The sequence below is a fragment of the Streptomyces sp. CNB091 genome (assembly GCF_000377965.1).
This window is the reverse complement of the sequence record NZ_KB898997.1, coordinates 113795-170295: the sequence shown is the minus strand read 5'-3', so window position 1 is coordinate 170295 and position 56501 is coordinate 113795. Positions and strand designations below refer to the sequence as shown.

The following is a 56501-nucleotide window of genomic DNA, read 5'->3' as shown; positions in this document are numbered from 1 at the left end:
CGGCGCACCGGGTGCTGCCCCTGGACTCCGCGCTCGTCCACGACCTGGCCGCCGTGCTCCTCGCCGCCGACGCCTGCGGGAGTGCCGCCCGGAGCCTGGACACCGCCGTCGGACACGCCACCGTACGCGAGCAGTTCGGACGGCCCATCGGGGCGTTCCAGGCCGTCAAGCACCTCTGCGCCGACATGCTCGTCCGCCTCGAACAGGCCCGGGCCCTCACCTGGGACGCGGCCCGCGCCGCCGACGAGGCCGCCCGCGCCGCCGACGAATGTGAAGGTGCCGCCGACGCATCCGCCCGGTCAGCCCCCGGCCGGTCCGGGGCGGCGGGTTCCGGCGACGAACCCGCCCGGTCCGACGGCACGGGGCCCGGGGCGCGCGGGCTCACCGCCGCGCTCGCCGCCGCCACCGCGCCCGAGGCCGCGTACACCTGCGCCAAGGACGCCATCCAGATTCTCGGCGGCATCGGCTTCACCTGGGAGCACGACGCCCACCTCCAGCTGCGCCGGGCCGTCCTCGCCCGCCAACTCCTCGGCACCGCCGACACGCACCGGCTGCGCGCCGCCCGCCTCGCCGAGGCCGGAGCCCGCCGCGAACTCGCCCTGGAACTCCCCGCCGAGGCCGCCGGCCACCGCGCCGCCGCCCGCCCCCACCTCGCCGCCGCCCGGGGGCTGACACCGGCCGCGGCCCGCCGCGCACTCGCCCCCACCGGCTACGCGGCTCCGCACCTCCCCGCCCCGTACGGACTGGACGCCGGACCCGTACAGCAGCTGGCGATCCAGCAGGAGGCGAGGGAACAGGGCATCCGCCTCAGCGACCTGTCCATCGCCACCTGGGTGGTGCCGTCCCTCATCGCGTACGGAACCGAGGAGCAGCGGGAGCGCTATCTGCCGGCCACCCTGCGCGGCGACCTCCAGTGGTGCCAGCTCTTCTCGGAACCCGACGCCGGATCCGACCTCGCCGCGCTGCGCACCCGCGCGGTACGGACCGACGAGGGGTGGCGGATCACCGGGCAGAAGGTCTGGACGAGCGCCGCCCGCACCGCCGACCACGGCATCCTGCTGGCCCGCACCGACCCGGACGCCCCCAAGCACCGCGGACTCACCTACTTCCTCATCGACATGAAGAACGCCGAAGGCATCGACATCCGCCCGCTCAAGGAGATCACCGGCGAGGCCCTCTTCAACGAGGTGTACTTCGACGACGTCCTGCTGCCCGCCGACGCCGTCGTCGGCGAGGTCGGCGGCGGCTGGCGGGTCGCCCGCGACACCCTGGGCAACGAACGCGTCCACATGGCCGACCAGATGACCTTCGACAGCGGGCTCGAAGCCCTGATCGCCCGCTCGGCCGGGCTGGACGGGGCCACCCGCACCCGGATCGGCGCGCTCGCCGCCGAGGCCCACGCGCTCGCCTGCGTCCGACTGCGCACCACGCTCCAGCAGGTCTCCGGCCGCGAACCGGGCGCCGGGGCCTCGGTCCGCAAACTCGTCCAGACCCTCCACCAGCAGAAGGTCGCCGAACTCACCCTCGAACTCCTCGGCCCGGACGGGGCTGTGGACGAACCGGCGGCGGGGGAGCGGGCCCTCCGCGGCTTCCTGATGTCGCGCTGCCTGACCATCGCGGGCGGCACCACCCAGATCCAGCTCAACGTCGTCGCCGAACGGATCCTCGGCCTCCCCCGGGACTGACCGCACACGACGTCCCCGGACCGCCCGCACACGACGTCCCCCGGGACCGCACCGGACCAGAAGGAGTCGCACCATGAAGGCCTACATCGTCGGCGTCGGCATGACGAGGTTCGAGAAGCCCGAGACCCGCGACTGGCAGTACTGGGACATGGTCCGCGAGGCGGGCGCCGCAGCCCTGGAGGACGCGGGCGTCCGCTACGACCAGGTCGAACAGGTCCCCGTCGGCTACTGCTTCCAGGCCTCCACCGCCGGACAGCGGGCCGTCTACGAACTGGGCCTGACCGGCGTCCCCGTCTACAACGTCAACAACAACTGCGCCACCGGCTCCACCGCCCTGATGCTGGCCCGGCAGTTCGTCGAGGGCGGCGGCAGCGACTGCGTCCTCGCGGTCGGCTTCGAGAAGATGGCCCGCGGCTCGCTGGGCGGCGGCGCGGACGCCGGCGGCGACTTCGCGGCCTCGCCGGTCGCCCGGCACTACGGGATCATGGCCGCCGCCCACGGCTTCGAGACGTCCCCGCCCACCGCCCAGATCTTCGGCAACGCGGCCCGCGAGCACATGGAGCGGTACGGGACGACGCCCGCGCAGCTCGCCGCGGTCGGGGCCAAGAACCACCGGCACTCGGTGAACAACCCGTACGCCCAGTTCCAGGACCCGTACACGGTCGAGGAGGTCCTCGCCGCCCGCACCGTCCACCGCCCCCTCACCCGACTCCAGTGCTCGCCCACCTCCGACGGGGCGGCGGCGGCCGTCGTCGTCTCCGAGCGGTTCGTCGAACGGCACGGTCTGGCCGAGCGGGCGGTGGAGATCGCCGCCCAGGCCATGACCACCGACACCGGGGCCTCCTTCGCCTCCGGCAGCTGCATCGACGCGGTCGGAGCCCCGATGTCCCGGGCCGCCGCCCAGCAGGTCTACGCGGCCTCCGGCCTCGGCCCGGACGACCTCGACGTCATCGAGCTGCACGACTGCTTCTCCGTCAACGAACTCCTCTCCTACGAGGCGCTGGGCCTGTGCGGCGAGGGGGAGTCCGGCCCGCTCGTCGAATCCGGGGCGACGACCTACGGCGGGCGGTGGGTGGTCAACCCGTCCGGCGGGCTGATCTCCAAGGGCCACCCGCTGGGCGCCACCGGCATCGCCCAGGCCGCCGAGCTGACCTGGCACCTGCGCGGCGAGGCCGGCGCCCGCCAGGTGCCCGGCGCACGGACCGCCCTCGCCCACAACATCGGCCTCGGCGGAGCGGCGGTGGTCACGCTGCTGCGGCGCGGCTGAGGCTCCCGGGTCCGGGGGCGGTACTGCGGCCCCCGGACCGCTCGTCAGCTCTCCCGCCCGGAGGGCCCGCCCGTATCGCGACTCTCCCCGCGACTCTCCCCGCGCCCCTCCCCGTCCCGGTCGTCCTCGGCGTTCGTCGTGCGGGCGGAGGCCGCGCGCCGCAGATGGCGGTGGCGGGACCCCGGTTGGTTGCTCAGCTCCTCGCCGACCATGACCCGCACCGCGTCGCGCATACCGTGCAGACCCTCGCTGCGCTTGGGGCCACCGGCCGGGTCGGTGCGCAGCTCCCGCAGGAGGGACCAGCACAGGAAGAGCATCACCACGACGAAGGGCAGGGCCACCAGGATCGTCGCGCTCTGGAGGGACTCCAGCCCGCCGGCCACCAACAGCGCCGCCGCGACCGACGCCATGAGGAGGCCCCAGGTGACGACGAGCCAGCGCCGCGGGTGCAGGGCTCCCCTGCTGGTCAGCGAACCCATGACCAGGGAGGCGGAGTCCGCGCTGGTGACGAAGTACATCATGATCAGGATCATCGCGGCCCACGCCGTCACCGTGCTGACCGGCAGGGCGTCGAGCATCGCGAACAGGGTCGCCTCCGTCCCCTCCTTCGCCTTCTCGGCCATGTCGACGACGCCTGTCTCGGCGAGGCGGATACCGGTCCCGCCGAGCACCACGAACCACAGGGCGGTCGCCCCGCTCGGCACGAGCAGCACGGCGAGGAGGAACTCGCGGATCGTGCGGCCCTTGGAGATGCGCGCGATGAAGGTACCGACGAAGGGCGCCCAGGACAGCCACCAGGCCCAGTAGAAGATCGTCCAGGTGCCCAGCCAGCTCTGGCCGCCGAAGGCGCCGGTGCGCGAGGCCATGGGGAGGAGGTCGTTCAGGTAGCCGCCGACCGAGGACGGCAGCACGTCCAAGAGGTAGACGGTCGGACCCGCGGCGAACACGAAGACCATGAGGGCCGCGGCGATGACGAGGTTGATCGAGCTGAGCCATTTCACCCCGCCGTGCAGCCCGGTGAAGGCGGAGACCACGAAGGCCGCGCCGAGTACGGCGATGATCGTCAGTTCGACGCCCTTGCTCTGTTCGAGGCCCGCCGTGAGATCGAGTCCGATGGCGATCTGAAGGGCGCCCAGTCCCAGGCTCGTCGCGGTGCCGAAGACCGTGGCGAAGACGGCGAGCAGGTCCAGCACCTTGCCGAGGACGCCGTTCGCCCTGCGTTCGCCGATGAGGGGCACGAACACGGCGCTCAACCGGTTGCCCCGGCCCATGCGGAAACTCGCGTAGCCCAGCGCCAGGCCCACGATGCCGTAGATCGCCCACGGAGTCAGCGTCCAGTGGAAGAAGGAGTACTCCATCGCGGTGCTCGCGGCGCCCGCCGTCTGCGGCTCGGCCCCGCTGAAGGGCGGCGGGCTCAGATAGTGCGAGACGGGCTCCCCGACGCCGTAGAAGATCAGCCCGATGCCCATGCCCGCGCTGAACATCATCGCAATCCACGAGAAGTTCGAGAACTCCGGCGGGGAGTCGTCCCTGCTGAGCCGGATCCGGCCGAAGCGGCTGAAGGCGATGATGAGGCACAGCACCAGGAAGACGTCGGCGGCGATGACGAAGAGCCACGCGAAGTTGTCGAGCACCCAGGGGAGGGCCGCGTCCGACGCGCTCTGGAAGGTGTCCTTGCCGAGGGCCGCCCACAGGACGATCCCGACGACGCCCAGCACCCCGATCGTCACCACCACCCGGTCCGGTGAGGAGCCCGTCCCGGGCTCCTCACCGGAATCCGCGGGGCCGGAGGGAGGCCGGCCGGGGGACACGTCAGCGTTCTCCGTACTCATAACCCACCACTATGAGGGCCGTATGCGGCGATATGGGGGATGTGGGGGGTGGGGGATGTGCCCAGGTCGACGATCGGCGTCCGGCGGTCGTCGGCCCGGGGCGCGGGCTCCCGATACCTGATGTACGGGCCATCTGCCGCCTGCGACCATGACGTTCATGTCTGACGTCTCCGCGCCCGCCTCCGCCCCGTCGATCACCTCCCGAATACGTCCCAGCACCTGGGCGGTCGTGCTCGCCGCCTGCACCGGCCAGTTCCTCGTCGTCCTCGACGTCTCCGTCGTCAACGTGGCCCTGCCCTCCATGCGGGCCGACCTGGGGCTGAGCCCGGGGGGCCTCCAGTGGGTCGTCAACGCCTACTCGATCGCGTTCGCCGGGTTCATGCTCCTGGGCGGGCGGGCCGCCGACATCTACGGGCGCAAGCTGATGTTCCTCGTCGGGCTCGGCGTCTTCACCGCCGCCTCGCTCGCGGGCGGCCTCGCCCAGGAGGGCTGGCAGCTCCTCGCCGCCCGTGCCGCCCAGGGCCTCGGGGCCGCCGTCCTGGCTCCCGCCACCCTCACCATCCTCACCGCGGCGGTGCCCGAAGGGCCGGCCCGGACGAAGGCGATCGGCACGTGGATGGCGGTCGGCGCCGGCGGCGGCGCGGCGGGCGGGCTCATCGGCGGGGTCCTCACCGACGCCCTCTCCTGGCGCTGGGTCCTCCTGATCAACGTGCCCATCGGCGCCATCGTCCTGGTCGCCGCCGCCCTGCGGATCACCGAGGGCCGCGCGGGTGACCGCCGCCGCATCGACTTCCTGGGCGCGGTCCTCGTCACCGCGGGCCTCGCCGCCGTCGCGTACGGCATCGTCCAGACCGAGGTCGAGGGCTGGGCGGCCGCCGCCACCCTGGTGCCGCTGCTCTCCGGGACCGTGCTGCTGGCCGCCTTCGTGCTGGTCGAGGCGCGGACCGCCGTCCCGCTGATCCCGCTGCGCGTGTTCTCCGTACGGGCGGTGTCCTCGGCCAACGTGTCGATGCTGCTCATGGGATCGGCCACGTTCTCCATGTGGTACTTCATGACCGTGTACGCCCAGAACGTCCTGGGCTACACGCCGTTGCAGGCCGGTCTCGCGCTGATGCCGACCTCGGCCGCCGTCATCATCGGCTCCAAACTGGCCCCCCGCCTCATGGTGCGCGCCGGGGCGAAGAGCCTCGCCGTCGCCGGGGTCCTGATCACCGCCGCGGGCTTCGGCTGGCAGTCCACGATGGGCGTGGACGGCTCCTACCTCACCGCGATCTGTCTGCCCGGCGTCCTGATGATGACCGGCGCGGGTCTCGCCTCCACCCCGCTCGCCACCCTCGCCACCTCCGGCGCGGAGCCGGGGGACGCCGGACTCGTCTCCGGCCTGGTCAACACCTCGCGCACCATGGGCGGTGCGCTGGGCCTCTCGGTGCTCTCCACGGTCGCCGCCGCGCGCACCGCCGGTTCCGGCGACGCGGCCGAGGTCGCCGCCGGATACGCGCTGGCCTTCCGCACCGCGACCGGGGTCCTGCTGGCCGGGGTGGTCGTGATGCTGATCTGGCTGCCGAACCACCGCAGGCCCCGCCCGCCGGCGGACCTTCCGGTCGGGGCCCCGACGGCGGGGTGATCCGGACGTCCCATTGTCCTGACGGGGTGTCAGCAGTATTCCCAACTTCCGTGGCCTGCGTTATACATGGGCCATCGGCTAGAACGCGTTCTAGAAGGGCGTGCCCTGCCGGTCACCGCACGACCTCGGTGCGGCCGGCGGTGCGGACGGCCGCACCGAGGTCTTCCCACCGACCAGGACCATCAAGGAGCTGCTCCGTCATGCCCATTGATGCCCGGGCGGCAGTCGCCGCCGAACCCCGCCGAGCCGAGATCGGCTGGGACCACAAGGACGTCCAGCTCTACCACCTGGGTCTCGGCGCGGGCAGCCCCGCCACCGACCCCGACGAACTGCGCTACACCCTGGAGTCCCGGCTCCAGGTGCTGCCGAGCTTCGCCACCGTCGCGGGCGCCGGCACGGCCGCCTTCGGCGGCATGGGGGCGCAGGGGATCGACGTGGACCTCGCCGCGGTCCTGCACGGCGGACAGTCGTTGCGCGTCCACCGCCCGATCCCGGCCACCGGCAGCGCCGTGCAGACCTCGAAGGTCGCGGCGGTGTACGACAAGGGCAAGGCCGCCGTCATCGTGCTGCGTACCGAGGCGAGTGACGGCGACGGGCCGCTGTGGACGAACGACGCCCAGATCTTCGTACGGGGGGAGGGCGGCTTCGGCGGCGAACGCGGCCCCTCCGACCGCCTCGCCCCGCCGGAGCGGGCCCCCGACCGCACGGTGGAGCGGGCCGTCCGCGAGGACCAGGCGCTGCTCTACCGTCTCTCGGGGGACTGGAACCCGCTGCACGCCGATCCCGCCTTCGCGAAGCTGGCCGGTTTCGACCGGCCGATCCTGCACGGACTGTGCACGTACGGCATGACGCTGAAGGCGATCACCGACACCCTGCTGGACGGCGACGTCTCCCGGATCACCGCCTACCGCACCCGCTTCGCCGGCGTGGTCTTCCCCGGCGAGACCCTCCGGATCCGGATGTGGGCCGGGGACGGCCGCGTCCAGGTGACGGTCGCCGCCGCCGAGCGGGACGACGCGCCGGTCCTCGCCGATACGGTCGTCGAACACTCCTGACGTTGCACAAGCCCGCCGTCGAACACGCCTGAGCACAGCAGAACCCTGATGTAGATGACGATGTGAGGGGAGCCGTACCCATGCGCGCAGCCGTACTGCACGAGACAGGCCAGGAGAAGCTCGAAGTCCTCGACGACGTCGAGGCGGTGGGCTTCGGCCCGGGAAAGGTCAAGCTCCGCATCCGCGCCACCGGCCTCTGCCACTCGGACGTCTCCGCGATGAGCGGCGTCCTCCCGCAGCCCGCCCCCTTCGTCCCCGGCCACGAGGGGGCCGGGGAGGTCGTCGACGTCGGCGACGGGGTGACCGGGCTGAGCGCCGGCGACCGGGTCCTCGTCTGCTGGCTGCCCGCCTGCGGGGAGTGCCCGTCCTGCAAACGGGGCCAGACCCAGCTGTGCCTCGCCGGTTTCATGAACGCGGGCACCCCGAACTTCAAGCGCCCCGGCGGCGACGTCTTCGGCTTCGCGGGCACCGGCACCTTCACCGAGGAGGTCGTCGTCGGCGCGGGCTCCGCCGTGCCGATCCCCGACGACGTGCCGTTCGAGATCGCCGCCCTGATCGGCTGCGGGGTCACCACCGGACTCGGCGCGGCCATCAACACGGCGAAGGTGGAGGCCGGTTCATCGGTCGCGGTGATCGGCTGCGGCGGCGTCGGCATCTCCACGATCCAGGGCGCGCGGGTCCAGGGCGCGGCGCAGATCATCGCCGTCGACCCGGTCGCCTCCCGCCGCGAGGCCGCCCTCCGCTTCGGCGCTACGGAGGCCGTCGCCCCCGACGGGCTGGCCGACGCCAAGCAGCGGATCACCGGCGGCGAGGGCTTCGACTACGTCTTCGAGGTCGTCGGCAAGTCCGCCACCGCCCGCACCGCCTACGAGAACACCCGCCGCGGCGGCACCCTGTGCGTCGTCGGGGCCGGGTCCATGGACGACAACTTCCAGGTCAACATGTTCGAGCTGTTCTTCGACGAGAAGCGCATCCTGCCCTCCATGTACGGCGGCGGGGACGTCCTGCGCTCCTTCGACCGGGCCATCGCGCTCTGGCGGGCGGGCCGCATCGACCTGGAGTCGATGATCACCCACCGGGTCCGGCTGGACGGGGTCAACGACGCCCTGGACCAGATGCGCACGGGCGAGTCGCTGCGTACCTGCATCGAGCTCTGAACCCGGCGCCCGGCCAACGACGTTGAGGATTCCCATGTCACTTCCCCTTCCGCTGGACGGACTGTCCGCGATCGTCACCGGCGCGGGCCGCGGCCTCGGCCGGGCCGAAGCCCTGGAACTGGCCCGCCTCGGCGCGGCCGTCGTCGTCAACGACTACGGGCAGCCCGGCCGCGACGGCTCCGGCGAGGCGTCCGCCGCCCCCGCCGAGGAGGTCGCCGCCGAGATCCGCGCCGCCGGCGGGCAGGCCACAGCCCACCTCGGCGACGTCTCCGACCACGAACAGGCCCGCGCGCTCGTCGCGTTGGCGACCGACACCTACGGCCGGCTCGACATCCTGGTCAACAACGCGGGCATCCTGCGCGACCGGATGGTCTTCTCGATGACCGAGGAGGAATGGGACGCGGTGGTCCGCGTCCACCTCAAGGGCCACTTCAACACGACGCACTTCGCCGCTGCCCACTGGCGCGCCCGGTCCAAGGAGACCGGCGGACCGGTCTACGGGCGGATCGTCAACACCTCCTCGGAGGCGTTCCTCGCGGGCTCGGCGGGCCAGCCCAACTACGCCGCCGCCAAGGGCGGCATCGTCGGCCTCACCACCTCCACCGCGCTCGCCCTCGCCAAGTACGGCGTCACCGCCAACGCCATCTGCCCGCGCGCCCGCACCCGGATGACCGAGGACGTGTTCGCGGGCTTCCAGGAACCGGCGGACGGCGCCCTCGACCCCCTGGCGCCCGAGCACGTGTCCCCGCTCGTCGGCTATCTCGCCTCACCGGCGGCGGCCGGGGTCAACGGGCAACTGCTCGTCGTGCACGGGGGGATGGTCGCCGTCGTCGAACGGCCCCGGGTGGCCGCCCGGTTCGACGCGGTGAAGGAGACCTTCACCTTCGCGGAGCTGGACGGGCTGCTCACCCCGTACTACGCGGACCGGCCCCCGAACGAGACCTTCGCCGCCGCCGAAGTCCTCGGCCTGAAGCGGCGGTAGCGGCGGAGAGGGCCTGAAGCGGCGGTAGCGGGGGAGGGCGGCACACGGAAGGGCCCGGCCGGCCGGCCGCCGGATGCTGTTGATGCCAACAGTATCCGCCGTCCGCCGTCCGGGCCCTCCCGTCGTGCTGAGACGCGCCTGCCGAGCGGCTCTCAGGCCGCCCTGGACTCCTCGTCGGCGGGCCGGCGGTGGCGACCGTGCGGCTGCGCCGACGTGTTCTCCGCCGACGCACCCCCTCGGTGCCTTCCGGAACCGCCGGTCCCGGCCCCCTCGTCCGCCCCCGCCGGGCGCTGCTGGTTCGTGTCGATCCGTGCTTCGGACATGTGGGAAGTCACCCCGTTGTGATCGCTTACCTGTGTCGCGCCTACGTGTGTCGCCAGCCCCGCCGCCGCCATCCGACGTGGTCACCGTCGGTACCCGCCCGATACGGCGGCGTAGCCCAGGATCCCGATCTTAATCAGATCTAGCGGCTCGGTGCAGGGGCGCCTGCCCCAACGGAACGGGCTTACACACAGCAGGAGCGGAGACCGCGGCGGACGGTTGCGTTCCGCCCTCCGCGTCACCCGGACGGCCGGTCTCGGAAGAGGGTTCCACGTCTCCGGGCGCGTCCAGCATCGCCACGCCGCAGGATGTCGCGGCGTTCGTGTACGGGAGACGCAGCACCCCGTCCCGGCTCCAGTACCCTGCCCCCGCCGCCCAGCCCGGCGGGGCGGCGAACTGGTGGAGCCGACGTCCCGCGGGCCGCCAGACCCCCAGCCGGCTGCCCGCCGCCCCGTCGATCCGCAGCGCCACCGCGCAGCTCTCCGGCATCAGCATCTGGCCCGGCTGCACCGCGAACGGCGTCACCGCCGCGTCCGCGAGGCGCAGGCACTCCGGGAACCTGACCGGCAGACAGCTCCCCAGCACCCCCCAGCCGAGCCGGTCGTGTCCCGGGGCGTCCGAGCGGATCAACAGCAGCCCGCTGTCGGCGTCCGCGAGCAGCAGCCGGTCATCGCTGTCCGGCGCGATCTGGAGCAGCGGCGTCACCTCGGCCCCCCGCCCCAGGTCGACGGCGACCGCCTTGACCGGTCCGCCGCCCGGCGCCCGCCGGTCCAGCGCCAGCAGCCGGCCCGCCCGGTCCAGCCAGGCCCCGCCCGAACAGCGCCCGGGAATCCGCGCGATCTCCTCGGGCCCGAACGCTCCGCCCGCCACCAGCCAGAGCGACGAGTGGTGGTCGCCGGCCGACAGGGCGTAGACGCACCGCCCGTCCGGCGACGGCGGCAACAGGGTCATCTCCGCGAACTCGACGGCGCCCAGCAGGAGTTCGCCGGTCCCCGGCCCGGTCGGGTAGAGCAGGGAGAACTGCTGTCGGTCCGCCACCCGCCGCCGGATCAGCACCCGCCCGTCGGCGAGCGGCGCCACCTCGGCGTCCGGCTCTTCGGGCTGATCGAGGGGGAGGGGCACCGCGTACGGCTCCGGCCCGTCCAGCGTCCACCGCTCCGGATACCAGGCGCGCTCGCCCGGCGGGCCGGGAGCCGCGGTGAGCCGGGCGGCGTAGGCCCCGTCCGCGGTGAGCGTGAAGCCGCCGGGCAGCGGCGCGTCACCGGCCGGCGACGCCGGGCCGCCCACGGCGGACGACGTCTCCGAAGCGGCCTCGCCCGCACGGAATCCGGGCAGGCCGGGAGCGTCCGCCCCGGCGGACTCCACGGGGTCGCCGGACCCCTCCGGTTCTGGTTCCGCTCCGTACTTCTTCCGGCCCCACTCCACTCCGGATTCCGTTCTGGACTCCTTCGGTTCGGGTTCCGTTCCGGATTCCGCTTCGGATTCCGCTTCGGGTTCCGCCGTCGCGGCGGCCCCGGCGGATCCGCCCTCGATGGCACAGGCAGTCATGGACTCGTCACCTCCGGCTACGAAAGCTAGTTTTCGCACTTCCAGCCGAACAACACGAGCCACCTGACTTCACACATAAGGGTGGTGATGTCTGGATTCTCCTGAGGTGACGGGGGTGGGTGTGCTGGTGAAGTTGGCCGCGTCTATGGTTAGGCGGCCCTAACCAAGAACCCGTGCCCACGCACGTACGCGGACCATCTGGAGCAAGCGATGTCCCTTCGACCCCGCGGTACCGCCGCAGTCGCCCTGGCCGTGGCGGCCGCCCTCTCCCTGTCGGCCTGCGGGGGCGGTGACGGCGGGGACGCGGCGAAGACCGACGCGGACGGCGGCAAGAAGGCCGCCGTCGCCACCGGCGGCAAGGACTTCGCGGACGCGGCGAAGAAGACCGCGGCGTACGGCACCGACGCCGAGGCCGGCGAGTTCCCCCGTACGGTCACCCACGCCATGGGCAAGACCGAGATCAAGGCCGCGCCCCGGCGTGTGGTCGTGCTGGACGTCGGCGAGTTCGACAACGTCGTGTCCCTGGGCCTGAAGCCGGTCGGCTACGCGCCCAGCGAGGGCGACGCGGCCATCCCCTCCTACCTGGAGAAGGGCGCGGGCGAGCCGAAGAGCGTCGGCACGATCAACAGCCTCAACCTCGAAGCCATCGCGGGCCTCAAGCCCGACCTGATCCTCGGCAGCCAGCTCCGCGCCGCGGACAAGTACGACGAGCTGTCCAAGATCGCCCCCACCGTGTTCTCCATCCGCCCGGGCTTCACCTGGAAGGAGAACTACCTCCTCAACGCCCAGGCCCTGGACCGCACGGAGCAGGCCGAGTCGGCGCTCGCCGCGTACGAGGACGAGGCGAAGAAGCTCGGCGAGGACATCGGCCCCGACAAGCCGACCGTCTCGATGGTCCGCTATCTGCCCGACCGTCTCCGCCTCTACGCCAAGGCCTCGTTCATCGGCACGATCCTCGAAGACGTCGGCCTGCCGCGTCCGAAGAACCAGCAGATCAACGACCTCGCCGCCGAGATCAGCCCGGAGAGGATCGACGAGGCGGACGCCGACTGGATCTTCACCGGCGTCTACGGCGACCCGAAGGCCACCCAGCGCGACACCGCCCGGTCCAACCCGCTGTGGAAGAACCTGAAGGCCGTCAAGGAGGGCCGGGCCAAGGACGTCTCCGACGAGACCTGGTACCTGGGCCTCGGCGTCACCTCGGCCGGCCTGGTCCTCGACGACCTCCGCGCGGACCTGGTGAAGTAGCCGGCCGCTAACCGACGTGGTACGTGCCCCGGGCCGACGCCGTACGTGCCCCAGCGTCGACGCCGTACGTGCTCCGGCGTCGACGCGGTATGTGCCCGGCCCGGACGCGGTTCGTGCCCCCAGCGCCGATGCCGTGAAGTAACGATTCGTGTCCGGCCGCCGGTCCTGGCGTACAGGTCCGGCGGCCAGGGGCGACGGACCACCCCGGACAGGTAGCCTTTCCCCCGTGCCCCGTCTGTCTGAAGTCATCGCCGCCCTCGACGCCCTCTGGCCCCCCGAGCGGGCCGAGGGATGGGACGCGGTCGGGACGGTCTGCGGCGATCCGGACACGGAGATCGACCGCGTGCTGTTCGCCGTCGACCCGGTCCGCGAGATCGCCGACGAGGCCCTGGAGCTCGGCGCCCAGCTGATCGTCACCCACCACCCGCTCTATCTGCGCGGGACGACGACGGTCGCCGCCGACACCTTCAAGGGCCGGGTCGTCCACACCCTCATCAAGCACGACATCGCGCTCCACGTCGCGCACACCAACGCCGACACCGCCGACCCCGGCGTCTCCGACGCCCTCGCCGGCGCCCTGGACCTGCGGATCACCGGTCCCCTGGTCCCCGACCCCACCGACCCCGAGGGCCGGCGCGGACTGGGCCGGATCTGCGAACTGGACCACCCCGAGACCCTGGCCGCCTTCGCCGCCCGGGCCGCCGCCCGGCTCCCCGCCACCGCGCAGGGCATCCGGCTGGCCGGCGACCCCGAGGCGCTCGTGCGCACCGTCGCCGTCAGCGGCGGCTCCGGCGACAGCCTCTTCGACGCCGTCCGCGCCGCGGGCGTCGACGCCTTCCTCACCGCCGACCTGCGCCACCACCCGGCCTCCGAAGCCGTGCGGCACTCGCCGCTCGGCCTCGTCGACGCCGCGCACTGGGCCACCGAGTGGCCCTGGTGCGAGCAGGCGGCCGCCCAGCTCGACGCGCTTTCCGACCGCCACGGATGGGACCTGCGGGTCCATGTCTCGAAGCAGGTCACCGACCCCTGGACCACCCACCATTCCTCTGGAGCCCCCAACTGAACGCCGCGCCCGCCGACCAGATCCGACTTCTCGACGTCCAGGCCCTCGACCTCCGTCTCGCCCAGCTCTCCCACAAGCGCACCTCGCTGCCGGAGCACGCCGAGATCGAGCAGCTCGGCAGCGACCTCGCCCAGCTGCGTGACCTGCTGGTCGCCTCCACCACAGAGGAGAGCGACACCACCCGCGAGCAGACCAAGGCCGAGCAGGACGTCGACCAGGTGCGCCAGCGCGCCGTCCGCGACCAGCAGCGCCTGGACTCCGGCGCGGTCTCCTCGCCCAAGGACCTGGAGAGCCTCCAGCGCGAGCTCGTCTCGCTCGCCAAGCGCCAGGGAGACCTGGAGGACGTCGTCCTGGAGATCATGGAGCGCCGTGAGGGCGCCCAGGAGCGGGTCGCCGAGCTGACCGAGCGGGTCGCCGCCGTCCAGGCCAAGGTCGACGACGCCACCGCCCGCCGCGACGCCGCCACCGCCGAGCTGGACGCCGAGGCCGCCACGGTGACCAAGGACCGCCAGGTCGTCGCCGAGGTCATCCCCGCCGACCTGCTGAAGCTGTACGACAAGCTCCGCGCCCAGCAGGGCGGGGTCGGCGCCGCCCGGCTCTACCAGCGCCGCTGCGAGGGCTGCCGGCTTGAGCTGAACATGGCCGAGGTCGGTGACGTGCGCGCCGCGTCCCCCGACACCGTCCTGCGCTGCGAGAACTGCCACCGCATCCTGGTCCGCACCTCGGAGTCGGGCCTGTAATGAGCGCCGCGCGCCAGGTGGTGGTCGAGGCCGACGGCGGCTCCCGGGGCAACCCTGGGCCCGCCGGTTACGGCGCGGTCGTCATCGACCCGGCCACCGGCGAACCCCTCGCCGAGGCCGCCGAGTACATCGGCGTCGCGACGAACAACGTCGCCGAGTACCGGGGCCTGATCGCCGGTCTGACGGCCGCGAAGGCACTGTTCCCGGACGCGGGGGACGCGCTGCGCGTCCACGTCCGGATGGACTCCAAGCTGGTCGTCGAGCAGATGTCGGGGCGCTGGAAGATCAAGCACCCCGACATGAAGCCGCTGGCGGCCCGCGCCGCCGCGGTCCTGCCGCCGTCCTCGGTGACGTACGAGTGGATCCCGCGCGCGCAGAACAAGCACGCGGACCGGCTCGCCAACGAGGCGATGGACGCGGGCCGCGACGGCAGGCAGTGGGAGGCGTCCGCCTCGACGGCCGCCCTCGACACCCCGGCGCGCTCCACCGTGAGCACCCCGCCGCCCGCCCAGGGCCCGCCCGGCGACCAGGTCGCGGGCGCGGCCAGGGCCCGCGCGGCCCTCGCCGCCGCACGGGGCGCGGCCACCCCGGCGGCCGACACGCTCTTCCCGGTGCCGGAGCCCGGGGTGCCGGACACCACGGCCCCCGCTGCACCGGCCTCCTCCGCACCGGCCCCCGCTGCACCGGCCTCCTCCGCACCGGCCCCCGGGCAGCCGACGACCGGAGCCTTGCAGCAGCAGCAGCCGGCCGGCGCACCGCAGACCGGCTGGGGATCGGCCCCCGACCTGGGCGCACCCGCCACGCTCGTCCTGCTCCGGCACGGCGAGACCGCCCTCACGCCCGAGAAGCGGTTCTCCGGCAGCGGCGGCACCGACCCCGAACTCTCCGCCACCGGCCGTGACCAGGCCGCCCGGGCCGCCGAGTACTTCGCCGCCCTGGGCACCGTCCAGGAGATCGTCAGCTCCCCGCTGCGCCGCTGCCGCGAGACCGCCGCGGCCGTCGCCGACCGCCTCGGCCTCGACGTCCGGATCGACGAGGACCTGCGCGAGACGGACTTCGGCGCGTGGGAGGGCCTGACCTTCGGGGAGGTACGGGAGCGGTACGGGGACGACCTCACCGCCTGGCTGGCCTCTCCGGACACCGCCCCGACCGGCGGCGGCGAGAGCTTCGCGGAGGTCGCCGGGCGGGTCGCGGCCGCCCGGGACCGGATCGTCGCCCGGTACGCGGGCCGCACGGTCCTGCTCGTCACCCATGTGACTCCGATCAAGACGCTCGTCCGGCTCGCCCTGGGAGCCCCGCCCGAGGCGCTGTTCAGGATGGAGCTGTCGGCGGCCTCGATCTCCACGGTCGCCTACTACGGGGACGGCAACGCCTCCGTACGCCTGCTCAACGACACGTCCCACCTGCGCTGACAGCGGGCCGCGCATGGACTGGCCGACCGGGCTGCTCGGGTTCGCCGCCGGACTGCTGATCTCCGTGGCCACCGCGCCGGTCGGCGTCTCCGGCGCGGTGTTCCTGCTGCCGGTCCAGATCAGCGTGCTCGGGGTGCCCAGCCCGGCGGTCACCCCCACCAACCTGCTCTACAACGTGGTGGCGGGCCCCGGGGCCCTGCTGCGGCACCACAGGGCCGGCACCCTGCGGGGGCCGCTGACCCGGCTGCTCGTCCTCGGCACCGTTCCCGGCGTCGTCGTCGGCGCGGTGGTCCGGGTGTTCGCGGTGCCGGGCCCGTCGGTGTTCCGGCTGCTCATCGCCGTCCTGCTGCTGCCGCTGGGCGGCTGGCTCTGCCTGCGGACCCTGCGCCGCGCCTCCCGCACGGCCGCCGGTCGGGAGCCCTCGGCCCGCGCCGTCACCCGGCTCGCCATGGCGGTCGGGGTGGCCGGAGGGATCTACGGGATCGGCGGCGGATCGCTCCTCGGCCCGATCCTCGTGGGGCGCGGCATGCCGGTGGCGAAGGTCGCCCCGGCCGCGCTCGCCGCCACCTTCGTGACCTCGGCCGTCGGCGCGGGGACGTACGCGCTGCTGTCCCTGACCACCACCGGCGACATCGCACCGTACTGGTCCCTCGGCCTGGCCTGCGGACTCGGCGGACTGTGCGGGGGCTACCTCGGCGCCCGCCTCCAGCCCCGCCTCCCGGAGACGGCGCTGCGGCTGCTGCTGGGGGCGCTGGCACTCGGCGTCGGGGGGCTCTACGCCGTGCAGCTCCTGCGCTGAGGGGCCTTACGCCCGTGCAACTCCCGCTCTCAGGGGTCTCACGCCGTGGAGCTCCTGCCCCGAGGGGTCTCACGCCGTGGAGCTCCCGCCCTGAGGGGTCTCACGCAGTGCAGCTCCCGCCCTGAGGGGTCTCCTCGGGGCCGCAGGATTACGCGCCGAGCGCCGCCGCCTCGGCCGCCAGCCGGGCCACCCGGTCCCAGTCCTTCGCCGCCACCGCGTCGCCCGGCACCATCCAGCTGCCGCCCACGCAGCCGACGTTGGGCAGCGCGAGGTACGACGGCGCGGAGGCGAGCGAGATGCCGCCGGTCGGGCAGAACCGGGCCTGGGGGAGCGGCGCGGACAGAGCCTTGAGGTAAGCCGTGCCGCCCGCCGCCTCGGCCGGGAAGAACTTCATCTCCCGCACCCCGCGCTCCAGCAGGGCCACCACCTCGGAGGTGGTCGAGACGCCCGGCAGGAACGGCACCCCGGACGCCTTCATCGCCTCCAGCAGCGCGTCCGTCCACCCCGGGCTGACCAGGAACCGGGCCCCGGCGTCGACGGTGTCTTGTACCTGCTCCGGCGAGATCACCGTGCCCGCCCCGACCACCGCGCCCGGGACCTCGGCGGCCATGGCCCGGATCGACTCCAGCGCGGCGGGTGTCCGCAGCGTCACCTCGATCGCCGGGAGCCCACCCGCCACCAGAGCCCGCGCCAACGGCACCGCGTCGGCCGCGTCGTGCAGGACGACGACGGGGACGACGGGCGCGAGATCCAGCACGGAGGCGTCGGACGGAGCGGAGGGCGCGGCAGAGGAGGTCATGGGGGTCATCCTGCCGCGCCCAAGGCGATATCTGCAACGAGCGTTGCGCAGGACGCAACAACAGTCCAGCGGGGAGCGCCACTGAGCCGCCCGCGAGGGCACGAGGGCATCCCCTCGGTGCCGGTCAGTGGATGTCCGTCACCACCACGTCCAGCGACCACGGCCGCCCGGCCCGCGCGGGGGCCTCGGCCTCCACCACGTACCCGAGGTCCCGCAACACCTCCACCAACTGCGCCGGGCCCTTCGGCCGCGCACCCGCCACCAGCAGATCGCGCACCAGCCGGCCCTTGGTGGCCTTGTTGAAGTGGCTCACCACGGACCGCTTCTCCACCCCGCCCACCAGTTGGGAGTGCAGCACCCGCACGCTCGCCGTACGCGACGCCACCTCACCCGCCGGCTTCCACGCCGCCGCGTACGCCGAGGACCGCAGGTCCAGGACGAGCCCGTTCCCGGCGGCCTCGGGCAGCACGGTCTCCATCGGGGTACGCCAGTACGCGCCGAGCGCGCCGAGACCGGGCAGCTTCACCCCCATCGAGCAGCGGTACGGCGGAATCCGGTCGCCGATCCGGACCGCGCCCCACAGCCCCGAGAAGACCAGCAGCGACTTCGCCGCCCGCCGCCGCGCGTCCGCCTCCAGCGAGGCCAGATCGAGGGCGTCGTACAGCACGCCGGTGTACAGCTCCCCGGCCGGACGGGTCCCGGCGGTGCGCAGCCCGGTGTTCTTGCCGACCTCGCCCCGCAGCCCCACGCTCAGCCCCAGCACCTCACGGGCCTTCTCCTCGTCCGCCTGACACAGCTCGACCAGCTCGTCCAGCACCGCGGCACGGGCCGGGGCGAGCCCCGGCAGCGACAGCGACTCCGGCTTCAGCGAAGCCCCGCGCCCCGAGGCGGCCTTTCCTTCGGAGGGCGGCAACAGCACGAGCACGGCGGTTCTCCTTCGTACGTACGGCGCAAGCGCGGACCCGGTCGGCGTGCGGGCTCTCCGGGTCCTCGGCAAGGGTACGGGGACGGGGCGCCGCCTCCCGTACGGCGACGGCCGCGCCTCCCGTACGGCGACGGCCGCGCCTCCCGTACGGCGACGGCGCCACCCCCCGTACGGCGACGGCCGCGCCTCCCGTACGGCGACGGCGCCACCCCCCGTACGGCGACGGCCGCGCCCGCTGTGCGCGCGGGCCGGCGAGCGCCCCGGATGCCGCCCGCCCCCGCCCGGCCTACGCTCGGGCCATGCCCCGCCGCCACCTGCGTATGACCGGTGCAGCCGACTGCTCGCTCGGGGCCGCCCTGCGGGCGCTGCGCACCGAGCTCGACCGGCCCGGCGTCGAGGACGGTGCTGTTCGCTCCGGCGTGAGGGCAGTCTGTGCCGCTCGCTCCGGCGTGAGCGGGCAGGACACTGCCTGGTCCTTCGCGTCCTTCGCGCCCGTGAGCGCCGCGACCGCCGCCCGTGGGTCGTCGGCGTGGAAGCGGAGCGTCCGGGCGGTCCCGCGCCGGCCGAGCGGCCGCACGAACTCCACCGGCTCCGTCAGCTCCACCGTCACCGTCGTCTGGCTCCCCACCGCCAGATCGAGCGTCCCGTCCGCGTCCACCCGGACCAGACCCCCGTCCGGGAAGCGCCGGTCCACCCGGGCGGCGGCGATCACGGCGGCGGGCGCCCGCAGGTCGAACAGGGCGCCGTAGCGCAGCCGAAGCGAACCGTCGGCCTCCACGAGATGCGGCCGGGTCACACAGGCCGCCTGAAGGGCGACGATGATGACGATCCCGTACACGTCCACCACGAGCAGGATCGCGTGGACGAGCGGCCAGGGGATCACCAGGGCCAGCACCACGGTCTCCACGACGGAGACGAAGACGAACGTCCACATGATCCCGGTCTGCGGTCCGGTGTACGAGAACGGCCGGGCCCCCGCCGGAATCCGGTGGCGTCGGCGCAGGACCCACAGCCCGAGACTGTGCAGCGCCCGGAGTTCGTGCACCACCAGCCGCCGCACGGCCACCGGCACCACGGCCCGCACCGCGGACAGCCCGGCCTCCCGCCGGGTGTCCCCGGCCCGCCGCCGCGCCGTGTACAGCGGCCACATCACGTACGCCTCCAGCGCCAGGACGCCCACCACCAGCGCCTCGGCCACCAGCAGCACGGCACCGGGCATCCGGACCCCGGCCGCCAGGCAGACCGCCAGCGCGACCTCCCCGGGCAGCACCGCCCACATCGCGAGCCGCGCCACCCGCAGGCCCACCGTCCTCCCGGTACTCACGTGTTCCTCCCCCGTACCCGCTCGGCCAGCGCCTCCATCACCCGGCGCACCACCGCGCGCTGCGCGGGCGGGTAGTCGTCGAGCAGCACCCGCCCCATCCCCGTCGTCGACGGCTCGCCTTCGGGGATCACCGCCAGGACCTCGTCCGGTACGGCGGCGACCAGCTCGGCGGCCAGCGGCGCGATGCGCGGGTCGTCCACCCCAGCCCCGGCCAGCTCGTCGAGCCGCTCGTACAGTGCGAGAACGCCCGGGTCCTCGGCCAGCGGACGCAGCGCGGCGTACACCTCGGCCCCCGCGCCGGCCCCCGCCGCGTCCAGCAACGACAGATGCTCGCGGTCCTTCGCCGCGGCCGGGGACGCGGTGGCGGGCGCGTGCTCCAACAGCGCGGCGAGGGCGGGGGGGAGCGGCCCGTCCGAGGTGAGGGGCGCCTCCAGGAGCGCGGCCAGCACCTGCCGCCGCCCGTGGATCTCCCGCTCCTGCCGCGCCAGATCGGCGTCCAGCTCCCCGAGCACCTCGGCCAGCTCCCGCCCCGCGTCGTCGGCGAGCACGTCCCGCACCTCGTCCAGGGAGAGCCCGATCTCCGTCAGCCGCCTGATCCTGGCCAGCAGCACGGCATCGCGGACGGTGTACGCCCGATAGCCGTTGCCCTGCCGGGCGGGCTCGGGCAGGAGGCCGATGTGGTGGTAGTGCCGGACGGCCCGGGAAGTGACTCCCACGAGCGCGGCGATCTCTCCGATACGCATGCGGCCAGTAGAAACGTTGACGCCGCGACAAGGTCAAGCACCGCTTTCCTTCGCCCGCTTCCGTCCACGCCGTGACGGCCTGTGCCACGATCGGGGGAAGAACTCCGATCTCATGGACGGCTGGTCCCCCCGATGCCCCAGTCTGGCGAGCGACCGAGGAAGGAGCGTGACATGACTGCCATGGCGCACGAGCCGCTCACGCAGGCAGAAGTCCTTCTGGAGGGCTTCCTGGCCCTGGACACGCCGGAAGGTTTCCGGGCGGAACTGATCGAGGGGGAGATTGTCGTGACGCCGCCGCCGGACGGGGACCACGAGGACTACCTCGGCCTGATCGTCGACCAAGTGGCAAGGCGCGCCCGAACGCGCATGCAGTTCTCCGGAAACAAGGGGCTGAGACTTCGCAGCGGTGGTGGCTGTCCCAAGAACCACGCCATCCCCGACGGCACCTTCGCCCCTCTGGAACTCCGCCTTTTCCGCGGCGCCGAATCCTGGATGCCCCCTGAGGGCGTAGCCCTGGTGGTCGAGGTGACCTCCACCAAGCCGCAGGCCGACCGCGAGGCCAAGCGCCGCTGCTACGCCCGTGGCGGCATCCCGCTCTACCTGCTCATCGACCGGGACGACAGTTCGGTGACGCTGTTCAGCGATCCGGAGAACGACGACTACCGCCAGCTCCTCACCATCCCGTACGGGAAGCCGCTGCCGCTGCCCGAGCCCTTCGCCTTCGACCTGGAGACCGGCGACTTCGGCTGAGGGAGACCGACCGGGCCCTCGGTCCGCAGGGCCCGGTAGGATGGCGATCACGGCAGACGAGCCGGGCGGACGGCCGCGTGAGGATCCTTCGGGGTTCTCCCGAGGAACGTCCGGGCTCCACAGGGCAGGGTGGTGGCTAACGGCCACCCGGGGTGACCCGCGGGACAGTGCCACAGAAAACAGACCGCCCGGGACCTCGGTCCCGGGTAAGGGTGAAACGGTGGTGTAAGAGACCACCAGCGCCTGAGGTGACTCAGGCGGCTAGGTAAACCCCACCCGGAGCAAGGTCAAGAGGGGCCGCCCCAGAAATGGGACGGCTCTGCGTGAACGTTCGAGGGCTGCTCGCCCGAGTTCACGGGTAGACCGCACGAGGCCGGCAGCAATGCCGGCCCTAGATGGATGGCCGCCTCCCCGGCCGCCGCGAGGCGACCGGGAGACAGAACCCGGCGTACAGCCCGACTCGTCTGCCGTCTCACCCGCCCCGGGCCACCGCGCGCCCCACCCCCACCCCCACCCCCACCCCCACCCCCACCCCCACCACGCTCACGTCGGCGACGCGTTGTTCCGTCCCGCGTTATTCCACCTGCGCGGAAGGCTCCCGGCGTGTTCTGATCACCGGTGATCGGGGGTCGGCCGAAACCGGCGGGCGCCGAGTCGACGGAAACGGGGAACAGGGCGATGAGCGTTGCGGAAAGCACCGGAGCCGGGCGGCCGGACCAGCAGGGCGTACGCCTGCGTCCGGCCACGCCGAACGACGCGGAAGCCGTCACCCGGGTCTTTCTCGCCTCCCGGGCCGCCGCCATGCCGTATCTGCCCCGGGTCCACAGCGACGAGGACACCCTGGCGTGGATCACCCATGTCGTGCTGCCCACCAGCACCGCGGTGTGGGTGGCCGAGGGGGCGGAGGAGGGCGGGGAGCTGCTCGGGTTCGCCGTGCTCGCCGGGGGCGAGGAGCTCGATCATCTCTATCTGCGGCCCGACGCGCTGCGGCGGGGGATCGGCAGCCGGCTGCTGGCGGAGGTGCGCGGCGCGGCGGAGGGGGCCCTGAAGCTGTACGTGTTCCAGCGCAACGCCGCCGCCCGCGCCTTCTACGAGCGGCACGGGTTCACCGCCGTCGCGTTCGACGACGGTGCCCGCAACGAGGAGAACGAGCCGGACGTGCTCTACCGCTGGGCCCCCGGGGACCGCTGAGCTCCCGGGGCCGCAGGGCCGCCGGGAACCGCTGAGCCCCGGGGACCGCTGAGCCCGCGGGCGGCGGGTCAGATGACCGGCGGCCGGCCCAGCCGTGTCATCTGCCACACCGTGGACCAGCGCATCGGGCGCCGCTCGCCGCACGGGGTGCGGACGCCCTCGGCGAAGCCGCCCGCCCAGGCGCGCAGGCCCTTCGGGTCGCGGGTGCGGGCGAGGGTGAGCAGGGTCCAGGTGCCGAGATAGGCGGGGACCAGGGGGAGGGGCAGGTTGCGGCGGGCCAGCCAGACGCGGTTGCGGGCCGTCATCCGGTAGTAGACCGCGTGGCGGGCCGGGGACGTCTTCGGGTGCTGGAGCAGCAGTTCGGGCTCGTACAGCACCTTCCAGCCCGCGTCGAGCGCACGCCAGGCGAGGTCGGTCTCCTCATGGGTGAAGAAGAACTCGGCGGGCCACGGCCCGGTCTGCTCCAGCATCTTCATGGAGAACGCGTGGCCGCCCCCGAGGAAGGCCGTGACCGGGCCGCCGCGCATCGGGTCGCCCGCCCGGAGCCGGGGCACGTGGCGCCGCTGGGTCTCGCCGTGCTCGTCGGCGATCCGGAAGCCGACGATGCCGAGCCGGTCGTCGGCCGCGAAGAGGTCCCGCACCCGGCGGAAGACGTCCTTCTCGACCAGCAGCCCGTCGTCGTCCAGCTCGATCACCACGTCCACGTCGCCGATCTCGGCGAGCCTGCGCAGACCGGCGTTCCGGCCGCCCGGGCAGCCGAGGTTCTCCGGCAGCTCGATCGTGGTCACCCCGCCGTCGAGGTCCTCCAGGCCGGGGAAGGCGGTGAAGTCCGGGAGCGCCGTCCCGTTGCCGATGATCACGAGCCGGGTGGGCCGGACGTCCTGCATGGCGACCGACGCCAGCAGCGCCTCGACCGCCTGCGGGCGGTCCCCCATGGTCACGATGGATACGCCGATGCGTGGTGCGGACAAGTTCGGTACTCCTGGGCTCGGCTGCCGTGCGGCTGCTGGTCGGCTGCGGTGCCCGCGATCGTAACGCCTCGGTGTTCAGTGTGCGGTTACCGCCCGGCCATCCATGGGCCCGTCGGTGTTCAGCAGGGCTTACGCGATCAGCCGCTCGGGCTCGGGCATGTCCGTATTCTCCCGCTGTCGACGCTGTTCCGCCCCCGGGGGCCGGTGTCGGCTCCCCGGGGGCGGGCCGGTGCGGTCCCTGGGCGCGGTCCCGCTCCGCTCACCCCTCCGCCGCCGCCGTCCGGTTCCTTTCGGTCAGGAAGTACCCGGCGAGCAGGGCGCCGGCCAGGACCAGTACGGAGTTGACGAGGATGGCGATGGAGACGCCGGACAGTACGGCCTCCGGGCCCGTCGCGGCTCCCGTCCGGGCGGTGACGATGGCGCTCATCACCGGGATGCCGAGGGTGATGCCGACCTGCTGGGTCATCGTCGCCAGCCCGGTGGCCCGGCCCTGCTCCTCGTCGGGAAGGCCGGAGGTGGCCGTGACCATGAACCCGACGATCATCAGCATGTTGCCCACACCGCCGACGAAGGTGGCCGCCAGCAGGAGCCAGATCCAGGAACCGGACGTGCCGAGCGCGACGAGCGAGAGCGTGGCGACGGCCTGGACGGCCCCGCCCAGCACGATGGCGCGCCGGTTGCCGAACCGGCCCACCGCCCGTCCGCCGAGCATCCCGCCGACGACCGTGCCGACGCCCAGCACGCCGAACGTGAGGCCGGTGGCCAGCGCGGAGTAACCGAGGACCTCCTGGAGGTAGAGGGTGAGCAGGAACACCAGCGAGGTCTCGGTGACGAAGGCGATCAGCCCGGCGGCGTTGCCCCAGACGACGCTCCGCCGCTTCAGGATGTGCGTCGGGACGAGCGGTGCGGCGGCCCGCCGCTCGATGCGGACGAACGCGATCAGGAGGGCGACGCCGGCGGCCAGGGAGGCCAGCGTGGTGGGGGTGGTCCAGCCGGTCTCACCGGCCTGGGTGAGCCCGAGGACGAGCAGCAGCAGCCCGCCGGTGACGGTGACCGCGCCGGGCACGTCCAGCCGGGGTCGCCGCTCCGGCCGGGAGTCGGTGATCACGGAGGGCGCCAGGATCACGACCAGGGCCGCGACCGGTACGTTGATGAAGAAGGCCCAGCGCCAGGAGAGCAGATCGGTCAGGAGGCCGCCGAGGATCGCTCCGGCGGTGAACCCGGCAGACATCAGGGCGCCGTTGAGCCCCAGCGCCCGTTCGCGGAGCGGCCCCTCCTTGAACGCGGTGGTCAGCAGCGCGAGTCCGGCGGGCGTGACGGCCGCGGTGGCCAGGCCCTGGAGCACGCGGGCGGCGAGGAGGACCTCGGGCGAGGTGGCGAGGCCACCGAGCGCGGAGGAGAGCCCGAGGACGACCATGCCGCCGATGAACAGGTTCTTGCGGCCGACGAGGTCGGCGACGCGTCCGAAGAGCAGGGTGAATCCGGCGGCGGCGAGCGCGAACGACGTGGCGATCCACTGGAGGTGGGCGAGGGAGAAGCCGAGCCCCTCCCCGACGACGGGCAGCGCCACGTTCAGGATCGAGAAGTCCACCGCGATCATGAACTGGGAGCCGAGCAGCAGAGCCAGTACGAGCCGCTGGCGTCTCGTCATGCGTGGGCCGACGGCGCGTGGGGCGATCGTCGGTCCGGTGGGTGCGGGAGGGGGTGCGGGTGTGGGTGCGGTGCGGGACATGGCAGGGCGCCTTCCTGGGCGGCGAATCATTAACGGTCCTGTGGTTCCGTTAAGGTGGGTGTCACCGTAACAGGGGAGGCGTTGTTAATGGAACTGGAGACCCGTTATGACTTCTGAAAGCGCTGAAGACTCTGAAAGCGCTGAGGACTCCGGCAGCTCCGGCAGCTCTGGCAGCTCCGGGAGTCCTGGAGCCTCCGGAGGCGTCGACGTCGACGGGGGGGAGCCCGGCACCGTGCGTCCCGGCGGCCGCACCGCCCGGGTGCGGGACGCGGTGCTGCGTGCCGCCGGGGACGCGCTGGTCGAGCACGGCTTCGACGGGCTCGACCTGGCCGATGTCGCCCGGCGGGCCGGGGTCGGCAAGACGACCGTCTACCGGCGCTGGTCCGCGCCCGCCGGGCTGGTGGCCGATCTGCTCTCGGACATGGCGGAGCAGTCGCTGCCGCGCGCGGACACCGGGTCGCTGGCCGAGGACCTCCGGGCCAACGCCCGGCTCGTGGTCCGGGCGCTGACCGATTCCCGGCAGGGCGCTCTCTTCGCGGCCGTCATCGCCGCCGCCACCTGCGATCCGCGGACCGCCGAGGCCCTGCACCGCTTCTACGCGGTGCGGATCGGGGAGTGGTCCGGCTCTGTCGAGGCGGCGGTCGACCGCGGCGAACTGCCCGCCGGTACGGACCCGGGCGAGGTGATCGCCGCGGTGTCGGCGCCCCTGTACTACCGGCTGCTGGCCAGCGGCGCCCCGCTGGACGAGGCGGCCGCCGACCGGGCCGCCGCCGCCGCGGTCGCCGCCGCGCGGGAAGGGGTCTACGTGCGGTGAGGGGCCCAGGCGGCGACCGGCTTCGTGGTGCCCCACGGCGCGTCGTTAAAGTGCAGGAATGATATTCGGTAAAGCCGGGTTCGGGGGAGCCGTCGCCGACTTCGAGGCGGCGGTGACCGCCCAGGACGCCAAGCGCTCCGGTAAGGCGTTCGTCCGGTTGCAGGAGACCTTCGGGCAGGCCAGGGAGGCGGAGCTGCTGGACGGCGGGCCGCGGCTCGCCGCTGTGCTGGAGCAGGTGCCGCCCGGCCCCCGTGCCGTCGTCGCCGTGCTCGTCGGGGCCTGTGTCGAGCGCGGCGCGGACGCCGAGCGCTGCGCGCCGGGAGTCCTGGCCGGGCTGCGACGGGCGCTGGAGCAGGCTCTGGTGTTCTGCGAAGCGTGGATCGGGACCGGGGGCGGCGCGTTCCCCGTTCCGGACGGAGGCGAGCCGGGCCCCGCCGTGGTGGAGCGGGCCGGCGCCGACGCGGCCGCCGGCTGGTGGACCCTTCCGCAGTGGGAGATGGCCGCCGTCGCGCTGCTGAACCACCCGGGTGTGCGGCGGGCGGCCGGCTTCCGGGGCGAGGCACTGCGGCTGCTCGGTGCGGTGGAGCGGGCCTCCGGCACGGAGTTGAAGTCCCTCGCCTACGCGCTCCTCGTGCTGGACGACGAACCGCTCGTCGCCCTCCACCGGCCGAGCGGCACCGGCTACCTCCTGCGGCTCTCCGGCATCGGGGACAACTTCCAGCTGCACACCCTGCTCGCCGACGCGCTCATAGGCGGCGGCCATGTGGAGGGCCACGCGCCGTCGGCGCAGGAGTCGGCCGTCTGCCGGGAGACGCCCGGCCAGGTGGACACCGTGGGCTCCTTCGACCTGGTGGCCCCGGACGGCGCACTCATCTGGAACGAGGGCGCCCCCGCCGACATCCCCGTCGTCGACGGCGTCCGGCTGCTGGTCCTGGACGAGCCGTCCTACCGGCGGACCTGGCCCGCGGGCCGCTTCTTCCCCGGCATGCGCGGCGACGCCCTGCTGGAGCGCGCGCTGGACCCGGAGGAGACGGAGCGCTGGTACGCCCACGTCTCCCCGGCCAAGGAGACCGCCAGCTGAACACCGCCCGCCTGAAGGAAACAAGCACCGGCTGAACCGCCGCCTGTTCGCCGTGTCCCGGAAGGGCGGTTCAGCCGATCCGGGTGCCCGTTCCGCTGACCCGGACCCTGGCGTCCCCCGCGCGCAGTTCGACGGTGAGTGTGCCGGGCCGGCCCATGTCGGCCCCCTGGTGCAGCGTCAGCACGGCCGCGTCCGGTACCAGCTCCAGCTCCCGTGCGTACGCGCCGAAGGCCGCCGCCGCCGCGCCCGTCGCCGGATCCTCGACGACCCCGCCCACCGGGAACGGGTCCCGGACGTGGAAGACCTCAGGCCCCTCGCGCCACACCAGTTGCAGCGTGGTCAGGTCGAGCCGGTGCATCAGCGCTTCGAGGCGCGCGAAGTCGTACTCCAGGTCGGCCAGCCGCTCCCGGGTGGCGGCGGCCAGCACCAGGTGCCGGGCCCCCGCGTAGGCGATCCGGGGCGGCAGGGCCGGGTCGAGGTCGTCGGCCGCCCAGCCCAGGGCGGTCAGTGCCTCCGTCAGGTCGGCCGCCGCGGTCTCCTCGACGTGTGGGGCCACGCTGGTGAGGGTGGCGCGGAGTTCGCCGCCCTCCCGTACCACGGTCACCGGCACCGGACCCGCGGCCGTGGCGAACTCCAGCTCGCCCGGCCCGTCCCGTTCGGCCAGGGCGAGCGCCGTGGCGACCGTGGCGTGACCGCAGAAGGGCACCTCGGCCTTCGGGCTGAAGTAGCGGATCGTGTACGCGCCTTCGCCGGTCCGCTCCGTCAGGAACGCCGACTCGCTGTAGCCCAGCTCCGCCGCGACGGCGAGCATCGCCTCCTCGTCCATCCCGGAGGCGTCCAGGACGACGCCGGCGGGATTCCCGCCCGCGGGGTCGGCGGAGAAAGCGGTGTAGCGCAGGACTTCGGGCGCACGATCAGGTGTCATGCAGGGGTCCAACCGCGCCGCCGCTCCCGGCATTCCCCGCCCGGTGCAGCGGTGCAGCGGTGCGGCGGTGCGGCGGTGCAGCGGTATGGCGTGCGGGAGGGCCGGTCGCGGCCCCCGTTCCGCGACCGGCCCTCCCGGGGCGGGGTCAGTGGCAGTTCTTGACGCCCTTGTTCGCCTTGGTGGACTTCTTCCAGGAGCAGGAGTCCTGGAGCTTCCCGTTCGGCTTGATCAGCCGCGCCTTGTCACCGGTGTTGTTCCAGACGTACGAGCCCCGGTTCCAGTGCACGGTGCCCGAGACGTTCTTGCCCTTGCCGGTGCGGAGCTTGACCGTCTTGCCCGCACCGATCGTGTAGCTGCCGAAGGTGTAGGTGTAGCCGGTGTTGTCCTTCACCTTGAAGCCCTTGAGCTGGACCTTCTTCTTGCCGTTGTTGTGGATGTTCACCCACTCGGCGTTCAGCGACTTCGTGGTCCGGTTGTCCTTGCCGGGGCCGTCGTACTGCACGGTCCCGAAGTGCAGCCCGCCCTGGTGGGGGGCGGCCGCGGCCGGTGCCGCCGTGGCGAGGAGCGAGCCGGCCAGTGCGGTGGCGGCGGCCAGGGCGATCGGCGCGGCGGTGCGTATGCGCATGCGGTGTTCCTTCTGTGGTGTTCCGGTGAAGGCGTAACAGCATGCGATCATACGGTCAGTACGCGCTTGCTCGGTCGGGTGCGGAGAAATCCGCAAATTCGGCCATTTAATGGCTAGTTCGAGCGAACCTGATCACATCCGGGCGCAACCTCGATCTCAACCGCGACCGACGTACGGCATGTTCGTCGCCAGGACCGTGGCGAACTGGACGTTCGCCTCCAGCGGCAGCTCCGCCATGTGCGCCACCGTCCGCGCCACGTCGGACGCCGCCATCACCGGCTCCGCCGCCAGCGCCCCGTTGGCCTGGAGGATCCCGGTCGACATCCGCTCGGTCATCTCCGTCGCCGCGTTGCCGATGTCGATCTGCCCGCAGGCGATCCGGTAGGCACGGCCGTCCAGCGACAGCGACTTCGTCAGTCCCGTCATCGCGTGCTTGGTCGCGGTGTACGCGATCGAGTGCGGGCGCGGCGCGTGGGCGGAGATCGAACCGTTGTTGATGATCCGGCCGCCCTGCGGGTCCTGGTCCTTCATCAGCCGGTACGCCGCCTGAGCGCACAGGAACGCGCCCGTCAGGTTCACGTCGACGACCGCCCGCCAGTCCTCGACGGCCAGGTCCTCCAGCGGTACGCCGCCGGGGCCGAACGTGCCCGCGTTGTTGAACAGGAGGTCCAGTCGGCCGAACCGCTCCCGTACGGCGGTGAAGAGCGCGCCGACCTCGTCGGCGTCGATCACGTCCGTGGTGACGCACAGTGCCTCGGTGTCCCCGGCGGCGGCCGCCGTCTCCGCCAGCGGCTCGGCCCGCCGGCCGGCGAGCGCGAGCGCCCAGCCCGCGCTCGCGAGGGCGAGCGCGACGGCCCGCCCGATCCCTGATCCCGCACCCGTGACGACGGCGACTTTCCGGCCGGTCTGCTCAGTGTTCATGGCCCGGCAGCGTACGGGACGGGTCGGTGCACGGGGCACGCGGTGCTCATCGACCCGCCATGCGGATGTTGTGCACGCGACAACGGTGCGTCGTCGCGTGCGGCTGCCATGAATCCCGACAGCATCCGGGCTGAGGAGGGGCATATGACAGCCGCACAGACCATCATGACGCCCGATCAGAACACACGGGCGACCGAACTCCGCGCCGCCGCACGGCTGCTCGAACCGGGCGTGGGACGCAGACGCTTCCTGACCGGAACCGGCGCCGCCGCCGCGCTCGCCTTCGCCGTGAACCTGCCCGCCGCCGGCACGGCCAGCGCCGCCGAAGTCGACGCCCGCCGGATCACCGAGGACCCGTTCACCCTCGGCGTCGCCTCCGGCGACCCGCAGCCCGCTTCCGTCCTCATCTGGACCCGGCTCGCGCCCCGCCCCTACGAGCCGGGCGGCGGACTGCCGCGCGGCCGGGTCGAGGTGCGCTGGGAGGTGGCCCGCGACGAGGGCTTCCGCCGTGTCGAGCGGCGCGGCTCGGCCACCGCCCACCCCGAGTTCGCCCACAGCGTCCGCGCCGATGTCCAGGGCCTCGCCTCCGGCCGGGTCTACTACTACCGCTTCCGCACCGGCAGCTGGACCAGCCCGGTGGGCCGCACCCGGACCGCCCCGGCCCCCGGAGCCCGCAACAGCTCCCTGGCCCTGGCCGCCGTCTCCTGCCAGGCCTACCACGACGGCTACTTCACCGCCTACCGCCACCTCGCCGCCGAGGACGTCGACGTCGTCTTCCACCTCGGCGACTACCTCTACGAGTACGCCGTCACCGCCACCGGCGGAGCCCGCGCCTACACCGACCGCAGGCTCCCCGCGCACTACAACCGCGAGACGGTCACCCTGGAGGACTACCGGCTGCGCTACGCCCTCTACAAGTCCGACCCGGACCTGCGCGCCGCCCACGCCGCCCACCCCTTCGTCGTCACCTGGGACGACCACGAGACCGAGAACAACTACGCGGGCGGCACCCCCGAGAACGACGTGCCTCCCGAGGAGTTCCTGCTGCGCCGGGCCGCCGCGTACCGCGCGTACTGGGAGAACCAGCCGCTGCGCACCCCGCAGCGCCCCACCGGACCCGACATGCGGCTCTACCGCCGCCTGACGTTCGGGCGGCTCGCCCAGTTCGACATCCTCGACACCCGCCAGTACCGCAGCGACCAGGCGTACGGCGACGGGTGGCGCACCCCGGGACCCGAGTCGGAGGACCCCGCGCGCACCATGACCGGGGCCGCCCAGGAACGCTGGCTGACCGACGGCTGGCGGGCCTCGAACGCCACCTGGAACGTCGTCCCGCAGCAGGTCACCTTCGCCCAGCGGCGCGATGTGCCCACCGACGCCTTCAAGCTCTCCATGGACTCCTGGGACGGCTACCCGGCCTCCCGGCAGCGGGTGCTGGCCGGGGCCGAGGTCGCCGGGGTGGACAACCTCATGGTCCTCACCGGCGACGTCCACGTCTCCTACGCCTTCGACCTGAAGAAGGACTTCGACGACCCCGCCTCGCGGACCGTCGGCACGGAGATCGTCACCACGTCCGTCAGCAGCGGCAAGGACGGCGCGGACCGGCCCGCCAACTGGGAGAACCAGACCCGCGCCAACCCGCACCTCAAGCACTACAACGGGCGGCGCGGCTACGCGCTCGTCACCCTCGGAACGAAGGAGGCCCGCGCCGACTTCCGTACGGTGGCGGCCGTCACGACCCCCGGCGCGCCCCTCACCACAGCGGCCTCCTTCGTCACCGAGGCCGGGAACCCGGGGCTCACCCCCGCGTAGGGCGTGTCCGGCGGATCTTGACCGGGTCCGCGACGCCTGGCACGGCACCTCGCGGCGTTGCCGAAACGTCCGAATCGCTCCGCGATGAGGACGTTCCAGCGCCTTGCGATGCACCGCACCAGACGCCGCGGCCTATCCGGCCCTGATCCGCCGGACACGCCCTAACGCCACACGCCCGCACCGGAAGCCTCACGCACGCTCCGGGCTCAGCGGTCCGCCGGGTAGCGGACGCCGATACGGTCCCGTACCGCGTCGAGCGTCCGCATCACCGCCAGCGAACCCTCCAGCGGGACGAGCGGGGACTCGGTCTCGCCCACCCGCACCGCCCGCGCCACCTCGACGGCCTCGTACTGCATGCCCGAGAGCCCCTCGGGTCCCGGACCCGAGGTGATCGTCTCCGGCTCCGCGCCCGCCCGCCGCAGGACGAAGTGGTCCGGGTGGAAGAAGTCGCGCGGGAGATCGATCCGCCCGGCCGTGCCGATGACGGTGGCCGCCGTCGGATGGTGGCCGACGATCGAGCAGGACAGCAGCGCGGTCGCACCGGAGTCCCAGCCGAGCAGCATCCCCGTGTTCAGGTCGACGCCCTCCGGGGACAGCAGCGCGTCGGCCCGGACCCGGTCCGGCTCGCCCAGCAGCAGGTGGGCGAAGGAGACCGGGTAGACACCGAGATCCAGCAGCGCCCCGCCGCCCAGGTCCGGATCGCGCAGCCGGTGCCCGGGAGCGAAGTCGCCCGCGAAGCCGAAATCGGCCTGTACGGTACGGATCTCGCCGATCGCCCCGTCCCGGACCAGCTCGGTGAGCCGGCGGACCACCGGGTTGAGATAGGTCCACATGGCCTCCATCAGGAAGAGGCCGCGCTCCCGGGCCAGCGCCACCAGCTCCTTGGCCTCCCGGCTGTTGAGCGTGAACGCCTTCTCGCACAGCACATGCTTTCCGGCCCGCAGCGCGAGCGAGGCCGCCGCGTGGTGCGCCGAGTGCGGCGTCGCCACGTACACCACGTCCACCTCGTCGTCGGCGACCAGCTCCGCCCAGCTGCCGTAGGCCCGCCCGATCCCGTGCCGTTCGGCGAACTCCCGCGCCGAGGTCTCCGTGCGCGAGGCCACCGCCACCACCTCGGCGTCGGGGAGCCCCTGCACGTCCGCCGTGAACCTCGCGGCTATGCCGCCCGTCGCCAGCACACCCCAACGCACCGTCCCACCCATGCACGCCACCCCAGCCCGCCCGAAAAAGGTATCGACCACTCCGGCCGAGCTGAGAGCATAGATGCGTATTCAACGATGTGGAGAAGAGAATGCCGGACAGCGGCGGCAGCCGGGCCCAGCGAGCGCACATACCCACCACCGGGACCGGGGCCCGGGCCGACGACCGGCAGATCCCGCACGGCGACGCGGGGGCTCTCGCCGTCGACCCCGCCGCCCCGCAGGTCACCGCCCCGGCCGGCCTGCCCGGCCCGGCGGCGAAGACCGCCCGGCGCACCGGCCTCCTGGTCACCATGGTCCTCGGCGGACTCACCGCGCTGCCGCCGCTGTCGATGGACATGTATCTCCCCGCGCTCCCCGCCGTCACCGACTCCCTGAGCGCCCCCGCCGCCACCATCCAGCTCACCCTGACCGCGTGCCTGGCCGGAATGGCGCTCGGCCAGCTCGTCGTCGGCCCCATGAGCGACCGCTGGGGCCGCCGGAAGCCGCTGCTCCTCGGCATGGTCGTCTACGTCCTCGCCACCGCCATCTGCGCCCTGGCCCCCACCGCCGAACTCCTCATCGGCTTCCGCCTCCTCCAGGGGCTCGCGGGCGCGGCCGGCATCGTCATCGCCCGGGCCGTGGTGCGCGACCTCTACGACGGCGTGGAGATGGCCCGGTTCTTCTCCACCCTGATGCTGATCTCCGGCGTTGCCCCGGTCATCGCCCCGGTGATCGGCGGCCAGGTCCTGCGGATCACCGACTGGCGGGGCATCTTCGTCGTGCTGACCGTCGTCGGCATCGTGCTCACCCTGGTCGTCTGGAAGTGGCTGCACGAGACGCTGCCGCCCGCCGACCGCCACACCGGCGGGGTCGCCGAAGCCCTGCGCACCATGCGCGGGCTCCTCGCCGACCGGGTCTTCACCGGCTACATGGTCGCGGGCGGGCTCGCCTTCGCCGTCCTGTTCGCGTACATCGCCGCCTCCCCGTTCGTCGTGCAGGAGATCTACGGGGCCTCGCCCCAGACCTTCAGCCTGCTCTTCGGGATCAACTCGATCGGCCTGATCACCGTCGGGCAGATCAACGGCAAACTGCTCGTGGGCCGGGTCAGCCTCGACAAGGTGCTCGGCTTCGGCCTCGCGGTGATCGTGCTGGCCGCCGTCGCGCTGCTGCTCATGACGTCCGGCGTCTTCGGCGAGGTCGGCCTCGTGCCGGTCGCTGCCGGGCTCTTCGTGCTGATGTCGGCGATGGGCCTCGCGATGCCGAACACCAACGCCCAGGCCCTGATGCGCACCAAGCACGCGGCGGGTTCCGCCTCGGCGCTGCTCGGCACGTCCTCGTTCCTCATCGGCGCCGTCGCCTCCCCGCTGGTCGGGATCGCCGGCGAGGACACGGCCGTCCCGATGGCCGTGGTCCAGGTCGTGTGCGCGGTGGCGGCGGTGGCCTGCTTCCTGCTCCTGTGCCGCCCCTGGCAGCGAGCGGGCCGCGAGGCCGGCGGTCTCTGAACCACCGCGGCCCGCCGTGGGCCCGACGCCTTCCGGGAGCCCAGCCCCCGCCGCGGGCTCAGCCGGTCCGCGGGTAGCCGATCAGATGCGTACGGTCCTGCCGGTCGGTCCAGCGGAACACCCCGACCCCGGTCGTCTCCGTCCCCGGCAGCCGCGCGTTGCGCGACAGCCGCTCGGTGCTCCAGGTGGCGAAGTCCATCGCGACCGGGAGCCCGCCGCCCGACAGCGCCTCCGAGGCGTCGCGCGCGTTCTCGGCCCCGTACGCGATGCCGTCGTCCGTCACCGTGGCCAGGGTCAGATGGGCGGCGCCGCCCTCGTCCTCGAAGCAGCGGCCCTGCTTCGCCTCCAGATCGAAGGCCAGGTTCCCGGCGATCAGGTAATCGCCCGAGGGGGAGAGGACCGCCTGCGGGAAACGCCCCGGCTTTATGGCGGGCTTGTGGCACTCCACCGAGGTGAGGACCTCACCGGTCGCCGCGTCGTGCACCGCCCACAGCTCGTGGGTCGCCGCCCGCTTGGTCTTCTTCGCGGGCGCCCACTTCGCCAGCACCTGGTCCGGGGTCGTCGACGTCACCACACCGCTGCCCCGGTCGGCGCCCTTGGGCGCGACGTTCCGGCTGAACCAGCCGCCGCGCACCCAGAACTCCCGTGCTCCGCCCAGCAGCAGGCCCTCGGCGGTCTGCCCGTGCACCTCGGTGAGCTGCTTACAGGCCGGGCAGCCCTTGGGGTACTTCAACTTGTCCGCGCCCAGCTCGGACACCTCACCCGTGACCGGGTCCACCAGGGTGCTGTTCGCCTTCGCGTCGCTGATCACGATGGACGGCCCGGTCGTGTCGACGTCCGGGGCGCCGGACCACGGCACCTCGACGCGCTGCCGGTTCCCGTTCGTCACGTCGTACAGATCGAGCGCGATGAAGGTGTTCGACGGTGACAGCCCGTCGCCGACCTTCCCGTAGGACCAGGTCACGAAGAACTGCCGGTCGCCCTTGGCGACCGTGGCGAGCCTCGGATAGTGGAGCGGGTCCGGCTGCCGCCAGGCCTTGCCGCGCCAGCCCAGCTCGCCGGTGGCCGTGTCGACCGTACGCAGCCGGTAGCGGTTGTCCTTCGACCGCTGCAGATAGGCCAGCAGGCCCGTCGCGTGGGAGACGGCCACGTCGGGGGAGGAGCCGATGATCTCCCAGCCCCGGTCCGTCGTGTACTGCGGCGGAACGGTCAGCCGGGTCACCGGCCCGGCTGCCGGCACCACCGGTTTCGCCGTCCCGGTGGCCGCGCCGTTCTTCCGGTCGTCCTCGTCGGGTCTGCCGCCGCAGGTGGCCAGCAGCAGGAGCAGGGCGAGAAAGACCACCCCACCGACGAGCGTCAACCGCACGATCTTCTGCCTCATGGCTCCCCTGCTGGACCATCTTGACCTGGTGCCGTCCACGCGCGGGCCAGCGTAGCAACAGGCCCACGGCGGTGTGGAGTTCGCCGGATTCCCGCTCCGTACCGGTTACGTGAAGTCTTGGTGCGGGCCCGTCGCGGTCCCGTGCCGCCCGCGCACACATCTCTCCGTACCCCTCCGGGCCCCGGCGAAGCGGAATGGGTCCGCCGGGCCGCCTCCGCCTACAATTCGGCGGTGAACGTCACCCTCCCCACCGCACAGTCCCTGCGCGCGGCGCTGGCCGGACTGCTCGACGGACTGCCGCCCAAGCAGGCCGCGCAGGCCGTCGACCGGCTGATCGCCAGCTACCGGGGGGAGACCCCGACGGACGCCCCGATCCTGCGGGACCGCTCCGACGTCGCCGCGTACGCCGCGTACCGGATGCCCGCCACCTACGAAGCCGTACGCTCCGCCCTCGACGCCCTGGCCGGGGCCGCCCCCGACTGGACGCCCGCCACCCACACCGACGTCGGGGGCGGCACGGGCGCGGCGAGCTGGGCGGTGGCCGGGGTCTGGGCGGGCCCGGCCACGACCGTCCTGGACTGGGCCGAACCGGCCCTCGCACTCGGCCGCGAACTCGCCGAGGCGTCCGGGGTCCCGGGGCTCCGCGACGCGCGCTGGGAGAAGGCGCGGATCGGAGCGGCGCTGGAGCTGGCCCCGGTGGACCTGGTGACCGTCAGCTATGTGCTCAAGGAGCTGACCGCCGGGGCCAGGACCGAACTGGTCGACGCGGCGGCGGCGGCCGGACAGGCGGTGGTGATCGTGGAGCCCGGCACCCCCGACGGCTACGCCCGGATCATCGAGGCCCGCGACCGGCTGATCGCCGCCGGGATGGGCGTCGCGGCCCCCTGCCCGCACAGCGACGCCTGCCCGATCGTCCCCGGGGCCGACTGGTGCCACTTCTCGGCCCGGGTCAGCCGCTCCTCGCTGCACCGGCAGGTCAAGGGCGGCTCGCTGAGCCACGAGGACGAGAAGTTCAGTTACGTGGTCGCCACCCGCTTCCCCACCGCCCCGGCGCCCGCCCGGGTCACCCGCAGGCCGCAGATCCGCAAGGGCCAGGTGCTGCTGGAGCTGTGCACCCGCGACGACGGCCTGGCCCGCTCCACGGTCACCAAGCGCCACGGCGAGCTGTACCGGGCGGCCAGGGACGTCGCCTGGGGCGATCCCTGGCCGCCGGAGAGCGCGGAGTGAGCGCACGGAGTGACGGTCAGCGGCTGATCAGGCCCGCAGCTCCTGCGTGCAGCACTTCACGCTGCCGCCGCCCTTGAGCAGCTCTCCCAGGTCCATCGGGACCGGCTCGAAACCCCGGTCCCGCAGCGGGTCCAGGAGCCCTGTCGCCCCCTGCGGCAGCAGGACGTGGCACCCGTCGCTGACCGAGTTGAGGCCGAACGCCGCCGCGTCCGCCTCCCGGGCGAGCAGCGCGTCCGGGAACAGCCGGCGCAGCACCGCCCGGCTGCCGGGGGAGAACGCGTCCGGGTAGTACATGATCTCGTCGGCCGCCGCGTCCAGCACACACAGCGCGGTGTCCAGGTGGTAGTAGCGCGGATCCACCAGGTCGAGCCCGATGACCGGCAGCCCGAAGAACTCCTGGGCCTCCATGTGCGAGAGCGGACTGGACCGGAAGCCGCGCCCGGCCAGCAGGTAGGACGCGGTGACGGCGAAGTCCCCCTCGCCCTCGTTGACGTGCTCCGGCTCATGGACCTCGGTGAAGCCGTGCTCCCGGAACCAGTCCCGGTGGGCTCCGGCCTCCGCGTACCGCTCCCGGTAGGCGAACAGCGCGCCGAGCACCCGGCCGCCGATCACCGTGGCGCCGTTGGCGGCGAAGACCATGTCGGGGAGGTCGGGACGGGGGGCGATCAGCTCGACGGTGTGGCCGAGGGCGCGGTAGCGGTCGCGCAGGTCCTCCCACTGGGTCCGGGCCAGCGGCAGGTCGACGGGTTTGGACGGGTCCATCCACGGGTTGATGGAGTAGGTGACCCGGAAGTGCGCCGGGGCGCACATCAGGTAGCGACGAGGGGTGGCGTCACGGTTCAACTCTGGCTCCTCGCGAACGGCGGCCGGGGCCGCGGAACGGTGGGATGCGCACGGTCTGTGCGTGAGCCCATGGTGCGCCGTGCGCGCCGGATTTCGCAGTCGATCGAACGGGTGGTTCACCGGGCCCCCGATCGCGGCGGCCGCCCGATCGCTCCGTGCCGCCTCGGATGTCCTGCGCCGCCCGATCGCTCCGTGCCGCCTCGGATGTCCTGCGCCGCCCGGACGCTCCGTGCCGCCTCGGATGTCCCGCGCCGCCCGGATCTCCGGCGTCGCCCCGATGTCCCGCTGCCCGTCACACGCACGCCCCGTGGCCACCGCAAGACGATACGTATCGGTTCGGTCGGCGTTAGATTGGGCGCATGGCACCCACCAAGGCACCCGACTCCAGCCGCCGCAGCGACCGCTCCCGCCGCGCGATCCACGACGCCGCCCTCGCCCTCGTCGGAGAGGTGGGGTACCAGCGCACGACGATCGAGGGTATCGCCGCCCGCGCCGGGGTCGGCAAGCAGACCATCTACCGCTGGTGGCCCTCCAAGGCCGCCGTGCTGATGGAAGCCTTCCTCGACCTGGCGGGCCGGGCCGCCGAGGAGGCCGGACCGCAGTCCGGCGACGCCGCGCAGGGCATCCCCGACACCGGCGATCTGACCGCCGACCTCAAGCTCGTCCTGCGGGCCACCGTCGACGAGCTGAACGACCCGGCGCTGGCGGTCCCCACCCGCGCGCTGACCGCCGAGGGCATCGTCGACGCGAAACTGGGCGCCGAATTCGTCACGAAGCTGCTCGAACCGCAGCTCGCGCTGTACGTCACACGCCTGCGGGCCGCCCAGGAGGCCGGGGACCTGCGCGCCGACGCCGACCCCCGGATCGCCCTGGAGCTGCTCATCGGCCCGCTGATGCACCGCTGGCTGCTGCGGACCCTGCCGCTCACGCACACGTACGCCGACGCGATCGTCGACTACGCCCTCGGCGGGCTCACCCCGCGCCCTTGACACTCCGAGGGCCCGGCGGAGGCCCAGGATCCACCGGCGAGGGTGCGAGACGTCCGGTATGGGGTGACATCGGGCGTGATGGTGCTCACTCGGTGCGGTGGTACCCGGCCCCGCTGGTGAACTCTGGCCACCCGAACCGCAGGATGGTGCGACGATGGAGAGGCAACGCTGAGGTGAACTGCTGAGGTGAGGGGATAGATGGGCGCCGATTCCGGCCGTTTCCGCGGCACAGAGAACAGGTTCTCCCAGTGGCTGCGGCGACGTCCCAAATCACCGGGGGCCGAGGCCGACGAGCCGGCCAGGGTCGCGCTGCTCCTGGCGGTCGCCGACGCGGGTATGCCCATCGCGCCCGCCGCCCACCCCCTCGGATACCGGTGTTCGTGCGAACGCATCGGCTGTCCCACCCCCGCCCGGCATCCCATCTCCTTCGCCTGGCAGACCCAGTCGACCACCGACCGCGCCCAGATCGAGCGCTGGGCCGGCAGCCAGCCGCTGGCCAACTTCATCACCGCGACCGGCATGGTCCACGACGTGCTGGACGTGCCGCTCACCGCAGGCCGCAGCGCCCTGGAACGCCTTCTCGACGCCGGCATCGACGTCGGCCCGGTCGCCCAGTCCGGCGAGGACCGGATGCTCTTCTTCACCGCCACCCGCGGCACCCCCGAGGACGAGGACGAGTGGTGGCCCTGCGAGCTGGACTGCCACCCCGAGACCATGGACGCCCACCCGGGCCTGCGCTGGCACTGCCGGGGCAGCTACGTCCTGCTGCCGCCCGCCCGGCTCCCCGGTGAGCTCGACGTCCACTGGGTGCGGGGCCCCGAGCACGAGCTGCCCGATCCGCTGACCCTGCTGGAGACGCTCACCGACGCCTGCGCGCGGTACGCGGGCAGTGCCGAGCAGAGCGAGCTGGACCACGACTCGATCGCCTGGCCCTTGAGCCGCTGAGCCGCCGGCCCGCCGGCCCGCCGGTCCGGTGGGCGACCGCCCGGCCGCAGGGCCGGGCACCGTCGGCCCGAGCCGCTGCCCTGCCTACTCGCCCTTCGCCGCGACCAGACCCGGCAGCCGGTTCAGCATCCGCACCTTGCCGCCGGAACCGGAACCGGAACCGGAACCGGAACCGGACTCGGAGCCGGCCGCCCCCTCGCGCGGCGGGACGTGCACCAGCTGGCTGGAGACCCGCTCCTTCGTGAGACTGCTGTTCACCTCGCCGGTGAGCAGCGCCTTCACATCCGCGTTGACCTCGGGTCGCAGCCCCTTCGCCGCGGTCTGCCGCTCGAAGTGCTTGCTGCTGAAGAAGACCAGCGCCCCGCCGTCCTCGGTGCGCAGCCCGAGCGGCGCGAACGCCGCACGCGTCAGCGGCTGGTCGACGTACTGGTACGAGAACCCCGCCCGCCGCGTGGTGCGGCGCGTCTCGCGCCACCCCGAGGTCGCCGTGGAGGGCGTGAACACATCAGGGGTGCCGCTCTGCAGATAGCCGGTGTACGAGGCGCTCAGCTCCGCGGGCGCCACGGCCAGGCCGTCGTCCCCGGGCTCCACCGGAGTGGCGAACCCGTCCTCGTCCAGGGCGAACTCCGGCACCTGGGACGACGGGACCACCGCGAGATACGACGCCTTCCACAGCGCGTCGGGGCCCGACCGTACGAACACCACCAGCCAGCGGGTGTCCAGCTTCCCGCCGTCCTGGTCCCGGTTGGAGTCGGTGTCCGCGAGGAACCAGCGCGGCCACCCCGCCTTCTTGGGGACGACGTACGTCGCGTCGTCCAGCACCAGCGGCCTGTGCGCCTTGTTGCCCTCGGGGTTGTACGTCTGCCGCGCCTTCAGCCCGGCCTGGTTGATCGCACCGAGCGAACCCGTCACCCGGTCCGCGTCCAGCGCCGGATCGAACGCCTTGTCCGCCGCGTTGTAGGCCTCGGTGAAGTCCTTCAGCGCCTGCGCGGCCTCCGGCTTCTTCGCCCCGGGCAGCACTTCCAGCTCCCCGTGCACCGTCACACAGCCGCTCGCCGTCACGCACAGCACCGTCGCCGTCGCGAGCCCTGCCGTCAGCCGGCCCAGCCCAGGGTGTCTCGTCATCCGCTGCTTCCGCGCCTTCTGATCCGTCGCCCGCACTGACCGTCGAAACCCTACCGGGGCGGCGGACGGCGTGCGGCCGGGGACCGGATACAGCGCCCACACCGTGACCCAGGGCCTGTCGTCAGACTGCCGCTTGCCGGGCGACGACGGCAGTTTGACGACAGGCCCTGGCGGTGGAAGCCGCCTCAGACCCCGCGCACCGGCACGATCAGCGGCCTGCCCGTACGGGGGTGGGGGAAGACCTCCACCGGCTGCCGGTAGACCTCACCGAGCAGCTCACCGCTGAACACCTCGTCCGGCGGGCCCAGTTCCGCGATCCGCCCCTCGTGCAGGACGGCGGCCCGGTCCGCGTACGCCGCGGCGAGGCCGAGGTCGTGCAGCACGACCACCACCGCGTCCCCGGCGGCGGCCCTCTCCCGGCAGATCCGCAGCACCAGCTCCTGGTGGCGCAGGTCCAGGGCGGCGGTCGGCTCGTCGAGCAGCATAAGCGGGGCCCGCTGCGCCAGCACCCGGGCCAGCGCCACCCGGGCCCTCTCGCCGCCCGAAAGCGCCGAGAACGGGCGGCCCGCGAACCGCGTCACCTCGGTGGCCGCCATCGCCGCGGCCACCGCCGCGTCGTCCTCGTCCTCCCGCTCCGTACCGGCCCAGGGCGCCCGCCCCATCCGTACGACGTCCTCCACCGGGAACGGGAAGGACAGCGCGGCGGACTGCGGCAGCACCGAGCGGCGCAGCGCCAGTTCGGGCGCGGACCACGCGGTGGCCGGACGCCCGTCGATCCGCACCTCGCCGCTCGCGGCGGGCAGATCGGCGGCCAGCGCCGCCAGCAGCGTCGACTTGCCCGCGCCGTTCGGCCCGACCAGGGCGACCACCTCGCCGGCGTGCGCCGTCAGACCGACGGAGTCCAGCACCTGCCGCTGCCCGAGCCGGACCGAGAGACCGACCGCCTCGACGGCGGGGGAGCCAGGGGCCACGGGCGAGGGCAGCTCCCGGGGACGTACCGCGAACAGGTCTCTCAGCGTCCTCATGCCCAACCACCTTGCTTACGACGGGTCCTGCGCAGCAGCCAGAAGAAGAACGGGCTGCCGAAGAGCGCGGTCAGCACCCCGAGCGGCAGCTCGGCGGGGGCCGCCACCGTACGGGCCGCGAGGTCGCCCGCCACCAGGACCAGAGCGCCGCCGAGCGCGCTGCCCGGAACGAGGAAACGGTGACCGGGGCCGTTGGCCATCCGCAGCAGATGCGGGACGAGCAGCCCGACGAAGGAGATGATCCCGGCGACGGCGACCGCGGCGGCCGTCAGCAGCGCCACCACCAGCACCAGCACGATCCGCAGCCGCTCCACGTCCACGCCCAGGTGCCGGGCGGGCCGCTCCCCGAGCGCCAGCAGGTCCAGCTTGCGGGCGTAGAAGGGGGCGATGAGGAGCCCGGCCAAGGCGCACGGCAGCACGGCGAGCACCTTGGGCCAGGTGGCCTGGGAGAGCGAACCGAGCTGCCAGAAGGTGATCTGGGTGATCTGCGCGTTGTCCGCGAAGAAGATGAACAGGCCGATCAGCGCGCCCGCGAACGCGTTGACGGCGATACCGGTGAGGATCAGCGTCACCACTTCGGTCCGGCCGCCGGACCGCGAGAGCGTGTAGACGAGCAGCACCGTGACCAGGCCGGCGACGAACGCGCAGACGGTGATGGTCCAGTTGCCGAAGAAGGTCAGGCCGAGCGCGATCGAGGCGACCGCGCCCACGGCCGCGCCCGCCGAGATGCCGATCACGCCGGGCTCGGCGAGCGGGTTGCCGAACACGCCCTGCATCAGCGCGCCCGCACAGCCGAGGGACGCGCCGACGAGCAGGGCGAGGACGACCCGGGGGAGCCGTACGTTCCACAGGACGCTCTCGCCGACCCGGTCCAACTCCTGGCCGCCGAGCCCGATCCGGTGCTGCACGGAGGACAGCACGTCGCCGAGCGGGATGGAGTACGCGCCGATCGCCGCGGAGAACAGACAGCCGACGAGCAGGGCGAGGGAGAGCACGGCGGTGAGCAGATACGCCCGGCTCCGGGGGGACTTGGGGGCGGCGACGCCGTCCGCTCCCTCGCCCGGGGCCTTCGGACCGGCACCGGTGCGTTCCTCGTACGCGGTGGTCACCGGCCCGTGCCGCCCTTCGCGTACAGCTGCTCGACGATCTCGGCGAGCACCCGGTCGGTGCGCGGTCCGTAGTTGAGCAGCACCCCGTCGTCGACGGTGACGATCCGGCGGTCCATCCCGGCCGGGGTCTCCGCGATACCGGGGATCTTCACCAGACCGTCCATGCCGCCGACCGACTCGAACCCCTTGGTCATCAGGAGGATCGCGTCCGGCGCGGCCTTGGCCAGCGCCTCGCTGGTGATGGCGGTGAAGTCCTTGTCCAGGCCCGACTCCTTGCCGGCGTCGACCGCGCCCGCCGCCTCCAGCAGCGAACCGGCCCCGGACTCCGCGCCGCCCAGCAGATAGACGGAGGCCGAGCCGCGCAGGTAGAGGAAGGCGACCCGGGGCTTCTCGCCGCCCGCGTGGTCCGGGATGGACTTCTGGACGGCGGCGATCCGGGACTCGGTGCGCTCCTTGAGCTCCGTGCCGGCGGACGGTACGCCGAGGGCCTCGGCGACGGTGTCGATGCGGCGGCCGACGTCGGCGAGCTCCTTGGCGGGTTCGACGACGAGCAGCGGGATACCGGCGTCCCGGATCTGGTCGATCGCCTCGGCAGGGCCGGTGGTGGTGTCGGCGAGGACGATCGTCGGCTTCAGCGAGAGCACGCTCTCCGCCGACACGTCGTGGGCCCGGGTCACCACCGGGAGTTTCCCTGCCTGTTCGAAGGTGGCGGTGATGTCCCGGGCGACCACCTGCTTCCCGAACCCGAGGGTGAAGACGATCTCGCTCAGCGACCCGGTCAGCGGCACGATCCGGTCGGTGGAACCGATCGTGACCTTCGTGCCGTCCGCCGAGCCGACCGTCACCGGCAGTTTCGGCGCGGGCGGGGCGGCCAGCGGCTCGACCCGGCCGGCGCCGGCGGTGCTCCCGGCGGACTTCGGCGCGGAGTTGTCGCTTGCGCCTCCGCCTCCGCCGCAGCCGGTCAGCAGCAGGGCGAGGGCGACGGCGGCGGTGAGGGCGGCGGACGCTCTGCCCCGGGCCGGGCGGCGGGGAATGGCCCGTCCGGCGTCCGGGCCCTCGGAGCCCCGGGGGCTCCTCGTGGCGAAGGCCTGCGAGATGTGCACGGGGCACCGTCCTGTCGTTCTGCGGCGTGCGGTCGGCCGTTCGCCGGTAACGGCGTGACCGGAGGGGGTTCCGGCCCGGGCTGGGAATACCTTAGGTTAGCCTTACCTGAGTATCCAGTCCTCGGAGGGCCCCCATGCCGTCGTCCAGATCCACCCGCGCGCTCGCCGTCGCGCTCCTCGCGGTACTGCTGGGGGCTCTGCTCCCCGCAGCCACCGCGCAAGCGGCCGGCCGTACGGTGCAGGGCGGCCGGCTGGACTGGGGCATCAAGTCCTCCTTCCAGAGCTATGTCACCGGCCCCATCGCGAGCGGCCGTTGGAGCCTGACCGGCGGCGCGGCCACGGTCGGCGGCAGTCAGTTCCGCTTCCACTCGGCGACCGGCTCCTACGACCCGGACACCGGAGCGCTCACCTCCGGCTTCTCGGGCGGCGTGCACTTCACCGGCCACCAGAAGCCCGACGGCACCAACGAGCTGGACCTCACGATCAGCCGCCCCACCGTCCGGATCAGCGGCGGCAGCGGCATGCTCCACGCGGACATGGTGAGCAAGGAGCGGGGGACCGGCAAGGTCTCCAACCGCTCCCAGGTCCCGCTGGCCAGGCTCGGTCTCGGCGGGATCGACATGAAGGGCGGTTCCACCCCCGTCGCCCTCAGCGACGTCCCCACCACGCTGACCGCCGAGGGCGCCTCCGCCTTCGCCGGTTACTACACCGCGGGCACCCCGCTCGACCCGATCAGCCTCTCCGTCGACACCAAGGGCGCGGCCGCCCAGCCGAAGCCGTCCGCCCCGGAGAAGAAGAAGGACGAGAAGGAGAAGGAGAAGGCGGAGAAGAAGGACGAGGCGAGGGCGGGCCGCTTCGAGGACGCCGCCGTCGACTGGGGCGTACGCCGCACCTTCCGCGAGTACGTCACCGGCTCCATCGGCCAGGGCAAGTGGACGCTCGCCGACGGCGCCCAGGACGGCGGGGCCCTGTTCCGCTTCCCGCAGGGCAAGGGGACGTACGACGCGAAGAAGCAGACGCTGGACGCGGACTTCGGCGGCAGCATCCGCTTCACCGGCGCCCACGACCTCGACCTGAAGCTCGCCGGCGTCACCGTCGCCGTCGCCCGGGGCGAGGGCACCCTGTCGGCCGACGTCACCAGCGCGGGCACGACCACCGAGGACGTCCCGCTCATCACCTTCGCCGCCGAGGACTTCGCGCCGAAGGAGGGCCTCGCCGCCCTCACCGAGGCTCCCGCCACCCTCACCGCCGACGGCGCCAAGGCGTTCGGCTCCCTGTACAGCGCGGGCACCGCGATGGACCCGGTCTCGCTCGCCGTGGCCGTCGACGAGAAGGCCGAACTGCCCGCGCTGCCGGACCTCGGCAGTGAGCCGACCGCGGCCGCCGAGCCCACGGAGAAGGCCGCCGAGGAGCCCTCCGCCGCACCGGCGGCCGCCTCCTCCGACTCCGGCCCCGGGGTCGGCATCTGGGCGGTAATCAGCGGCGGTGTGCTGCTGCTCGTCGCGGCCGGGGCGTTCTTCGCCCTGCGCCGCCGAAGGTCCACGCAGGGCCCCGACGCCGACGCCACCACGGGCCCCGACGCCGACCTCACCACGGGCCTCGACGCCCCCAAGACCTCCTGACCCGGCACCCATGAGCGCCTTATGGGTCGTCACCCCCTCCCCTCACGCCTCTCTTCCCCCTCCCCCTGTTCCGCAAGGAGACCCACCGACATGGCAGCAACCCGCCGCCCCATAACTCTTGCCGCGGCCGTCGCCACGGCCGCCGTCCTGGGCGCGACCTTCGCCCTTCCCGCCCTCGCCGCCGACGGCTCCTCCGAGGCCGCGCCCGCCGCCGCCCCGAAGCTGGAACTGGTCGACGGCACGCTGGACTGGGGCATCAAGGAGTCCTTCCGCAAGTACATCGCGGGCCCCATCGCGGGAGGAAAGATCACCGTCGCGGGGGGCGCCAAGCAGGCCGCGGGCAACGGGGTGTTCACCTTCACCGACGGCAAGGGCTCGTACGACGTCTCGACGCACGTCTCCGACACCGCGTTCAAGGGCAGCGTCCGGTTCGAGGGCCACCACGGGCTGCTCGACGTCCAGCTCAGCGACGTCAAGGTCGCCTCGGGCCGCGAGACGGGCATCATCACCGCCGACTTCACCAGCAAGAAGACGGACGGCACCGTCGTCACCAAGAACGACGCCCCGATCGCCGATCTGGATATGACCAAGGCCAAGCGGGGCGGCGGAGCGGGCGGCGCGATGGTCTTCTCCGGCATCCCCGCCACGCTGACCGCCGACGGCTCCGAGGCCTTCGCGGGCTTCTACGCGAAGGGCTCCGAGCTCGACCCTGCGACGCTCTCCGTCAAGCAGGCGACGAAGCCCCCGACCACGCCCCCCGCGACCCCGCCGGCCACCCCTCCGGCCACGCCCCCGGCCACCCCTCCGGCGACGGCCCCGGCCACTCCTCCGGCGACGCCGCCGGCCACCGGCAAGCCCACCGGGGAGCCGAGCACCGCCCCGACGCCCACCGCCTCCGAGCCCGCGGCGCCCGTCAGCGGCCCGGTCGTCGACGGCACCCTGAACTGGGGCGTCAAGAAGAAGTTCCGCTCCTACGTCGTCGGCCCGATCGCGCACGGCAAGGTCGAGACGAGCGGCGGCGCGACCGCCGTCACCGACGGCTACCGCTTCAGCAAGGCCACCGGTCACCTCGACGCCGGAAAGAGCACGCTGAACGCCGCGTTCCGGGGCAAGGTGCGCTTCCTCGGCCACGAGACCCAGGGTGAGTACGTCCTCGACCTGTCCCTCGGCAACCTGAAGGTCGACATCGAGGGCACCTCCGGCACGCTCCTCGCCGACGTCTCCTCCAAGGACCAGAAGACCGGCAAGGTCAGCAAGTTCACCGGCCTGGCCCTGGCCGACCTGAAGGTGCCCGCCGGCGCGCTCGCCGCCAAGGGCGGCATCGTGAACCTCAAGAAGATCCCGGCGACGCTCACCACGGACGGCGCCAAGGCCTTCGGCGGCTTCTACGAGAAGGGCGAGGCGTTCGACGCCCTGAACGTCGCGGTCTCCCTGGACAAGGACGCCCAGCTCCCGGGCGGCTCCACCGGCGGCTCCGGCTCGACCGGCGGTTCGGGCTCCACCGGCGGTTCCACGGCGGGCGGTTCGACCACCGGCGGCGGAGGCACGGTCGGCGGCGGCTCCACCGGCTCCACGGTCGGCGGCTCCGGCGCCCTGGCCGCCACCGGCTCCGACGTCCCGACCGGCGCCCTGATCGCGGCCTCGGGCGTCGTCGTGGCGGCCGGCGCGGGCGTCGTGATCGCGGCGCGCCGTCGTCGTGACGGAACCGCCTGACCCACCCCGCACCATCCGAACGGCCCGGGGCCGTACCGGCGGCAGCAGTTGCTCGCCGGTGCGGCCCCGCCGCCGTACCCCGCCGGTTCCCGCCCCGTCGCCCGGCAGTGCTTGAATGCCCCCGTGAGCGACTACGACGTACCCCGGGGCATCGACGTCCTGCGGGTGTTCTGCGGACCCGACGGCCGGTACGGCAACGCCCTCGGCGTCGTACGCGACGGACGCGACCACCCCGACGAGGCCTCCCGGCAACTCCTCACCCGGCGGCTGGGCTTCAGCGAGACCGTGTTCGTCGACGACCCGGAGCGCGGGCGGGTGGACATCCACACCCCGGGGCTCCGGCTGCCGTTCGCCGGGCACCCGCTGGTGGGCACCGCGTGGCTGCTGGACCTGGAGGTCCTGGAGCTGTCGGTCGGGGACGTGTTCGCCCGCCAGGACGGGGAGTTCACCTGGATCACCGCCCGCCCGGAGTGGGTCCCGCCGCGCACGCTCCAGCAGTACGGGAGCGCCGCCGAGATCGAGGCGCTGCCGGGCCCGCCGCCCGGCGAGGGCTGGCTCTACGCCTGGGCGTGGGAGGACGAGGCGGCCGGGCGGGTGCGCGCACGGGCCTTCCCGCGGCGCGGGGAGGCGATCGTCGAGGACGAGGCGACGGGCGCGGCGGCCCTGCTGCTCAGTGCGCGACTCGGCCGGGCCCTGAACATCACACAGGGACGCGGCTCCCAGATCCTCACCGCACCCGCGCCGGACGGCACGGTGGAGGTCGGGGGCCGCGTCCTGATGGCCGTCCGGGGCTGAACCCGGGACGGGACGCCCCGCCGCCGTGGCGTCCTCGCCCCGAACACGCGGGCGGCTCCACCGGAAGCCGGTGGAGCCGCCCGCTCACCGGCGCACGCGCCGGCGTCCGGTCACGCGCCGATCGGGAAGACCTCGCCCAGTTCGCGGAAGACCGCGGTGTTCAGGGCGAAGGCCCGCTTGCACTCCTCGATGATGCGCTGCTTCTCCAGGTCGTCCGCGTTCACCGCGTCCAGCAGCTCGCGGTAACCCCGCTTGAACGCGGCCGGGTTGGCGATCTCCTCGAAGACGTAGAAGCGCACGCCGTCGCCCTTGCGCTCGAAGCCCCAGGTCTTCTCCGCCTTGTCGCGGATGATCTGACCGCCCGAGAGGTCGCCGAGGTAGCGGGTGTAGTGGTGGGCGATGTAACCGGCGGGCCAGGTGCGCGCGCACTCCGCGACCCGGGCCGCGTACGCGGCGGTGGCGGGCAGCGGCTCGACACCCTCGCGCCAGCCGGCCCCGCGCAGGTGCGCCAGGTCGCGCTCCAGCTCGGTGGAGCGCATCAGCTCCGGCTGTATGAAGGGGCCGGCCACCGGGTCCTCGCGCAGGGCCTCCGCGCCTTCCTCCAGCGCCCGGTACACGAACCACAGCTGCTCGGTGTAACGGGCGTAGGCGTCCACTCCCAGCCGCCCGCCGAGCAGGTCACTCATGAAGGTCGAGGTCTCGGCCTCGGTGTGCTGCTCGTGCGACGCGGTGCGGATGAGCGTCGAGAAGGGAGTGACGGTGGCGGTTGCGTCCAAGGCGGGCCTCCGGGGACCGAGGGGGACGGGAAGTCCAGAAAGAGACGGAGATATCGGCAGCGGCCGCCGCGACGGTGCGGCGGGCGTGCCGATACGCCCGATCCTCCTACTTAGGTTTACCTAAGTCAACCGGTTCCCGACTGCCTGTCGGTAAAAGGCTACGCGCAGAGGGAGGGGAAGGTCCTGTTCCGCGAATTCCGGGGTGGTGGTCTACGGGAGGGTGAGAATCTCCGCTCCGGTCTCCGTGACCACCAGCGTGTGCTCGAACTGGGCCGTCCGCTTCCGGTCCTTCGTCACCACGGTCCAGCCGTCCTCCCACAGGTCGTACTCGTGGGTGCCCAGCGTCAGCATCGGCTCGATGGTGAACGTCATCCCCGGCTGCATCACCGTGGTGGCGTGCGGGCTGTCGTAGTGCGGGATGATCAGACCGGAGTGGAACGAGGAGTTGATCCCGTGCCCGGTGAAGTCGCGGACGACCCCGTAGCCGAACCGCTTCGCGTACGACTCGATGACCCGGCCGATCACGTTGATCTGGCGCCCGGGCCTGACCGCCTTGATGGCACGGTTCAGCGACTCCCGGGTGCGCTCGACCAGCAGCCGTGACTCCTCGTCGACGTCGCCGCAGAGGTAGGTGGCGTTGTTGTCGCCGTGCACGCCGTTGATGTACGCGGTGACGTCCAGGTTCACGATGTCGCCGTCGCGCAGGACGGTGGAGTCGGGGATGCCGTGGCAGATGACCTCGTTGAGCGAGGTGCACAGCGATTTGGGGAAGCCGCGGTAGCCGAGCGTCGAGGGGTACGCGCCGTGATCGACCATGAAGTCGTGGGCGACCCGGTCGAGCTCGTCTGTGGTGACCCCCGGGGCGATGTGCTTGGCGGCCTCCTCCATCGCCTGCGCGGCGATACGGCCCGCGACGCGCATCCGCTCCACGGTGTCGGAGTCCTGGACCTCCGGGCCGGTGTACGGCGTCGGGGCCGGCTTCCCCACGTACTCGGGACGCCGGATGTTTCCGGGGACGGAACGGACGGGAGTGATCTCCCCTGGTACGAGAAGCGACTGGCCAGACATGCCAGCGAGTCTAACCAGCGGCCCCGGGGCACCATGGCGATAAGGAAAGGAGCCGTCGATGGCCCTGTTCAAGAAGCGCACGGTAGGCAAACCGGGCGAATGGTACTACTGCCTGGAGCACAAGAAGGTCGAGGAGGGCCCGGAGTGCCCGGCGCAGAACCGGTTCGGCCCCTACACCTCCCGCGAGGCGGCACAACACGCGATGGACACGGCCCGCGACCGGAACCTGGCATGGGACACCGACCCCAAATGGCACGACGAGAACAAGGGCAAACCAAGCCCGCCCGGGGGCAACTCAAGCCCGTCCGGCGATTGAGGACGGTCTTTCTCCCAGGGCCCCGACCGGGGTAGTTCAAGCCCGTCCGGGGGCATCTCAAGCCCGTCCGGCGATTGAGGACATCTTTTCCAGCCCCTCCGGCGCTTGAGGAGCGGGGTACGGGGCGGAGCCCCGGCCACCCGGCCACCCGGCCGGCCCCGGGTCACGCCTCCCCCCGGGCCCCCCTCCTGCGCACCGCGTCCTCATCCGTCTCCGAGTCGTACCGCACCAGCTTCGGCAGCGCAGCGGTCAACAGCACCACCGACGCCACGCACGCCACCCCGCCCGTCCAGATCGCCGACCGGGTCCCGGTCCAGCCCGCCATCGCCCCGGCCCGCACCTGGCCCAGCTGCGGGCCGACGCTGTACGAGAGCACCTCGATGCCCGCCAGCCGGCCCCGCAGCTCCTCCGGGATCGTCTGGTTCCAGATGGTCGACCGCCCCAGCCCGCTCAGCATGTCGCCCGCCCCCGCGACGGCCAGGCAGAGCAGCACCACCCACACGCTGGAGAACCAGCCCGCCGCGGCGATGGCCAGCCCCCACGCCGTCGCACCGAACACCACGAACAGCCCGTGCCTGCGCACCCGGCTCGTCCAGCCGCTGGTCAGCCCCAGCGCCAGCGAGCCGACCGAGCCCGCCGCGTACATCAGGCCCAGCGACCACTCCGCGTCCAGATCGTCCGCGAGGAACGGGAAGATCGTGTTCGGGAAGGCGAAGAACATCGCCGCCATGTCGATCGCGTACGTCCCCAGCAGCACCGGCCGGCTCCAGGCGTACCGCGCCCCCTCGACGATCCCGCGCAGCGACGGCTTCTGCGCGTCCCGCGCCGGCGGGGCCGGGGAGAGCCGCAGACAGAGCACGACGGAGGCGGCGAACGTGCACACCGTCACCCCGTACGCGGTGCCGTGACCGGCGTACGCCACCACCAGGCCGGCCAGCGCCGGGCCCGCGATGGCCCCGATCTGCCAGCGCAGCGAGTTCAGCGCGGCCGCCGCCGTCTGCTGCGCGTGCGGCACGATCCGGGCCATCAGGGAGTCCAGCGCGGGCCGCTGGAGCCCGGCGAGCGCGGACACCCCGCCGGCCACCACGTACAGCGGCCACAGCAGCGGCTCCGGGAGCAGGGCGTTCACCAGCAGGATCGCGGCGAGCACCCCGAGCCCCGCCTCGGTGAGCATGATGACCCGGCGGCGGTCCACCGAGTCCGCGAGCGCCCCGCCGTACAGCCCGAAGACCACCAGCGGCACCAGCTCCACCGCGCCCATCGCCCCGACCGCGAGCGGGGAACCCGTGAGGTCCTTGATCTGGAGCGGCAGCGCGATGAGCGCCATGAAGCTGCCGAAGTACGTGATCAGGCCCTGGATCCACAGCAGCCGGAAGTCCGCCGAGGAACGCCACGGCGAGAGGTCCGGCAGCAGGGCGCGGAGCCGGGCCGACGGCTGCGAGGGCGAGGGGGAGGGCGAGGGAGGTGCTGAGGTCACGAAGGGCCATGATCCGCACTGCCGGGCGTTTCGGGCAAGCCGGTATTCCGTCACGTGCGCCGGACCGGGGCCCGCAGCGACGGCCTCCCGGGGGCGGCTACCTGGCAGTAGGGTCGGGCCCATGACTACACAGGACAGCGGCAGCGCGCCCAAGCCCCCTGCCAAGGACCCCTGGGACCTCCCCGATGTCTCCGGCCTGAGCGTGGGCGTGCTCGGCGGCACCGGCCCGCAGGGGCGCGGCCTCGCCTACCGGCTCGCCCGCGCCGGACAGAAGGTCACCCTCGGCTCCCGGGACGCCGCCCGCGCCGTGCAGGCCGCGGCCGAGCTGGGCTTCGGCGTCGAGGGCGCGGACAACGCGGAGTGCGCCCGGCGCAGCGACATCGTGATCGTCGCGGTGCCTTGGGACGGCCACGCGAAGACGCTCCAGTCCCTGCGCGAGGAACTCGTCGGCAAGCTCGTCATCGACTGCGTCAACCCGCTCGGCTTCGACAAGAAGGGCGCCTACGCCCTCAAGCCGGAGGAGGGCAGCGCCGCCGAACAGGCCGCGGCCCTGCTGCCGGACTCCCGGGTCACCGCCGCGTTCCACCACCTCTCGGCCGTGCTGCTCCAGGACGAGTCCATCGAGGAGATCGACACCGACGTGCTGGTCCTGGGCGAGGCCCGGACCGACACGGACCTCGTGCAGGCGCTGGCCGGCCGGATCCCCGGCATGCGGGGCATCTTCGCGGGCCGGCTCCGCAACGCCCACCAGGTGGAGTCGCTGGTCGCCAACCTGATCTCGGTCAACCGCCGCTACAAGGCCCACGCCGGACTGCGCACCACCGACGTCTGACCGGCCCCGCCGGGCCCGGTCGGGGCACAACGGGGCATGGGGGACACTGGACGGGACCGCGACCCGTTCCCGACAGGAGTCGACCCCCATGCCTCGCATCGCTCTCTACGCCCTCGTCGTCTGCGTCCTCGCCGTCGTGGCGGCCGCGGTCTCCTTCGCGCAGGGCAGCCTGCTCGGGATCGTCTGGGTTCTCGTCGCGGGGCTCTCGTCGAACATGACCTGGTTCTACATCCGCAGGCACCGGCTGGCCGCCGCCGCCGCCGACGCGGGCTGAACGAGACGGCTGAACGAGATGGCCTCGGCGAGCCGGCCTCAACGAATCGGGCTGACCGAGCAGGCCCGAACGAGGCGCCACGCGGTCAGCCCACCGCGCAGCCCGGGTCCTGCTCGTCGAAGAGGCCCCGCCAGAAGCGGTACAGGTCGTAGCCGCAGTACCGCTGGAACTCCTCGACGCCCAGTCCGCGCAGCAGGGCGTGGATCGCGTCGAAGAACACGATGTTCACCTCGGGGATCCACAGGATCGCGAACACCGCGATCAGCCCGAACGGCGCGATCGGCTCCACCTGGCGGCGGATCCGGTACGAGAGCCAGGGCTCGATCACCCCGTACCCGTCAAGACCGGGGATCGGCAGGGAGTTCAGGATCGCCGCCGTCACCTGGAGCATCGCCAGGAACGCCAGCGCGTAGCGGAAGGCGAGCGGCACCCCGTCGAGCGCGTCCAGCCAGAACGGGGCCGTGCACACCACCGCGAACGCCACGTTCGTCAGCGGGCCCGCCGCCGAGATCAGGCTGTGCTTCCACCGTCCGCGGATCCGGCCGCGCTCGATGTACACCGCGCCGCCGGGCAGCCCGATCCCGCCCATGATCACGAAGAGCACCGGCAGCACGATGCTGAGCAGCGCGTGCGTGTACTTCAGCGGGTTGAGCGTCAGATAGCCCTTGGACGCGACCGAGAGGTCCCCGCTGTGCAGCGCGGTCCGGGCGTGCGCGTACTCGTGCAGACAGAGCGAGACGATCCAGGCCCCCGTGACGAACAGGAACACCGCGAAGCCGGTGGCGTCCGCGAAACCCGTCCACACCGCCCAGCCCGCGACCGCGGTGACGGCGGCGATACCGAGGAAGACCGGGCTGATTCTCCGGTCGCCGCGGGTGGCTGCGGTGGTCATCGGCGATCGGCTCCTGGGGTGAGGGGGCGGGGGAAGGGACTGTACGGCGTGTGGCCCGGCCCCGGGGCGGGGGAGGGACTGTACGGCGTGCGGGCCCGGCCGCGGGACGGGGGAGGCACTGTAGGTCGTGGGGCCCCGGCCGCGGGATGCGGGAAGGGGGATCGTACGGTCCGACAGGGCTGGAACGCCGGAGACCGCTTGTGGAGTTCCACCCGGTCAACGCCCCGCCCCCCTCCGTCACGGACAATGGGCCCGTGCGCTACTGCATCCTCGGCACCACCCGGGCCATCCGCGACGACGGCACGGCCGTCCCCCTCGGCGGGGCGCGGCTGCGCGCCCTGCTCACCGTGCTCGCGCTGCGCCCCGGGCGGACCGTCCCCGCCGGAGTCCTCGTCGACGAGGTGTGGGACGGCGACCCGCCCGCCGACGCGGCCGGCGCCCTCCAGGCCCTGGTCGGGCGGGCGCGGCGGGCCCTGGGCCGGAGCGCCGTCGACTCCGTGGCGGGCGGCTACCGGCTCGCCGCCCCGCCGGACGCCGTGGACCTGCACCGCTTCGAACGCCTGGCGGGGGAGGGGACCCGGGCCCTGGAGGACGGCGACGCGTCGAGCGCCCTCGCCGTCCTGGGGCAGGCCCTCGCCCTGTGGCACGGGCCCGCCCTCGCCGATCTGCCCGACCGCGCGGCGGAGGCGTCCCGCTGGGAGGCCCGCAGGCTCGACGCGCGACGCGCCGGGTTCGGGGCCCTCCTCGCCCTGGGGAGAGCGGGGGAGGCGCTGCCGGAGCTGGCCGTGCTCTGTGACGCCCACCCGCTCGACGAACCGCTCCAGGTCCTGCGCGTCACGGCCCTGCGGGACGCCGGGCGCCCCGCCGAGGCGCTGGCCGCGTACGAGGAGGTCCGCACCCTGCTCGACGACCGCCTCGGCACCGCCCCGGGCCCGGGCCTGCGAGCCCTGCACACCGAACTGCTCCACCAGGAACCGCCCGCGCCGCCCGCGCCGGGGCCCGCACCCCGCCCCGCCCCGGGCGCCCCGTCCGCCATGGGCGCGGCCCTCTCCCCGGCGGCCCCGGCCCCGACCGCGTCCCCGATACCGCCCGGGAACCTCAGGGCCCGGCTCACCAGCTTCGTCGGCCGCGACAGCGACATCGCCGCGCTCCGCGACGACCTCGCCCGGAGCCGGCTCGTCACCCTGCTCGGCCCCGGCGGCGCGGGCAAGACCCGACTCTCCCAGGAGACCGCGGAGGCCGCCGCCGAGAGCTGGCCCGACGGCGTCTGGCTCGCCGAACTGGCGCCGGTCGACGACCCGGAGAGCGTGCCCGAAGCCGTCCTGACCGCGCTCGGCGCCCGCGAGACCGTGCTGCGCGGGGCCGGTGCCGAGGAGTTGCGGGCCACCGACCGCACCGCCGCCGACCCCCTCGTACGCCTCACCGAACACTGCGCCCCGCGCCGGATGCTCCTCCTCCTGGACAACTGCGAGCACGTCATCGGAGCGGCCGCCGCCCTCGCCGAGCGGCTGCTGACCCACTGCCCGCAGCTCACCGTCCTCGCCACCAGCCGCGAACCCCTCGGCGTGCCGGGCGAGTTCGTCCGCCCCGTCGACCCGCTGCCGGACCCGATGGCGCTGCGCCTGCTCGCCGAGCGGGGGGCGGCCGCCCGCCCCGGCTTCCGCACCGACGCGGACGGGGCGACCGCCGCCGCCTGCGCCGAGATCTGCCGCCGCCTGGACGGGCTGCCGCTCGCCATCGAGCTGGCCGCCGCCCGGCTGCGGATGCTCACCCCGCGCCAGATCGCCGACCGGCTCGACGACCGCTTCCGCCTCCTCACCAACGGCAGCCGGACCGTGCTGCCCCGCCAGCAGACCCTGCGCGCCGTCGTCGACTGGTCCTGGGACCTGCTGGACGCCGCCGAACGCGCCGTGCTGCGCCGGCTCTCCGTCTTCGCCGGAGGCTGCTCCCTCGCCGCCGCCGAGGAGGTCTGCGCCCTGCCCGCACCGGCCGACGGCGTCGCCGTCGACCCCCCGGACGTCGCCGCCCTGCTCGGGTCCCTGGTCGACAAGTCCCTCCTCGTCGCCGCGCCCGGCGACGAGGAGGAGATGCGCTACCGGCTGCTGGAGACGGTCGGCGAATACGCCGCGGAGCGCCTGGAGGAGGCCGCCGAACGGGGCGCCGTCGAGCGGCGTCACCTGGTCCACTACCGGGAGCTGGCCCGGATCACCGGGCCGAAGCTGCGCGGCGCCGGGCAGCGCCGGGCCATAGCGCTCTTCCAGCGCGAGTACGAGAACCTGCGCACGGCGCTCCGCCACGCCGTCGCCGCCCGGGACGAGCAGGAGGGGCTCTGCCTGGTGCTGTCGATGTCCTGGTACTGGATGATGCGCGATCTCAACTCCGACGCCCGCCAGTGGGGCGCGGCGGTGGCCGCACTGGGCCCCGACCCCTTCGCCCCGCCCGGCGTCCGGGCTCCTTCGCTGCTGGAGCGGACCACCGACCGGCCTCCGCCCTGGGAACCGGAGCAGGTGGCGGAGGCACGGCGAGGTGTGGGGCTGATCCAGCTGGTCAGCATGGACCACGCGATGGAGGAGGGGCTGACCCCGCAGGGCCGGGAACGGATGGACATCATCAGCCGCACCTACCGGGCCGGGCAGCCGCAGACCTGTCGTGCTCCCGGTTCGCTCTGGATGTTCGCGATCCTGCTCACCGGAGAGGTCGACGAGCTGCGCGAGCTGATGGACGAGACGGTCCGGGCCTCCCGGGAGTTCGCTTACGAGTGGGAGCTGGGCGCCGCGCTGGAGATGCGGGCCAAGATCCTGGCCAACCGCCCCGACTGGGCGGGCGAGGCACTGGCCGACGCCGACGAGAGCCTGGAGATCTTCGCGCGGCTCGGCGACGACTGGGGCGCCGCCGAGTCGCTCTCCTCCCGGGGCGAGGCGAACGAGCGAGCGGGCCGTTTCACCGCCGCCTCCGAGGAC

Annotated in this window: 49 protein-coding genes and 1 other RNA gene (2 of these 50 running past the window's edge); 28 read left to right on the top strand and 22 right to left on the bottom strand. The window is 73.2% G+C overall.

Annotated elements, in window-relative coordinates:
• Positions 1-1685, top strand: partial view of an acyl-CoA dehydrogenase family protein gene (locus D581_RS0115960; protein ID WP_018958225.1) — the 3' portion only. The gene continues 727 nt to the left of window position 1, outside the view; only the last 1685 of its 2412 coding nucleotides appear in the window; the start codon falls outside the window, past its left edge; the stop codon is at positions 1683-1685.
• Between the two features lie 73 nt (positions 1686-1758).
• Positions 1759-2952 (top strand): lipid-transfer protein, encoded by a 1194-nt coding sequence (locus tag D581_RS0115955; RefSeq protein ID WP_018958224.1) that lies wholly within the window; start codon positions 1759-1761, stop codon positions 2950-2952.
• A gap of 44 nt (positions 2953-2996) precedes the next feature.
• Here D581_RS0115955 and D581_RS01000000137290 read toward each other — a convergent pair whose 3' ends face one another.
• The gene (locus tag D581_RS01000000137290) at positions 2997-4784 is read right to left on the bottom strand and encodes a BCCT family transporter (protein ID WP_051114588.1); all 1788 of its coding nucleotides are present in this window, start codon (positions 4782-4784) and stop codon (positions 2997-2999) included.
• Between the two features lie 148 nt (positions 4785-4932).
• Between D581_RS01000000137290 and D581_RS0115945 the strand changes: the two genes are divergently transcribed.
• The 4 genes from D581_RS0115945 to D581_RS0115930 all read left to right on the top strand — a co-directional run bounded on the left by D581_RS0115945 (position 4933) and on the right by D581_RS0115930 (position 9602).
• Positions 4933-6408: an MFS transporter gene (locus D581_RS0115945; protein ID WP_018958222.1), complete on the top strand. Its 1476-nt coding sequence runs from the start codon at positions 4933-4935 to the stop codon at positions 6406-6408.
• 200 nt (positions 6409-6608) lie between these two features.
• Entirely contained in the window at positions 6609-7463 is an 855-nt protein-coding gene (locus tag D581_RS0115940) for a MaoC/PaaZ C-terminal domain-containing protein (RefSeq protein WP_018958221.1), read from the top strand.
• A gap of 80 nt (positions 7464-7543) precedes the next feature.
• Positions 7544-8620: a Zn-dependent alcohol dehydrogenase gene (locus tag D581_RS0115935; RefSeq protein ID WP_018958220.1), complete on the top strand. Its 1077-nt coding sequence runs from the start codon at positions 7544-7546 to the stop codon at positions 8618-8620.
• Positions 8621-8654: 34 nt separating this feature from the next.
• On the top strand, positions 8655-9602 hold the full coding sequence (locus D581_RS0115930; protein ID WP_018958219.1) for a 3-oxoacyl-ACP reductase: 948 nt from the start codon (positions 8655-8657) through the stop codon (positions 9600-9602).
• Positions 9603-10055: 453 nt separating this feature from the next.
• Here the strand turns inward: D581_RS0115930 and D581_RS0115925 are convergent, their stop codons facing one another.
• Positions 10056-11471: a hypothetical protein gene (locus D581_RS0115925; protein WP_018958218.1), complete on the bottom strand. Its 1416-nt coding sequence runs from the start codon at positions 11469-11471 to the stop codon at positions 10056-10058.
• 210 nt (positions 11472-11681) lie between these two features.
• Between D581_RS0115925 and D581_RS0115920 the strand changes: the two genes are divergently transcribed.
• The 5 genes from D581_RS0115920 to D581_RS0115900 all read left to right on the top strand — a co-directional run bounded on the left by D581_RS0115920 (position 11682) and on the right by D581_RS0115900 (position 16733).
• Complete coding sequence (locus D581_RS0115920) at positions 11682-12719, top strand: iron-siderophore ABC transporter substrate-binding protein (RefSeq protein WP_018958217.1); 1038 nt, start codon at positions 11682-11684, stop codon at positions 12717-12719.
• Positions 12720-12945: 226 nt separating this feature from the next.
• Positions 12946-13782, top strand: coding sequence for a Nif3-like dinuclear metal center hexameric protein (locus tag D581_RS0115915; protein ID WP_018958216.1), 837 nt, complete (start codon positions 12946-12948; stop codon positions 13780-13782).
• Positions 13779-14522, top strand: coding sequence for a zinc ribbon domain-containing protein (locus tag D581_RS0115910; RefSeq protein ID WP_199787804.1), 744 nt, complete (start codon positions 13779-13781; stop codon positions 14520-14522). Before D581_RS0115915 ends, D581_RS0115910 begins: the two co-directional genes overlap by 4 nt.
• Positions 14522-15934, top strand: a complete 1413-nt coding sequence (locus tag D581_RS0115905; protein ID WP_018958214.1) for a bifunctional RNase H/acid phosphatase — start codon at positions 14522-14524, stop codon at positions 15932-15934. Before D581_RS0115910 ends, D581_RS0115905 begins: the two co-directional genes overlap by 1 nt.
• A 13-nt stretch (positions 15935-15947) precedes the next feature.
• Complete coding sequence (locus D581_RS0115900; protein ID WP_018958213.1) at positions 15948-16733, top strand: TSUP family transporter; 786 nt, start codon at positions 15948-15950, stop codon at positions 16731-16733.
• A gap of 148 nt (positions 16734-16881) precedes the next feature.
• On the opposite strand, the gene eda is transcribed toward D581_RS0115900, so the two are convergent.
• From eda to D581_RS0115880, 4 genes are all read right to left on the bottom strand, one after another.
• Positions 16882-17532, bottom strand: a complete 651-nt coding sequence (gene eda, locus D581_RS0115895; RefSeq protein ID WP_018958212.1) for a bifunctional 4-hydroxy-2-oxoglutarate aldolase/2-dehydro-3-deoxy-phosphogluconate aldolase — start codon at positions 17530-17532, stop codon at positions 16882-16884.
• Between the two features lie 124 nt (positions 17533-17656).
• On the bottom strand, positions 17657-18457 hold the full coding sequence (gene yaaA / locus D581_RS0115890; RefSeq protein WP_018958211.1) for a peroxide stress protein YaaA: 801 nt from the start codon (positions 18455-18457) through the stop codon (positions 17657-17659).
• A gap of 286 nt (positions 18458-18743) precedes the next feature.
• Positions 18744-19736: a hypothetical protein gene (locus D581_RS01000000137285; RefSeq protein WP_051114591.1), complete on the bottom strand. Its 993-nt coding sequence runs from the start codon at positions 19734-19736 to the stop codon at positions 18744-18746.
• Positions 19737-19777: 41 nt separating this feature from the next.
• Positions 19778-20524: a MerR family transcriptional regulator gene (locus D581_RS0115880; protein ID WP_018958209.1), complete on the bottom strand. Its 747-nt coding sequence runs from the start codon at positions 20522-20524 to the stop codon at positions 19778-19780.
• A gap of 180 nt (positions 20525-20704) precedes the next feature.
• Between D581_RS0115880 and D581_RS0115875 the strand changes: the two genes are divergently transcribed.
• The 3 genes from D581_RS0115875 (at position 20705) to D581_RS0115870 (ending at position 22465) form a co-directional block, all read left to right on the top strand.
• Complete coding sequence (locus D581_RS0115875) at positions 20705-21274, top strand: Uma2 family endonuclease (RefSeq protein ID WP_018958208.1); 570 nt, start codon at positions 20705-20707, stop codon at positions 21272-21274.
• Positions 21275-21331: 57 nt separating this feature from the next.
• Positions 21332-21741, top strand: an RNA gene (rnpB, locus tag D581_RS1000000138985) — RNase P RNA component class A.
• Positions 21742-21952: 211 nt separating this feature from the next.
• Positions 21953-22465, top strand: coding sequence for a GNAT family N-acetyltransferase (locus D581_RS0115870; RefSeq protein ID WP_018958207.1), 513 nt, complete (start codon positions 21953-21955; stop codon positions 22463-22465).
• A 68-nt stretch (positions 22466-22533) separates the two neighbouring features.
• Here D581_RS0115870 and D581_RS0115865 read toward each other — a convergent pair whose 3' ends face one another.
• Positions 22534-23436 carry a glycosyltransferase family 2 protein gene (locus D581_RS0115865; RefSeq protein ID WP_018958206.1) on the bottom strand — a complete coding sequence of 301 codons (903 nt, stop codon included), beginning with the start codon at positions 23434-23436 and terminating at the stop codon, positions 22534-22536.
• A 259-nt stretch (positions 23437-23695) separates the two neighbouring features.
• On the bottom strand, positions 23696-25087 hold the full coding sequence (locus D581_RS0115860; RefSeq protein ID WP_018958205.1) for an MFS transporter: 1392 nt from the start codon (positions 25085-25087) through the stop codon (positions 23696-23698).
• 313 nt (positions 25088-25400) lie between these two features.
• On the opposite strand from D581_RS0115860, the gene D581_RS0115855 reads away from it, so the two are divergent.
• Together D581_RS0115855 and D581_RS0115850 are read left to right on the top strand one after the other, a co-directional pair.
• Complete coding sequence (locus D581_RS0115855; protein WP_018958204.1) at positions 25401-25982, top strand: TetR/AcrR family transcriptional regulator; 582 nt, start codon at positions 25401-25403, stop codon at positions 25980-25982.
• A 58-nt stretch (positions 25983-26040) separates the two neighbouring features.
• Positions 26041-27063 (top strand): hypothetical protein, encoded by a 1023-nt coding sequence (locus tag D581_RS0115850; protein ID WP_018958203.1) that lies wholly within the window; start codon positions 26041-26043, stop codon positions 27061-27063.
• A 70-nt stretch (positions 27064-27133) separates the two neighbouring features.
• On the opposite strand, the gene D581_RS0115845 is transcribed toward D581_RS0115850, so the two are convergent.
• The 3 genes from D581_RS0115845 to D581_RS0115835 all read right to left on the bottom strand — a co-directional run bounded on the left by D581_RS0115845 (position 27134) and on the right by D581_RS0115835 (position 29534).
• Complete coding sequence (locus D581_RS0115845) at positions 27134-27988, bottom strand: PhzF family phenazine biosynthesis isomerase (RefSeq protein ID WP_018958202.1); 855 nt, start codon at positions 27986-27988, stop codon at positions 27134-27136.
• Positions 27989-28133: 145 nt separating this feature from the next.
• Complete coding sequence (locus tag D581_RS0115840) at positions 28134-28613, bottom strand: lamin tail domain-containing protein (RefSeq protein ID WP_018958201.1); 480 nt, start codon at positions 28611-28613, stop codon at positions 28134-28136.
• A 156-nt stretch (positions 28614-28769) separates the two neighbouring features.
• Complete coding sequence (locus tag D581_RS0115835; RefSeq protein ID WP_018958200.1) at positions 28770-29534, bottom strand: SDR family oxidoreductase; 765 nt, start codon at positions 29532-29534, stop codon at positions 28770-28772.
• Positions 29535-29678: 144 nt separating this feature from the next.
• On the opposite strand from D581_RS0115835, the gene D581_RS0115830 reads away from it, so the two are divergent.
• Positions 29679-31346, top strand: a complete 1668-nt coding sequence (locus tag D581_RS0115830) for an alkaline phosphatase D family protein (RefSeq protein ID WP_018958199.1) — start codon at positions 29679-29681, stop codon at positions 31344-31346.
• A 206-nt stretch (positions 31347-31552) separates the two neighbouring features.
• Here the strand turns inward: D581_RS0115830 and D581_RS0115825 are convergent, their stop codons facing one another.
• A complete protein-coding gene (locus D581_RS0115825; protein ID WP_026290555.1) occupies positions 31553-32548 on the bottom strand; it encodes a Gfo/Idh/MocA family protein in 996 nt (331 codons plus the stop codon).
• Between the two features lie 89 nt (positions 32549-32637).
• On the opposite strand from D581_RS0115825, the gene D581_RS0115820 reads away from it, so the two are divergent.
• A complete protein-coding gene (locus tag D581_RS0115820) occupies positions 32638-34029 on the top strand; it encodes a multidrug effflux MFS transporter (protein ID WP_018958197.1) in 1392 nt (463 codons plus the stop codon).
• A 58-nt stretch (positions 34030-34087) separates the two neighbouring features.
• On the opposite strand, the gene D581_RS0115815 is transcribed toward D581_RS0115820, so the two are convergent.
• Positions 34088-35410, bottom strand: a complete 1323-nt coding sequence (locus D581_RS0115815; protein ID WP_018958196.1) for a hypothetical protein — start codon at positions 35408-35410, stop codon at positions 34088-34090.
• 231 nt (positions 35411-35641) lie between these two features.
• Between D581_RS0115815 and D581_RS0115810 the strand changes: the two genes are divergently transcribed.
• Positions 35642-36637 carry a small ribosomal subunit Rsm22 family protein gene (locus D581_RS0115810; RefSeq protein WP_026290554.1) on the top strand — a complete coding sequence of 332 codons (996 nt, stop codon included), beginning with the start codon at positions 35642-35644 and terminating at the stop codon, positions 36635-36637.
• A gap of 27 nt (positions 36638-36664) precedes the next feature.
• Here the strand turns inward: D581_RS0115810 and ddaH are convergent, their stop codons facing one another.
• On the bottom strand, positions 36665-37579 hold the full coding sequence (ddaH, locus tag D581_RS0115805; RefSeq protein ID WP_469220307.1) for a dimethylargininase: 915 nt from the start codon (positions 37577-37579) through the stop codon (positions 36665-36667).
• A 260-nt stretch (positions 37580-37839) separates the two neighbouring features.
• On the opposite strand from ddaH, the gene D581_RS0115800 reads away from it, so the two are divergent.
• Together D581_RS0115800 and D581_RS0115795 are read left to right on the top strand one after the other, a co-directional pair.
• Positions 37840-38469 (top strand): TetR/AcrR family transcriptional regulator, encoded by a 630-nt coding sequence (locus D581_RS0115800; RefSeq protein ID WP_018958193.1) that lies wholly within the window; start codon positions 37840-37842, stop codon positions 38467-38469.
• 198 nt (positions 38470-38667) lie between these two features.
• Positions 38668-39414, top strand: a complete 747-nt coding sequence (locus D581_RS0115795) for a bifunctional DNA primase/polymerase (protein ID WP_018958192.1) — start codon at positions 38668-38670, stop codon at positions 39412-39414.
• A gap of 84 nt (positions 39415-39498) precedes the next feature.
• Here D581_RS0115795 and D581_RS0115790 read toward each other — a convergent pair whose 3' ends face one another.
• From D581_RS0115790 to D581_RS0115775, 4 genes are all read right to left on the bottom strand, one after another.
• The gene (locus tag D581_RS0115790) at positions 39499-40539 is read right to left on the bottom strand and encodes an SCO2278 family lipoprotein (protein WP_020679209.1); all 1041 of its coding nucleotides are present in this window, start codon (positions 40537-40539) and stop codon (positions 39499-39501) included.
• A gap of 185 nt (positions 40540-40724) precedes the next feature.
• Positions 40725-41564 (bottom strand): heme ABC transporter ATP-binding protein, encoded by an 840-nt coding sequence (locus D581_RS0115785; RefSeq protein ID WP_018958190.1) that lies wholly within the window; start codon positions 41562-41564, stop codon positions 40725-40727.
• Complete coding sequence (locus D581_RS0115780; RefSeq protein WP_018958189.1) at positions 41561-42673, bottom strand: iron ABC transporter permease; 1113 nt, start codon at positions 42671-42673, stop codon at positions 41561-41563. Before D581_RS0115780 ends, D581_RS0115785 begins: the two co-directional genes overlap by 4 nt.
• Positions 42670-43776, bottom strand: coding sequence for an ABC transporter substrate-binding protein (locus D581_RS0115775; RefSeq protein WP_018958188.1), 1107 nt, complete (start codon positions 43774-43776; stop codon positions 42670-42672). The genes D581_RS0115780 and D581_RS0115775 overlap by 4 nt, the downstream gene beginning before the upstream one ends.
• Before the next feature lie 134 nt (positions 43777-43910).
• Between D581_RS0115775 and D581_RS0115770 the strand changes: the two genes are divergently transcribed.
• The 3 genes from D581_RS0115770 (at position 43911) to D581_RS0115760 (ending at position 47906) form a co-directional block, all read left to right on the top strand.
• Positions 43911-45398 carry an HtaA domain-containing protein gene (locus tag D581_RS0115770; RefSeq protein WP_018958187.1) on the top strand — a complete coding sequence of 496 codons (1488 nt, stop codon included), beginning with the start codon at positions 43911-43913 and terminating at the stop codon, positions 45396-45398.
• 90 nt (positions 45399-45488) lie between these two features.
• On the top strand, positions 45489-47111 hold the full coding sequence (locus D581_RS0115765; protein ID WP_020679208.1) for an HtaA domain-containing protein: 1623 nt from the start codon (positions 45489-45491) through the stop codon (positions 47109-47111).
• 123 nt (positions 47112-47234) lie between these two features.
• A complete protein-coding gene (locus D581_RS0115760; protein ID WP_018958184.1) occupies positions 47235-47906 on the top strand; it encodes a PhzF family phenazine biosynthesis protein in 672 nt (223 codons plus the stop codon).
• A gap of 110 nt (positions 47907-48016) precedes the next feature.
• On the opposite strand, the gene D581_RS0115755 is transcribed toward D581_RS0115760, so the two are convergent.
• Together D581_RS0115755 and map are read right to left on the bottom strand one after the other, a co-directional pair.
• Positions 48017-48682: a biliverdin-producing heme oxygenase gene (locus tag D581_RS0115755; RefSeq protein WP_018958183.1), complete on the bottom strand. Its 666-nt coding sequence runs from the start codon at positions 48680-48682 to the stop codon at positions 48017-48019.
• A 210-nt stretch (positions 48683-48892) separates the two neighbouring features.
• Entirely contained in the window at positions 48893-49750 is an 858-nt protein-coding gene (gene map / locus D581_RS0115750; RefSeq protein WP_026290553.1) for a type I methionyl aminopeptidase, read from the bottom strand.
• A gap of 58 nt (positions 49751-49808) precedes the next feature.
• Here map and D581_RS0115745 point away from each other — a divergent pair, with 58 nt between their 5' ends.
• Positions 49809-50066: a hypothetical protein gene (locus tag D581_RS0115745; protein ID WP_018958181.1), complete on the top strand. Its 258-nt coding sequence runs from the start codon at positions 49809-49811 to the stop codon at positions 50064-50066.
• Positions 50067-50229: 163 nt separating this feature from the next.
• On the opposite strand, the gene D581_RS0115740 is transcribed toward D581_RS0115745, so the two are convergent.
• Positions 50230-51543: an MFS transporter gene (locus tag D581_RS0115740; protein WP_018958180.1), complete on the bottom strand. Its 1314-nt coding sequence runs from the start codon at positions 51541-51543 to the stop codon at positions 50230-50232.
• Between the two features lie 121 nt (positions 51544-51664).
• Between D581_RS0115740 and npdG the strand changes: the two genes are divergently transcribed.
• Complete coding sequence (gene npdG, locus D581_RS0115735; RefSeq protein WP_026290552.1) at positions 51665-52375, top strand: NADPH-dependent F420 reductase; 711 nt, start codon at positions 51665-51667, stop codon at positions 52373-52375.
• An 88-nt stretch (positions 52376-52463) separates the two neighbouring features.
• Positions 52464-52649, top strand: a complete 186-nt coding sequence (locus D581_RS0115730; RefSeq protein WP_018958178.1) for a hypothetical protein — start codon at positions 52464-52466, stop codon at positions 52647-52649.
• An 85-nt stretch (positions 52650-52734) separates the two neighbouring features.
• On the opposite strand, the gene D581_RS0115725 is transcribed toward D581_RS0115730, so the two are convergent.
• Positions 52735-53541, bottom strand: a complete 807-nt coding sequence (locus D581_RS0115725) for a site-2 protease family protein (protein ID WP_018958177.1) — start codon at positions 53539-53541, stop codon at positions 52735-52737.
• A 254-nt stretch (positions 53542-53795) separates the two neighbouring features.
• Here D581_RS0115725 and D581_RS0115720 point away from each other — a divergent pair, with 254 nt between their 5' ends.
• A protein-coding gene (locus tag D581_RS0115720) for a BTAD domain-containing putative transcriptional regulator (RefSeq protein ID WP_026290551.1) crosses the window boundary here: on the top strand, positions 53796-56501 show its 5' portion. It continues 699 nt past the right edge of the window; only the first 2706 of its 3405 coding nucleotides appear in the window; the start codon lies at positions 53796-53798; its stop codon lies off the right edge, out of view.

What these genes read in the sequence shown, in the direction of transcription:
- D581_RS0115955 (WP_018958224.1), top strand. Translation starts at nt 1,759, where the DNA reads ATGAAGGCCTACATCGTCGGCGTCGGCATGACGAGGTTCGAGAAGCCC.
- D581_RS01000000137290 (WP_051114588.1), bottom strand. Translation starts at nt 4,784, where the DNA reads ATGAGTACGGAGAACGCTGACGTGTCCCCCGGCCGGCCTCCCTCCGGC.
- D581_RS0115945 (WP_018958222.1), top strand. Translation starts at nt 4,933, where the DNA reads ATGACGTTCATGTCTGACGTCTCCGCGCCCGCCTCCGCCCCGTCGATC.
- D581_RS0115940 (WP_018958221.1), top strand. Translation starts at nt 6,609, where the DNA reads ATGCCCATTGATGCCCGGGCGGCAGTCGCCGCCGAACCCCGCCGAGCC.
- D581_RS0115935 (WP_018958220.1), top strand. Translation starts at nt 7,544, where the DNA reads ATGCGCGCAGCCGTACTGCACGAGACAGGCCAGGAGAAGCTCGAAGTC.
- D581_RS0115930 (WP_018958219.1), top strand. Translation starts at nt 8,655, where the DNA reads ATGTCACTTCCCCTTCCGCTGGACGGACTGTCCGCGATCGTCACCGGC.
- D581_RS0115925 (WP_018958218.1), bottom strand. Translation starts at nt 11,471, where the DNA reads ATGACTGCCTGTGCCATCGAGGGCGGATCCGCCGGGGCCGCCGCGACG.
- D581_RS0115920 (WP_018958217.1), top strand. Translation starts at nt 11,682, where the DNA reads ATGTCCCTTCGACCCCGCGGTACCGCCGCAGTCGCCCTGGCCGTGGCG.
- D581_RS0115905 (WP_018958214.1), top strand. Translation starts at nt 14,522, where the DNA reads ATGAGCGCCGCGCGCCAGGTGGTGGTCGAGGCCGACGGCGGCTCCCGG.
- D581_RS0115900 (WP_018958213.1), top strand. Translation starts at nt 15,948, where the DNA reads ATGGACTGGCCGACCGGGCTGCTCGGGTTCGCCGCCGGACTGCTGATC.
- eda (WP_018958212.1), bottom strand. Translation starts at nt 17,532, where the DNA reads ATGACCTCCTCTGCCGCGCCCTCCGCTCCGTCCGACGCCTCCGTGCTG.
- D581_RS01000000137285 (WP_051114591.1), bottom strand. Translation starts at nt 19,736, where the DNA reads ATGTGGGCGGTGCTGCCCGGGGAGGTCGCGCTGGCGGTCTGCCTGGCG.
- D581_RS0115880 (WP_018958209.1), bottom strand. Translation starts at nt 20,524, where the DNA reads ATGCGTATCGGAGAGATCGCCGCGCTCGTGGGAGTCACTTCCCGGGCC.
- D581_RS0115875 (WP_018958208.1), top strand. Translation starts at nt 20,705, where the DNA reads ATGGCGCACGAGCCGCTCACGCAGGCAGAAGTCCTTCTGGAGGGCTTC.
- D581_RS0115870 (WP_018958207.1), top strand. Translation starts at nt 21,953, where the DNA reads ATGAGCGTTGCGGAAAGCACCGGAGCCGGGCGGCCGGACCAGCAGGGC.
- D581_RS0115860 (WP_018958205.1), bottom strand. Translation starts at nt 25,087, where the DNA reads ATGACGAGACGCCAGCGGCTCGTACTGGCTCTGCTGCTCGGCTCCCAG.
- D581_RS0115850 (WP_018958203.1), top strand. Translation starts at nt 26,041, where the DNA reads ATGATATTCGGTAAAGCCGGGTTCGGGGGAGCCGTCGCCGACTTCGAG.
- D581_RS0115845 (WP_018958202.1), bottom strand. Translation starts at nt 27,988, where the DNA reads ATGACACCTGATCGTGCGCCCGAAGTCCTGCGCTACACCGCTTTCTCC.
- D581_RS0115840 (WP_018958201.1), bottom strand. Translation starts at nt 28,613, where the DNA reads ATGCGCATACGCACCGCCGCGCCGATCGCCCTGGCCGCCGCCACCGCA.
- D581_RS0115835 (WP_018958200.1), bottom strand. Translation starts at nt 29,534, where the DNA reads ATGAACACTGAGCAGACCGGCCGGAAAGTCGCCGTCGTCACGGGTGCG.
- D581_RS0115830 (WP_018958199.1), top strand. Translation starts at nt 29,679, where the DNA reads ATGACAGCCGCACAGACCATCATGACGCCCGATCAGAACACACGGGCG.
- D581_RS0115825 (WP_026290555.1), bottom strand. Translation starts at nt 32,548, where the DNA reads ATGGGTGGGACGGTGCGTTGGGGTGTGCTGGCGACGGGCGGCATAGCC.
- D581_RS0115820 (WP_018958197.1), top strand. Translation starts at nt 32,638, where the DNA reads ATGCCGGACAGCGGCGGCAGCCGGGCCCAGCGAGCGCACATACCCACC.
- D581_RS0115815 (WP_018958196.1), bottom strand. Translation starts at nt 35,410, where the DNA reads ATGAGGCAGAAGATCGTGCGGTTGACGCTCGTCGGTGGGGTGGTCTTT.
- D581_RS0115800 (WP_018958193.1), top strand. Translation starts at nt 37,840, where the DNA reads ATGGCACCCACCAAGGCACCCGACTCCAGCCGCCGCAGCGACCGCTCC.
- D581_RS0115795 (WP_018958192.1), top strand. Translation starts at nt 38,668, where the DNA reads ATGGGCGCCGATTCCGGCCGTTTCCGCGGCACAGAGAACAGGTTCTCC.
- D581_RS0115790 (WP_020679209.1), bottom strand. Translation starts at nt 40,539, where the DNA reads ATGACGAGACACCCTGGGCTGGGCCGGCTGACGGCAGGGCTCGCGACG.
- D581_RS0115785 (WP_018958190.1), bottom strand. Translation starts at nt 41,564, where the DNA reads ATGAGGACGCTGAGAGACCTGTTCGCGGTACGTCCCCGGGAGCTGCCC.
- D581_RS0115770 (WP_018958187.1), top strand. Translation starts at nt 43,911, where the DNA reads ATGCCGTCGTCCAGATCCACCCGCGCGCTCGCCGTCGCGCTCCTCGCG.
- D581_RS0115765 (WP_020679208.1), top strand. Translation starts at nt 45,489, where the DNA reads ATGGCAGCAACCCGCCGCCCCATAACTCTTGCCGCGGCCGTCGCCACG.
- map (WP_026290553.1), bottom strand. Translation starts at nt 49,750, where the DNA reads ATGTCTGGCCAGTCGCTTCTCGTACCAGGGGAGATCACTCCCGTCCGT.
- D581_RS0115745 (WP_018958181.1), top strand. Translation starts at nt 49,809, where the DNA reads ATGGCCCTGTTCAAGAAGCGCACGGTAGGCAAACCGGGCGAATGGTAC.
- npdG (WP_026290552.1), top strand. Translation starts at nt 51,665, where the DNA reads ATGACTACACAGGACAGCGGCAGCGCGCCCAAGCCCCCTGCCAAGGAC.
- D581_RS0115730 (WP_018958178.1), top strand. Translation starts at nt 52,464, where the DNA reads ATGCCTCGCATCGCTCTCTACGCCCTCGTCGTCTGCGTCCTCGCCGTC.
- D581_RS0115725 (WP_018958177.1), bottom strand. Translation starts at nt 53,541, where the DNA reads ATGACCACCGCAGCCACCCGCGGCGACCGGAGAATCAGCCCGGTCTTC.